Origin of the sequence: Micromonospora sp. NPDC051300 (assembly GCF_044455315.1) — a bacterium.
In the GTDB taxonomy this organism is placed as follows: domain Bacteria; phylum Actinomycetota; class Actinomycetes; order Mycobacteriales; family Micromonosporaceae; genus Micromonospora; species Micromonospora robiginosa.
Genome location: NZ_JBITEP010000006.1, coordinates 224,059 through 272,166, shown reverse-complemented (window position 1 = coordinate 272,166; position 48,108 = coordinate 224,059). Strand labels below are relative to the sequence as shown.

Annotated in this window: 54 protein-coding genes (1 of these 54 only partly in view); 26 read left to right on the top strand and 28 right to left on the bottom strand. The window is 73.3% G+C overall.

Annotated features, from left to right (window positions below):
* Positions 1–305: helix-turn-helix domain-containing protein (locus tag ACIA5A_RS09885; protein WP_396758779.1), on the bottom strand; the 305-nt coding region annotated here is incomplete at its 3' end.
* 778 nt (positions 306–1,083) lie between these two features.
* Between ACIA5A_RS09885 and ACIA5A_RS09880 the strand changes: the two genes are divergently transcribed.
* The 3 genes from ACIA5A_RS09880 to ACIA5A_RS09870 all read left to right on the top strand — a co-directional run bounded on the left by ACIA5A_RS09880 (position 1,084) and on the right by ACIA5A_RS09870 (position 2,977).
* Complete coding sequence (locus ACIA5A_RS09880; RefSeq protein WP_396758823.1) at positions 1,084–1,389, top strand: ankyrin repeat domain-containing protein; 306 nt, start codon at positions 1,084–1,086, stop codon at positions 1,387–1,389.
* A gap of 168 nt (positions 1,390–1,557) precedes the next feature.
* Entirely contained in the window at positions 1,558–2,076 is a 519-nt protein-coding gene (locus tag ACIA5A_RS09875) for an SRPBCC family protein (protein WP_396758777.1), read from the top strand.
* 277 nt (positions 2,077–2,353) lie between these two features.
* On the top strand, positions 2,354–2,977 hold the full coding sequence (locus ACIA5A_RS09870) for a hypothetical protein (protein ID WP_396758774.1): 624 nt from the start codon (positions 2,354–2,356) through the stop codon (positions 2,975–2,977).
* Between the two features lie 34 nt (positions 2,978–3,011).
* Here ACIA5A_RS09870 and ACIA5A_RS09865 read toward each other — a convergent pair whose 3' ends face one another.
* Together ACIA5A_RS09865 and ACIA5A_RS09860 are read right to left on the bottom strand one after the other, a co-directional pair.
* A complete protein-coding gene (locus ACIA5A_RS09865) occupies positions 3,012–3,398 on the bottom strand; it encodes a VOC family protein (RefSeq protein WP_396758771.1) in 387 nt (128 codons plus the stop codon).
* Entirely contained in the window at positions 3,331–3,870 is a 540-nt protein-coding gene (locus tag ACIA5A_RS09860; RefSeq protein WP_396758768.1) for an AAA family ATPase, read from the bottom strand. Before ACIA5A_RS09860 ends, ACIA5A_RS09865 begins: the two co-directional genes overlap by 68 nt.
* Before the next feature lie 202 nt (positions 3,871–4,072).
* Here ACIA5A_RS09860 and ACIA5A_RS09855 point away from each other — a divergent pair, with 202 nt between their 5' ends.
* Positions 4,073–4,849: an HAD-IIB family hydrolase gene (locus ACIA5A_RS09855; RefSeq protein WP_396758765.1), complete on the top strand. Its 777-nt coding sequence runs from the start codon at positions 4,073–4,075 to the stop codon at positions 4,847–4,849.
* A 30-nt stretch (positions 4,850–4,879) separates the two neighbouring features.
* Here the strand turns inward: ACIA5A_RS09855 and ACIA5A_RS09850 are convergent, their stop codons facing one another.
* Positions 4,880–5,752, bottom strand: a complete 873-nt coding sequence (locus ACIA5A_RS09850; RefSeq protein WP_396758762.1) for an SDR family oxidoreductase — start codon at positions 5,750–5,752, stop codon at positions 4,880–4,882.
* A 135-nt stretch (positions 5,753–5,887) separates the two neighbouring features.
* Here ACIA5A_RS09850 and ACIA5A_RS09845 point away from each other — a divergent pair, with 135 nt between their 5' ends.
* On the top strand, positions 5,888–7,675 hold the full coding sequence (locus tag ACIA5A_RS09845) for an adenylyl cyclase (RefSeq protein WP_396758759.1): 1,788 nt from the start codon (positions 5,888–5,890) through the stop codon (positions 7,673–7,675).
* Between the two features lie 49 nt (positions 7,676–7,724).
* On the opposite strand, the gene ACIA5A_RS09840 is transcribed toward ACIA5A_RS09845, so the two are convergent.
* The 3 genes from ACIA5A_RS09840 to ACIA5A_RS09830 form a co-directional block, all read right to left on the bottom strand.
* Positions 7,725–8,315, bottom strand: coding sequence for an ATP-dependent Clp protease proteolytic subunit (locus tag ACIA5A_RS09840; protein WP_396758757.1), 591 nt, complete (start codon positions 8,313–8,315; stop codon positions 7,725–7,727).
* A gap of 142 nt (positions 8,316–8,457) precedes the next feature.
* Positions 8,458–9,072 (bottom strand): helix-turn-helix domain-containing protein, encoded by a 615-nt coding sequence (locus ACIA5A_RS09835; protein WP_396758754.1) that lies wholly within the window; start codon positions 9,070–9,072, stop codon positions 8,458–8,460.
* Positions 9,073–9,180: 108 nt separating this feature from the next.
* Positions 9,181–10,116, bottom strand: a complete 936-nt coding sequence (locus ACIA5A_RS09830) for a hypothetical protein (RefSeq protein WP_396758751.1) — start codon at positions 10,114–10,116, stop codon at positions 9,181–9,183.
* Between ACIA5A_RS09830 and ACIA5A_RS09825 the strand changes: the two genes are divergently transcribed.
* Positions 10,103–10,447 carry a hypothetical protein gene (locus ACIA5A_RS09825; protein WP_396758748.1) on the top strand — a complete coding sequence of 115 codons (345 nt, stop codon included), beginning with the start codon at positions 10,103–10,105 and terminating at the stop codon, positions 10,445–10,447. The genes ACIA5A_RS09830 and ACIA5A_RS09825 overlap by 14 nt on opposite strands.
* 145 nt (positions 10,448–10,592) lie before the next feature.
* Entirely contained in the window at positions 10,593–11,606 is a 1,014-nt protein-coding gene (locus ACIA5A_RS09820; RefSeq protein WP_181571506.1) for a TrkA family potassium uptake protein, read from the top strand.
* A 60-nt stretch (positions 11,607–11,666) separates the two neighbouring features.
* Here ACIA5A_RS09820 and ACIA5A_RS09815 read toward each other — a convergent pair whose 3' ends face one another.
* Complete coding sequence (locus tag ACIA5A_RS09815; protein WP_396758745.1) at positions 11,667–12,134, bottom strand: MarR family winged helix-turn-helix transcriptional regulator; 468 nt, start codon at positions 12,132–12,134, stop codon at positions 11,667–11,669.
* A gap of 83 nt (positions 12,135–12,217) precedes the next feature.
* On the opposite strand from ACIA5A_RS09815, the gene ACIA5A_RS09810 reads away from it, so the two are divergent.
* Complete coding sequence (locus ACIA5A_RS09810; RefSeq protein WP_396758743.1) at positions 12,218–12,865, top strand: FMN-dependent NADH-azoreductase; 648 nt, start codon at positions 12,218–12,220, stop codon at positions 12,863–12,865.
* A 67-nt stretch (positions 12,866–12,932) separates the two neighbouring features.
* On the opposite strand, the gene ACIA5A_RS09805 is transcribed toward ACIA5A_RS09810, so the two are convergent.
* From ACIA5A_RS09805 to ACIA5A_RS09795, 3 genes are all read right to left on the bottom strand, one after another.
* Entirely contained in the window at positions 12,933–13,967 is a 1,035-nt protein-coding gene (locus ACIA5A_RS09805) for a 2-oxoacid:ferredoxin oxidoreductase subunit beta (RefSeq protein ID WP_396758740.1), read from the bottom strand.
* Complete coding sequence (locus ACIA5A_RS09800; RefSeq protein ID WP_396758737.1) at positions 13,960–15,807, bottom strand: 2-oxoacid:acceptor oxidoreductase subunit alpha; 1,848 nt, start codon at positions 15,805–15,807, stop codon at positions 13,960–13,962. Before ACIA5A_RS09800 ends, ACIA5A_RS09805 begins: the two co-directional genes overlap by 8 nt.
* 196 nt (positions 15,808–16,003) lie before the next feature.
* Entirely contained in the window at positions 16,004–17,434 is a 1,431-nt protein-coding gene (locus tag ACIA5A_RS09795; protein ID WP_396758734.1) for a hypothetical protein, read from the bottom strand.
* Positions 17,435–17,562: 128 nt separating this feature from the next.
* Here ACIA5A_RS09795 and ACIA5A_RS09790 point away from each other — a divergent pair, with 128 nt between their 5' ends.
* On the top strand, positions 17,563–17,940 hold the full coding sequence (locus ACIA5A_RS09790; RefSeq protein ID WP_396758732.1) for an NADH-quinone oxidoreductase subunit A: 378 nt from the start codon (positions 17,563–17,565) through the stop codon (positions 17,938–17,940).
* A 3-nt stretch (positions 17,941–17,943) separates the two neighbouring features.
* Here ACIA5A_RS09790 and folP read toward each other — a convergent pair whose 3' ends face one another.
* On the bottom strand, positions 17,944–18,813 hold the full coding sequence (folP, locus tag ACIA5A_RS09785; RefSeq protein WP_396758729.1) for a dihydropteroate synthase: 870 nt from the start codon (positions 18,811–18,813) through the stop codon (positions 17,944–17,946).
* A gap of 489 nt (positions 18,814–19,302) precedes the next feature.
* On the opposite strand from folP, the gene ACIA5A_RS09780 reads away from it, so the two are divergent.
* The 4 genes from ACIA5A_RS09780 (at position 19,303) to ACIA5A_RS09765 (ending at position 21,829) form a co-directional block, all read left to right on the top strand.
* On the top strand, positions 19,303–20,001 hold the full coding sequence (locus ACIA5A_RS09780) for a DivIVA domain-containing protein (protein WP_396758726.1): 699 nt from the start codon (positions 19,303–19,305) through the stop codon (positions 19,999–20,001).
* On the top strand, positions 19,998–20,495 hold the full coding sequence (locus tag ACIA5A_RS09775; protein ID WP_396758723.1) for an SRPBCC family protein: 498 nt from the start codon (positions 19,998–20,000) through the stop codon (positions 20,493–20,495). The genes ACIA5A_RS09780 and ACIA5A_RS09775 overlap by 4 nt, the downstream gene beginning before the upstream one ends.
* Before the next feature lie 100 nt (positions 20,496–20,595).
* Positions 20,596–21,180, top strand: a complete 585-nt coding sequence (locus tag ACIA5A_RS09770) for a DNA-3-methyladenine glycosylase I (RefSeq protein ID WP_396758720.1) — start codon at positions 20,596–20,598, stop codon at positions 21,178–21,180.
* Positions 21,181–21,205: 25 nt separating this feature from the next.
* Positions 21,206–21,829 carry a hypothetical protein gene (locus tag ACIA5A_RS09765; RefSeq protein ID WP_396758717.1) on the top strand — a complete coding sequence of 208 codons (624 nt, stop codon included), beginning with the start codon at positions 21,206–21,208 and terminating at the stop codon, positions 21,827–21,829.
* Positions 21,830–21,835: 6 nt separating this feature from the next.
* Here ACIA5A_RS09765 and ACIA5A_RS09760 read toward each other — a convergent pair whose 3' ends face one another.
* Complete coding sequence (locus ACIA5A_RS09760) at positions 21,836–22,627, bottom strand: enoyl-CoA hydratase/isomerase family protein (protein WP_396758714.1); 792 nt, start codon at positions 22,625–22,627, stop codon at positions 21,836–21,838.
* A 4-nt stretch (positions 22,628–22,631) separates the two neighbouring features.
* Complete coding sequence (locus tag ACIA5A_RS09755) at positions 22,632–23,450, bottom strand: PaaX family transcriptional regulator C-terminal domain-containing protein (protein WP_181571519.1); 819 nt, start codon at positions 23,448–23,450, stop codon at positions 22,632–22,634.
* Positions 23,451–23,640: 190 nt separating this feature from the next.
* On the opposite strand from ACIA5A_RS09755, the gene ACIA5A_RS09750 reads away from it, so the two are divergent.
* Together ACIA5A_RS09750 and ACIA5A_RS09745 are read left to right on the top strand one after the other, a co-directional pair.
* The gene (locus ACIA5A_RS09750) at positions 23,641–23,808 is read left to right on the top strand and encodes a DUF3117 domain-containing protein (protein WP_013283866.1); all 168 of its coding nucleotides are present in this window, start codon (positions 23,641–23,643) and stop codon (positions 23,806–23,808) included.
* A 144-nt stretch (positions 23,809–23,952) separates the two neighbouring features.
* Positions 23,953–25,410, top strand: coding sequence for a leucyl aminopeptidase family protein (locus tag ACIA5A_RS09745; protein WP_396758710.1), 1,458 nt, complete (start codon positions 23,953–23,955; stop codon positions 25,408–25,410).
* A 10-nt stretch (positions 25,411–25,420) separates the two neighbouring features.
* Here the strand turns inward: ACIA5A_RS09745 and ACIA5A_RS09740 are convergent, their stop codons facing one another.
* On the bottom strand, positions 25,421–26,065 hold the full coding sequence (locus ACIA5A_RS09740) for an O-methyltransferase (protein ID WP_396758707.1): 645 nt from the start codon (positions 26,063–26,065) through the stop codon (positions 25,421–25,423).
* A 232-nt stretch (positions 26,066–26,297) separates the two neighbouring features.
* On the opposite strand from ACIA5A_RS09740, the gene ACIA5A_RS09735 reads away from it, so the two are divergent.
* The gene (locus ACIA5A_RS09735; RefSeq protein WP_396758704.1) at positions 26,298–27,590 is read left to right on the top strand and encodes a S1C family serine protease; all 1,293 of its coding nucleotides are present in this window, start codon (positions 26,298–26,300) and stop codon (positions 27,588–27,590) included.
* A gap of 72 nt (positions 27,591–27,662) precedes the next feature.
* Positions 27,663–28,088 carry a preprotein translocase subunit TatB gene (locus tag ACIA5A_RS09730; RefSeq protein WP_278107938.1) on the top strand — a complete coding sequence of 142 codons (426 nt, stop codon included), beginning with the start codon at positions 27,663–27,665 and terminating at the stop codon, positions 28,086–28,088.
* 76 nt (positions 28,089–28,164) lie between these two features.
* Here ACIA5A_RS09730 and ACIA5A_RS09725 read toward each other — a convergent pair whose 3' ends face one another.
* From ACIA5A_RS09725 to ACIA5A_RS09715, 3 genes are read right to left on the bottom strand one after another with little or no spacing between them, the layout of a single operon-like run.
* The gene (locus ACIA5A_RS09725) at positions 28,165–29,310 is read right to left on the bottom strand and encodes a P-loop NTPase (RefSeq protein ID WP_396758701.1); all 1,146 of its coding nucleotides are present in this window, start codon (positions 29,308–29,310) and stop codon (positions 28,165–28,167) included.
* Positions 29,311–29,320: 10 nt separating this feature from the next.
* Positions 29,321–29,932, bottom strand: a complete 612-nt coding sequence (locus tag ACIA5A_RS09720; protein WP_396758698.1) for a DUF1003 domain-containing protein — start codon at positions 29,930–29,932, stop codon at positions 29,321–29,323.
* Positions 29,925–31,205 carry a magnesium transporter MgtE N-terminal domain-containing protein gene (locus ACIA5A_RS09715; RefSeq protein WP_396758695.1) on the bottom strand — a complete coding sequence of 427 codons (1,281 nt, stop codon included), beginning with the start codon at positions 31,203–31,205 and terminating at the stop codon, positions 29,925–29,927. Before ACIA5A_RS09715 ends, ACIA5A_RS09720 begins: the two co-directional genes overlap by 8 nt.
* A gap of 33 nt (positions 31,206–31,238) precedes the next feature.
* On the opposite strand from ACIA5A_RS09715, the gene ACIA5A_RS09710 reads away from it, so the two are divergent.
* Together ACIA5A_RS09710 and ACIA5A_RS09705 are read left to right on the top strand one after the other, a co-directional pair.
* Positions 31,239–32,108: a PhzF family phenazine biosynthesis protein gene (locus tag ACIA5A_RS09710; protein WP_396758692.1), complete on the top strand. Its 870-nt coding sequence runs from the start codon at positions 31,239–31,241 to the stop codon at positions 32,106–32,108.
* Positions 32,109–32,474: 366 nt separating this feature from the next.
* Complete coding sequence (locus ACIA5A_RS09705) at positions 32,475–33,008, top strand: hypothetical protein (RefSeq protein ID WP_396758689.1); 534 nt, start codon at positions 32,475–32,477, stop codon at positions 33,006–33,008.
* 40 nt (positions 33,009–33,048) lie between these two features.
* Here ACIA5A_RS09705 and ACIA5A_RS09700 read toward each other — a convergent pair whose 3' ends face one another.
* The gene (locus ACIA5A_RS09700; RefSeq protein WP_396758686.1) at positions 33,049–34,005 is read right to left on the bottom strand and encodes a DMT family transporter; all 957 of its coding nucleotides are present in this window, start codon (positions 34,003–34,005) and stop codon (positions 33,049–33,051) included.
* 104 nt (positions 34,006–34,109) lie between these two features.
* On the opposite strand from ACIA5A_RS09700, the gene ACIA5A_RS09695 reads away from it, so the two are divergent.
* Both ACIA5A_RS09695 and ACIA5A_RS09690 read left to right on the top strand, forming a co-directional pair.
* Entirely contained in the window at positions 34,110–34,805 is a 696-nt protein-coding gene (locus ACIA5A_RS09695; protein ID WP_396758683.1) for an HAD family hydrolase, read from the top strand.
* A gap of 67 nt (positions 34,806–34,872) precedes the next feature.
* Complete coding sequence (locus tag ACIA5A_RS09690) at positions 34,873–37,026, top strand: APC family permease (RefSeq protein WP_396758680.1); 2,154 nt, start codon at positions 34,873–34,875, stop codon at positions 37,024–37,026.
* Positions 37,027–37,031: 5 nt separating this feature from the next.
* Here ACIA5A_RS09690 and ACIA5A_RS09685 read toward each other — a convergent pair whose 3' ends face one another.
* Positions 37,032–37,319 (bottom strand): hypothetical protein, encoded by a 288-nt coding sequence (locus ACIA5A_RS09685; RefSeq protein ID WP_396758677.1) that lies wholly within the window; start codon positions 37,317–37,319, stop codon positions 37,032–37,034.
* Between the two features lie 41 nt (positions 37,320–37,360).
* Complete coding sequence (locus ACIA5A_RS09680; protein ID WP_396758674.1) at positions 37,361–38,185, bottom strand: SDR family NAD(P)-dependent oxidoreductase; 825 nt, start codon at positions 38,183–38,185, stop codon at positions 37,361–37,363.
* A 126-nt stretch (positions 38,186–38,311) separates the two neighbouring features.
* Here ACIA5A_RS09680 and ACIA5A_RS09675 point away from each other — a divergent pair, with 126 nt between their 5' ends.
* Positions 38,312–39,268, top strand: coding sequence for an HpcH/HpaI aldolase/citrate lyase family protein (locus tag ACIA5A_RS09675; RefSeq protein WP_396758671.1), 957 nt, complete (start codon positions 38,312–38,314; stop codon positions 39,266–39,268).
* Positions 39,269–39,310: 42 nt separating this feature from the next.
* On the opposite strand, the gene ACIA5A_RS09670 is transcribed toward ACIA5A_RS09675, so the two are convergent.
* Positions 39,311–39,787 carry a DUF4190 domain-containing protein gene (locus ACIA5A_RS09670; protein ID WP_396758668.1) on the bottom strand — a complete coding sequence of 159 codons (477 nt, stop codon included), beginning with the start codon at positions 39,785–39,787 and terminating at the stop codon, positions 39,311–39,313.
* Positions 39,788–39,903: 116 nt separating this feature from the next.
* Here ACIA5A_RS09670 and ACIA5A_RS09665 point away from each other — a divergent pair, with 116 nt between their 5' ends.
* On the top strand, positions 39,904–40,794 hold the full coding sequence (locus ACIA5A_RS09665; protein WP_396758666.1) for an SDR family NAD(P)-dependent oxidoreductase: 891 nt from the start codon (positions 39,904–39,906) through the stop codon (positions 40,792–40,794).
* A 4-nt stretch (positions 40,795–40,798) separates the two neighbouring features.
* Here ACIA5A_RS09665 and ACIA5A_RS09660 read toward each other — a convergent pair whose 3' ends face one another.
* Positions 40,799–41,200, bottom strand: coding sequence for a DUF4190 domain-containing protein (locus tag ACIA5A_RS09660; RefSeq protein ID WP_396758663.1), 402 nt, complete (start codon positions 41,198–41,200; stop codon positions 40,799–40,801).
* Between the two features lie 174 nt (positions 41,201–41,374).
* Between ACIA5A_RS09660 and ACIA5A_RS09655 the strand changes: the two genes are divergently transcribed.
* The gene (locus ACIA5A_RS09655) at positions 41,375–42,571 is read left to right on the top strand and encodes an acyl-CoA dehydrogenase family protein (protein ID WP_396758661.1); all 1,197 of its coding nucleotides are present in this window, start codon (positions 41,375–41,377) and stop codon (positions 42,569–42,571) included.
* 45 nt (positions 42,572–42,616) lie between these two features.
* On the opposite strand, the gene ACIA5A_RS09650 is transcribed toward ACIA5A_RS09655, so the two are convergent.
* On the bottom strand, positions 42,617–43,255 hold the full coding sequence (locus ACIA5A_RS09650; protein ID WP_396758658.1) for a hypothetical protein: 639 nt from the start codon (positions 43,253–43,255) through the stop codon (positions 42,617–42,619).
* Between the two features lie 89 nt (positions 43,256–43,344).
* Between ACIA5A_RS09650 and ACIA5A_RS09645 the strand changes: the two genes are divergently transcribed.
* Positions 43,345–43,992, top strand: coding sequence for a TetR/AcrR family transcriptional regulator (locus ACIA5A_RS09645; RefSeq protein ID WP_396758656.1), 648 nt, complete (start codon positions 43,345–43,347; stop codon positions 43,990–43,992).
* On the opposite strand, the gene ACIA5A_RS09640 is transcribed toward ACIA5A_RS09645, so the two are convergent.
* The 3 genes from ACIA5A_RS09640 to ACIA5A_RS09630 form a co-directional block, all read right to left on the bottom strand.
* Positions 43,958–44,701, bottom strand: a complete 744-nt coding sequence (locus ACIA5A_RS09640) for a hypothetical protein (protein ID WP_396758653.1) — start codon at positions 44,699–44,701, stop codon at positions 43,958–43,960. The two genes, ACIA5A_RS09645 and ACIA5A_RS09640, sit on opposite strands and share 35 nt — an antisense overlap.
* A gap of 47 nt (positions 44,702–44,748) precedes the next feature.
* Positions 44,749–45,153: a CoA-binding protein gene (locus ACIA5A_RS09635; RefSeq protein WP_396758651.1), complete on the bottom strand. Its 405-nt coding sequence runs from the start codon at positions 45,151–45,153 to the stop codon at positions 44,749–44,751.
* A 70-nt stretch (positions 45,154–45,223) separates the two neighbouring features.
* Positions 45,224–47,299: an intein-containing Rv2578c family radical SAM protein gene (locus tag ACIA5A_RS09630; protein WP_396758648.1), complete on the bottom strand. Its 2,076-nt coding sequence runs from the start codon at positions 47,297–47,299 to the stop codon at positions 45,224–45,226.
* Positions 47,300–47,390: 91 nt separating this feature from the next.
* On the opposite strand from ACIA5A_RS09630, the gene ACIA5A_RS09625 reads away from it, so the two are divergent.
* Complete coding sequence (locus ACIA5A_RS09625; RefSeq protein ID WP_396758645.1) at positions 47,391–47,810, top strand: thiol-disulfide oxidoreductase DCC family protein; 420 nt, start codon at positions 47,391–47,393, stop codon at positions 47,808–47,810.
* An 88-nt stretch (positions 47,811–47,898) separates the two neighbouring features.
* Here ACIA5A_RS09625 and ACIA5A_RS09620 read toward each other — a convergent pair whose 3' ends face one another.
* Positions 47,899–48,108, bottom strand: partial view of an MFS transporter permease gene (locus ACIA5A_RS09620; RefSeq protein ID WP_396758642.1) — the 3' end only. Its footprint extends 726 nt past the window's final position; only the last 210 of its 936 coding nucleotides appear in the window; the start codon falls outside the window, past its right edge — the gene reads right to left on this strand; its stop codon occupies positions 47,899–47,901.

Here is a 48,108-nt window from a genome sequence, read left to right as displayed (position 1 = left end):
AACAACGGCCGTAACTGCTGCACCCGATCACAGAACACCGTCTTGCCGCGGGTCCACCCGACCCGCTCCATGATCACCGTCGAAGGCATCTCCGGAAACTCCGCCAACAACGCCCGAATCTGCGGCTCGACCGCATCCACGATCGAGCCCTTCACCGCCCGCCGATACCGCGGCGGCTCATCACTGGCCAAGGCCTTCTTCACGGTGTTGCGAGACACCCTCAACCGCCGTGCGATGGCCTGAATCGCCATGCCCTCCGACCGCCGCAGCCGCCGGATCTCCGCCCAGTCCTCCACGCTCAGCACCTCCCGATGCTTCAGGAGGTGGTCCCGATTCAGCCGGAACCACGTGGTCAGTTTTCAGGCGGAGCCGACAATACCCATGCCCTTCCTGATCTCGGGCATCTTGTTGGCGGTAGCAACGCTGGTTGCCGTAGGTGCGCTGGCTTGGTTCGTTGTATCGCGCGAGTAGCCCAGCAACTTGCCGCGCATGGGCGATGTACCAGGGGGCGGGTCGGCGGCAAGCGGTAGCGCGCCGTTTGTGGGCGTGCCCGATCCGTGCCCGACGCAAGGGTCAAGAACGGTTCCAGCCCAGCAGCAGTCATCGAAGACCGCTACATCGGGTGACTGTCGCTCTGCCCATGACCACAGAACAGTGACCTTAAGTAACGATCAACGCACTTCCAAGCTGAAGGTGGCCCCGTTAACCCTTGGGCTTCCACCAGGCCGCGAGCAGCCCGACGACGGCGATCAGGAAGAGACAGGCAAATCCCGCACAGAGCAGCAGGCCGAAGCCAGCGAAGGTCCCGAATTCCACGAGCCGACTGTAGGTGAACCAGCCTCGATCAGTCCTGCCCGGAGGCGGCCCGGAGGTTCGGGGCACACAGGGGGCACAAGACACCGTGAAACGTCGTCAACCAACGACCAACGATGACAGCCAGAGCCGCCGTGTGAGCAGGCGCCGAGCGCCGTTCCTACTGGTAGCGGGCTGGCGAATCTAGGTTCCGCTTCAACGTCTGACTGTTGGGCCGGAGCGTGATGACCCTAGGCTGACCGGGTGACCCCGACTCACCACGCCGTAGAGATGGAAGACCTCTCCCGACTGCGGCAACTTCTAAACGACGGGGCTGCCGTCCAGGAGCCCGACGAGCACGGCATGACTTTGCTGCATCATGCCGTGGACGTGGAGGGCGATGGCGCTCTCCAGTCTGGAGGGCCCCTGCATGTGGACGTTACGGCCTTCTTGCTGGCCCGAGGCGCAAACCCTAACGCCGTTGATCGTAGGGGCCGCACGCCGTTGGACTACGCACGTGCCAATGGGCACTGGCTTGCCTTGGAGCTGCTGACGGAATGGAGCCGCGACAGTGCGCCGGCCAGCCCGGGTGACTAACTGGGTGACGACGGGTGCGATCGGCGAGGGACGACCACGGACATCGGTGGACGACTGACGCTGCCCGAAGCCCCTGCCGTCCCAGATCAGCGAGCCGTGTTGGTTGCCTGGGGGTCAAGTGCTCATCCTGCTGCCCTCGCGGCGTGACCAGGGGCCTACGGTGGCTCTGTGCCGCGCATCGAGCTGACTACGGACGTCCAGGCAGTCCCGGAAACCGTCTTCGACGCCTGTCTCGACGTTGATATGCACACCGAGTCTATGAGAACTAGCGCCGAACGGGCGGTCGGCGGCGTAACGACCGGCCGGTTGATGGCCGGCGATGACGTCACGTGGGTAGCCACGCACTTCGGCCTTCCCTGGCGGATGACCGTTCGAATCACTGACTATCGCCGGCCGCACGGCTTCACGGACGAGCAGATCAGCGGTCCGTTCGGCCGGTGGCGCCACGAGCACAGCTTTACGCCGAATCCGGCTAATTCCTCGGCAACCCTCATGCGCGATGTCATCGACTTCACTGCGCCTATGGGACCCGTTGGTGGCCTCGTGGCCAGCCTCGTCCTGCGGCCGTACCTGCAACGCCTCATCGCACGCCGCAACGCCTATCTTGCTGCCAGCCTGGCAGAACCCAGACATGGGGAGGGGGCACAAGATCCGGAACATGCGCGGAACGATCAAGGTCCTCGCTGATGAAGCATCGGGCGTATGCCCTGGTAGGAGGCTGGTGCTCCGGGTGAACGCAATCGCCTTCCTAAACCGTGTGTCGCAGGTTCGAATCCTGCCGGGGGCACCCATGGTCGTTCGTCGAAACGCCCTCACCGGCGCGCTCCTACCCGGACGGGCCTCGCCGCACCATCGGGGCTCGGCGTCTCCCCGCTGAGCATCGCGTCAGCTACCGGACGGTGCTCTTCCCGCGTCGCCGCCCGGAGCCCATCCTGTCCGGCAGGGATGCCTGGCGGAGGTGGACATGGACGGACTCAACGTCTACCTGGGCCTGGGCATAGTCCTCCTGCTCGCGGCGGCGCTCGGGGAGATCGAGGCGCTGGGCATCAGGATTCCTCCGCTGAAGAGTCGGCTGGTGAGGGCGGCGCTCGCCGTGTCGGGTGCGGCGCTCGTGGTCGCCGCGTTCGTCGCACCACTGCCCGGCACCGCCGCCACCGAGCGCAGCGAGCGGCGCGCGGCCTACCAGCGCCAGGTGCTCGCGGCCTGCGACGCCATCTCGAGCACGCGAGCGACCGGGGACGACGCGTTGCGTGTGGACGATCGCGGGAGGATGTCGCGCGATCAACTGGTGTCGATTCTCGGCCAGCAGTGGGCGCAGGAGAACGAGACGATGCGCCGACTGCTGTCGCGGGAGGTGCCGGAGGGGCTGCGCCCGGAGTGGCGCGAGGTCGAGGCGGCGTGGCGGCCGATCGCGGTGCGGGGTCCGCGGTACGTCAGCGCCGTCCGCGGGTTGCCCGACGCTGTCACCCAGGAGCAGTTGGACCGGGTGACGGCGGACGTCGCGGCGACCGGAGGTTACGAGGAGTGGTCGCGTTTCCGTGGCGCGATGTCGGCTCTGGCGGGCGGGACCTGCACGCTGCCGGCGTGAGGCGGTACACGGACGACTGCGCGATGCGGGACCGTCACGAGATTTTCGCGACGATCTCCACGAGGTTGCCGTCCGGGTCGCGGAGCAGCGCGTTGCGGTTGCCGTTGCCGGAGTCGTGCGGTGGCCGGACCGCCGGTACGCCGGCGGCGGTCAGCCGCGCGAAGGCCGTGTCGACGTCGGGCGTCCAGATCACCATCGCCATGGCGGGTCGTCCCGGTTCGGCCGTCACGCCGTGCGCCCGGCGGGCCGCCTCGACCGTGCCCAACCCGACGGTGAACCCGCCGAGCCGGAGTTCGACGTGCGCCGGGACGCCCTCGGCGGGGGTCCGGAACGTCTCGGTGAAGCCGAGCAGGTCACGGTAGAAGCGGATGCCCGCCTCGATGTCGGAGGTGTAGAGGTTGACCAGCGCTGAGTCGAACATCCGCACAGGCTAGGCGTTCCAGGTGTCCGACGACCGCCCCGACGGGCGCGGTGGCGTCGATCTCGGCGGTGGCGGTCGCCCGCAGCAGTGGTTCGACCTCGGCCAGGTTCCGCAGGATCTCGGCGCGTTCGTCGGCGCGCCTGCCGTACGGGTTGTCGGTGCGGGCGGCGACGCGCGCGAGCAGCACCTCGGCCGGGGCGCTGAGCAGCACCACCTGGTCGAAGCGTGGATAGAGCCGGCCCTGGTTGCTCTTGCAGCCGGCCACGAAGAGGTGGCCGGTGTGGTGCCCGTCCAGCAGCGCGGCGACGGCGTCCTCGCGCCACACCCAGTCGGTGGAGCCGTCGGGCAGCGTCTCCCAGCGGCTCCAGCGGTCGGTGTCGGTGTCGACGGCGCGGTGACCGCGCGCGGCCAGCGCCCGCAGCGCTGTCGACTTGCCGGCGCCGGACATCCCGGTGACGAGGATCTTCGCCATCGGAAAAGCCTAGGCCGACCGCCAGGTGGATCGCGCGCCGATCGGCGTCGACGTGGCGGGTGTCGACAGCTTTCCGGGCCGTCGCGTGGGTCGGCTTGTTACCCTCCGTCGACAGGCCCGGTTCGCGGGCGCTCAGAGAGGTGCCAGCCCACACCGGTACCCTGCTAGTCCCGGCCGGCCCGCGACGACACATGAGGTATTCGTGAACGATCTTCGAGTGGTGGCGTTCGACCTCGACGACACCCTGGCGATTTCCAAGTCCCAGATCGATCGTCGGATGGCCGACCTGCTCGGTCATCTCCTCACCGAGGTGGATGTGTTGATCATCTCCGGTGGCCGGTTCGAGCAGTTCCAGTCGCAGGTGCTGGCCCATCTCGACCTCACTGAGGAGCAGCGTGACCGGCTGCACCTGATGCCGACCTGCGGCACCCGCTACTACCGTTGGTCGGCCGGTGACTGGCGGCTGGTCTACGCGGAGGACCTGAGCGAGGCGGACAAGGCCCGGGTGGTTGCCGCGCTCACCGAGTCGGCGCAGGCGCTCGGGCTGTGGGAGTCGAGGACCTGGGGCGACATCGTCGAGGACCGGGGCAGCCAGATCACGTTCTCCGCGCTGGGGCAGTCCGCCCCGCCGGCGGAGAAGTACGGCTGGGACCCGGACGGGAGCAAGAAGAAGAAGCTGCGGGACGCGGTCGCCGCGAAGCTGCCCGACCTGGAGGTCCGCGGCGGCGGCTCGACCTCGATCGACGTGACGCGCAAGGGCGTGGATAAGGCGTACGGCATGCGGAAGCTGCTGGAGCACCTCGACCTGAAGATCGACAACGTGCTCTTCGTGGGGGACCGGCTCGACGTGGGCGGCAACGACTACCCGGTGAAGGCGATGGGCATCCGCAGCGTCGCGGTGACCCGCTGGGAGGAGACCGCCGACTATGTCGAGACCCTTGTCGACGACCTCGTGAAACAGCGCGCCGAGCGCGCCTGACCGCCGGGCGGGGCGGTCAGGCGCGGCTCGTCAGAGCGCGGCGCGGATCGCCTCGGCTGGCGTGGTCGGGGCGCGGCCGAGCAGCCTGGCGAGGTCGTCGCCGACCTCCAGCTCGCCCCGGGCGAGACCGCTGTCGCTGTCGGCCAGCACGGCCGCGTACCCCTCGGGCAGGCCGGCGGCGACCAGCAGCTCGGCGTAGCGGTCCACCGGCAGGTCGGTGTAGCCGACCGGCTCGCCGGTCTGCCGGGCGACCTCGGCGGCCAGCTCGGTGAGCGTGAACGGCGCGCCGCCCAGCTCGTACACCCGGTCGGTGTGGCCGTCGCCGGTGAGCACCACGGCGGCGGCCTCGGCGTAGTCCGCGCGGGTGGCGGCGCTGACCCGTCCGTCGCCCGCCGCGCCGGTCACCCCCTGCTTCCGGTACGCGTCGAGCTGGCCGGTGTAGTTCTCCAGGTACCAGCTGTTGCGCAGGAACACGTACGGCAGGCCGGCGTCGCGGACGTACCCCTCGGTGTCCCGGTGCTCGGCGGCGAGCCGCATGCCGGCGGTGTCGGCGTGGGCGATGCTGGTGTAGACCACCAGCCCGACGCCCGCCGCCCTGGCGGCGGTGACCACGTTGGCGTGCTGGGGCCGGCGCCGGCCGACCTCGCTGCCGGAGACGAACATGAGCTTGTCCACCCCGGCGAGGGCGGCACGGAGCGAGTCGGGGTCGTCGTAGTCGGCCCGCCTGGTGACGACGCCCCGGCCGGCGAGGTCGGCGAGCCGGTCGGTGTCGCGGCCGAGCGCCACGATCTCCCCGGCCGGTACGCCGCGGTCGAGCAGCGCGGTGACGATCAGGCGGCCGAGCTGGCCGGTGGCCCCGGTGACGGCGATGGAAATGCGCGCTCCCTGTGGTTGAGCAATCAACTGTCTCCCGGGGCAACCAGGAAGATGCCGCGTTGCTTCCCGGTTCCGGAACCAGGAGGTCTGGTGGGATCGACGGCCGTGCGGTAGGAACGGCTCAGAGAGCGCTCTCCGTACCCTCACCGAACAGGCAGGCAGATGCGATCACCCGACCCCTCCCGCCGCCGCTTCCTCACCCTCACCGCCTCGGCGGCCTCGCTCACCGCCCTCGGCCTCCCGGCCGGCGCCGCCGCCGCGTCCCCGGCCGCGCGGCCCGACCACGAGCCCGACTTCGGCCCGAACGTCTTCGTCTACGACCCGAGCACCCCGGTCGCGGAGATCCAGTCCACCCTGGACCGGATCTTCACCGCCCAGGAGCACAACGAGATGGGCCTCGACCGCTACGCCGTGCTGTTCAAGCCCGGCCGCTACGAGGTCGACGCCCGGCTCGGCTACTACACCACCCTCGCCGGCCTCGGCGCCCACCCCGACGACGTGGAGATCCACGGCGCGGTCCGGGTGGTCGGCCAGCCCGACCCGAACTCGCCGGCCGGCATCTCCGCGCTCACCAACTTCTGGCGCTCGGCGGAGAACCTCGCCGTCACCCCCACCGACTGGTCGAACCAGTGGGCCGTCTCCCAGGCGTCGCCGATGCGCCGGGTGCACGTCAAGGGCATCCTCTGGCTGGAACCCGGCAACGGCGGCTACTCCAGCGGCGGGTTCATCGCCGACTCCAAGGTGGACGGCATCACCATCAACGGCTCCCAGCAGCAGTGGCTCACCCGGGACAGCGAACTCGGTGGCGACTGGACCAACGGGGTGTGGAACCAGGTCTTCTCCGGCGTGATCGGCGCGCCCGCGCAGGGCTTCCCCGACCCGCCGTACACCACGCTGCCGACCAGCCCGGTGGTGCGGGAGAAGCCGTACCTCTTCGTCGACGGCGCGGGCCGCTGGCGGGTCGCGGTGCCGAGGCTGCGCCGCGACACCGCCGGCACCACCTGGGCCGCCGGCGGCGCGCCGACGCCCTCGCTGCCGCTGTCCGACTTCTACCTCGCCCGGCCCACCGACTCGGCGAAGCGGATCAACACCGAACTCGCCCGGGGCCGGCACCTGCTGCTCACCCCCGGCGTCTACCGGCTCGACCGGGCGCTGCGGGTCCGCCGGCCGAACACCGTCGTGCTCGGCCTCGGCATGCCCAGCCTCGTGCCCACCACGGGCGACGCGGCGCTGCGGATCGAGGACGTCGACGGGGTACGGATCGCCGGCGTGCTCGTCGACGCCGGTACGGTCGAGTCGGAGGTGCTCGTCGAGGTCGGCGCGGGGCGCTGCCACCGCTCGCACGCCACGAACCCGACCTCGCTCCAGGACGTCTTCTTCCGCATCGGCGGCCCGTACGCCGGGCGCGCGGTGACCAGCCTGGTGGTGAACAGCAGGCACACGCTCATCGACAACATCTGGGCCTGGCGGGGCGACCACGGCAACCCGGGCACCATCGGCTGGACCGTCAACACCGCCGACACCGGTGTGGTCGTCAACGGCGACGACGTGACCGCGTACGGGCTCTTCGTCGAGCACTACCAGCGCTGGCAGACGATCTGGAACGGCGAGCGCGGGCGGACCGTGTTCTACCAGAGCGAGCTGCCCTACGACCCGCCCAGCCAGGCGGCCTGGCGCAGCCCGACCGGCGACGGCTGGGCCTCCTACAAGGTGGCCCCGCACGTCCGCACGCACGAGGCGTGGGGGCTGGGCGTCTACGCCTACTTCAACCAGGGCGTGGACATCCGCTGCGACCGGGCGATCGAGGCGCCGCGCCGGGCCGGGGTGCGGTTCCACGACGCGGTCACCGTGTTCCTCAACGGCAGCGGCGGGATCGAGCGCACGATCAACGAGGTCGGCACCCCGGTCGTCGGCTCGTACGGCACCAGCCCGGTGGTCAGCTACCCCTGACCGGCGCGGGCGGCCCGGCCGGCATCGACGCCGGCCGGGCCGCACCCGCTCAGGCGGCGAGCTGGTCGACCCGGGAGAGCACCTGGTCGACCAGGCCGTAGTCGCGGGCCTCCTCGGCGGTGAACCAGCGGTCCCGGTCCCAGTCGCGCTGGATCTCCTCCAGCGTGTGCCCGCTGTGCTCGGCGATCAGCTCCTGCATGGTGCGCTTCACGTGCAGCATGTTCTCGGCCTGGATGGTGATGTCGGCGACCGTGCCGCCGAACCCGCCGGAGGGCTGGTGCATCATGATCCGCGAGTGCGGCAGCGCGAACCGCTTGCCCGCCGCCCCGGAGCAGAGCAGGAACTGCCCCATCGAGCCGGCCATCCCCAGCGCCAGCGTCGCCACGTCGTTCCGCACGTACCGCATGGTGTCGTAGACGGCCATCCCGGCGCTGACCGAGCCGCCCGGCGAGTTGATGTAGAGGAAGATGTCCCGCTCCGGGTCCTCGGCGGCGAGCAGCAGGATCTGCGCACAGATCTGGTTTGCCGATGCATCGGTGACCTCGGTGCCGAGGAAGATGATCCGTTCCTTGAGCAGCCGCTCGAAGACCTGGTCGCCGAAGGTCGGCTGCCCCTCGTCGCGCATCCAGACGCCACCCATGACCGCCCACCTCCGTAACGCCGGTGGGCGGGGACCCGCCCGGCGAGCCGGCGGTCTCCAGCGTCCGCCGGGCGCACCCACCGGGCCAGGTTTTCTGCCCCGGGCAGATTCGCCCTCGGCATAAGCCCGGGTCGGCCCCGCGCTACGCCGCGACCGGGCGCCGTCGGGCCGCCCGGGCCCGTCGCCGGGCCAGCGTCGGTGAGGTACGCGGGCGCGGGCGCGCGGCCGGCGACGGGATCAACCAGATCCGGGTGCCGGAGCCGATCAGCTCCGCCGTGCCGTGGCCGAGCGGTGCGGGGACCGGGCCCACCGGGCGCAGCCCGCCGCCCGCCAGCGGGGTCGGGCGGACCGGGCGGGCGGGAGGCGGCGCGGCGAACGGGCGGGCGACGTGCGGCGCCTGCGGGCCGGCCGGGCGGCGGGTGGCGTGCAGCCGGGGCGGGCCGACCCGGAGCTGCGGGCCGCTGCGGGCGGCGGGCACCCGGTCGAGCCGGGCCAGCGGAACCCCGGAGCCGACCGGCGTGGGCCGCTCCCGCCGCAGCTCGTCGCGCGCCTCCTCCAGCAGGTCGGCGAGGTGGATGCCGAGCGCCCGGCAGATCGCGGCCAGCACCTCGGAGGAGGCCTCCTTGCGGCCGCGCTCGACCTCGGACAGGTAGGGCAGGGAGACGCCGGCCACCTGCGCCACCTCGCGCAGCGTGCGGCCCTGACGCAGGCGGATCCGCCGCAGCACCCCGCCGATCACCCGTCGCAGCAACGACATGCCGGCCTCCCTCGCGGTCGCCGTTCGCCGACGCTACCCATCATGCCCCGTCCGGGCGGCGCGGACCGGCCCGGTCGCCCCGCGTGGTGCCGACCGGGCCGGTGGCGGTCAGCGCCAGAGGACGGCGCTGCTGTGGAAGCTCGGTGCGAGGAAGTGCGCCTCGCCGATGACCAGACCGGCGTCGTTGACATTGATCGCCACGCTGCCCACCGCCCCGGCCGGCAGCGGGAGCAACTGCGAGCCGGCCGTCGGCGTCGGCCAGATCATCGCCCGGCCGCCGGCGCCGTCGGAGCCGATCACCAGGCCCGAGTCGTTCACGGCCTGTGCCGTCGGGGAGGTCGAGCTGCTGGCCAGCCGGCGCATCGCCGAACCGTCCCAGAAGAACGCGGCGAACCGGCCGTCCGCCGTGTCACTGGCGCCGACCACCTGACCGAGATCGTTGATGCCGTTCGCGACGCTTGTGGGACCGCCCAGGGTGCCGAGCGGTCGGAGGACCCCGTCGCGCCAGACGAACGCCTGGTTGACGAACGGGGGATCGGTCCAGTCCTTGAAGCCGTAGGTGCCGGCGACCGTGCCGGTCTCGTTGACCGCGGCGGCAGTCGCACCCCGGGGCGCGTCGATCGTGATCTCGGTGTTCCCGGTCCGCACGAACGCCCGCCGGCCGGAGAAGCTGTCGGTGACGTGGTAGACGCCGACCACCCGGTCCCCGGCCGTGTCGAACGCGATCGAGAAGATGCCACCGGTCAGCCCGAGATCCTGGATCCTGCCGTTCACCCAGCTCACGGCGTGGCTGCTGCCGTCCGTGGCCTGGGCGGTGCCGACGATGCGGCCCTGGTCGTCGATCGCCTCGGCCTGACTGTTCGGGCCGCCGAGCGTGCCCAGGTCCTCGATCCGGCCGTCCACCCAGCGAACCGCGTGCCAGTAACCGGTGGCCAGCTCCGCCGCCCCGACCGCCACCCCGGCGGCGTTGACGTCGTGCGCCGAGCTGCCACGGCCCGCCACGAGCGCCGGCAGCACGACGGCGGTCCGCTTGGCCGTCGGCATCGGCGACGGCGTGCCGGTCGACGTCGGCGAACCCGTCGGCGACGGCGTGCCGGTCGGCGTCGGGGGCACGGTGGGCGTCGGGGACGCGGTGGGGCTCGGCGTCGGCCGCACGGTGGGCGTCGGCGAGACGGTCGGCCGGGGGGAGACGGTCGGCGACGGGACGGCGGTGGGCTTCGGTCGGGTCGGCCAGGTCGTTCCCGGCCGGTCCCCGGGCCGACCCGCCACCGCGGGAGACGCGCCGACCAGCGCCATCCCGAGGACCACGCTGAGCGTGGTCAGTGCCGCACGTGTACGCATCCGACTCTCCCTCGTCACGATCGGTGGGATCTGAGTCTCGCCCGCCGAGAGGTCGACGGATGTGACGGGATCCTTACCGCTCGTGGGGGCGGGGGTCGCTCCCCGGCCCGTCCGGCCGGCTCGGTGCGTACCCGCTATCTTGAGGGCGTGCAGGCGACGGTGGCGGATCGGGACCGACGGTGATCCATTTTCCCGCGCAGCGGCGTGGCCCGCTGAGCGCGCTGAGCCTGCGCCTGCTCGCCGCCCTGGGCCTGGTCTTCGCCACCGTCTTCGTGGTCTGGCTCGACCGCGACGGCTACCGCGACGTCAACGAGGACGGGCTGACCCTCCTCGACTGCTTCTACTACACGGTGGTCTCGCTCTCCACCACCGGCTACGGCGACATCACCCCGGCCAGCCCCTCGGCGCGCCTGATCAACGTCCTCTTCATCACCCCGGCCCGGGTGCTCTTCCTGATCATCCTGGTCGGCACCACCCTGGAAGTCCTGACCGAGCAGTACCGGACCGGCCGTCGCCTGTCGCGGTGGAGGAGAACCGTGAAGGACCACGTCATCATCTGCGGCTACGGCACCAAGGGCCGCAGCGCGGTCTCCGCGCTGCTGGAGAACGGGGCGGACAAGTCCAAGATCGTCGTGGTCGAGCGGAGCGGGGCGGCGTTGCGGCAGGCCACCTCCAACGGCCTGGTGACGATCGAGGGCTCGGCGACCCGCTCGTCGGTGCTGGAGGAGGCGCACATCCGCACCGCCAAGGCGGTCATCATCGCGACCGACAGCGACGACGCGTCGGTGCTGGTGGCGCTCACCGTCCGGCAGCTCACCGCCGGCCAGGTGCGGATCATCGCGGCGGTCCGGGAGGCGGAGAACGCGCCGCTGCTCAAGCAGAGCGGGGCACACCACGTGATCGTCTCCTCGGCGACCGCCGGCCGGCTGCTCGGCCTCTCCACCTCGGCCCCGCCGCTGATCGACGTGGTGGAGGACCTGCTCACCCCCGGCCAGGGCATGGCGCTGGCGATGCGCTCGGCCGAGCGCAGCGAGGTGGGCCGCTCGCCGCGTGAGCTGGAGTCGCTGGTGATCGCGCTGGTGCGCCGGGGCAAGGTGGTCACGTTGAACGACCGGGCCGCCGCGACGATCGAGACCGGCGACATGCTGGTCCACGTCCGGGACGACCGGCCGCAGGCGACCACCACCGTCTGACCGGCGGGCTGCCTCCCCGCCTCCACCGGAGGCGTCCGGCGAGGGCCCCGTCCACCCGCCTCAGCAGGGGGGCGGGACCGCCTCGGTGCAGGTCGGGGCGCAGCCCTGGCTGGCCCGCCGCAGCAGGTCGTAGAGCTGGTCCCGCTCGTCGGGGGAGAGCGCGCCGAGCACGTCGGCCTCGGCGTCGGCGAGCGCGCACTCCGCCTGACCGAGCCGTTTCGCGCCGGCCGCGGTCAGGCTGACCACGTGCCGGCGGCGGTCCGCCGGCGAACGGCGCCGTTCCACCAGGCCGGCCGCCTCCAGGTCGTTGAGCAGCCCGACCACGTTGGTGCCGTCGATCTGGAGCGTGCCGGCCAGCCCCTGCTGGCTGATGCCGTCCGAGTCGCGCAGCACGGTGAGCGCCACCAGGTGCCGGGGGCGCAGCCCGAGCGGCGTCAGGGCCGACTCCGAGCGCAGCAGCATCCGCCGGGCCAGGTGTTGCAGCAGTGGCCCGGACCGTCGCTCCGACTCGGCGGGCCCGGTTGACATGTGACCCAGTCTACGCGGACCACGGAACATCGCCCTGCTATAAATAGTTGGTGCTGCACGAACCATCTATGGAGGAGTAACCAATGGCACACCTGCTGCACATCGACTCGAGCATCACCGGCGACGCGTCGGTCAGCCGTCGGCTCACCGCCCGCGCGGCCGCCGCCTGGCGTGCCGCCCACCCGGGCGGCACGGTCACCTACCGGGACCTCGGCCAGGACCCGCTGCCGCACCTCGACACGGCCGGCGGCCTCGCCCGGGCGATCCCGCCCGAGCAGCACACCCCGGCGCAGCGCGCGTCCTGGCAGCTGACCGAGGAACTGGTGGCCGAGGTGAAGAGCGCCGACACCGTCCTGCTCGGCCTGCCCCTCTACAACTTCGGGCCGCCGAGCAGCGTCAAGGCATGGGTCGACCACCTGATCGCCCCCGGTCTCGCGCTCGACCCGGAGACCGGCGCCGGGCTGCTCGGCGGACGCGAGTTCGTCGTGTTCGGCACCCGGGGCGGCGGCTACGGCGCCGGCACCCCGCGCGAGGGCTGGGACCACGCCGAGCCCTGGCTGCCGCACGGGCTGTCGCGCACCGGCCTGGAGCCGCGGTTCATCTCCGCCGAGCTGACCCTCGCGCCGGTCAACCCGGCCATGGCCGAGCTGATCCCGCTGCACCAGGCGAGCCTCGCCGCCGCCGAGCGGGCCATCGACGAGCTGTGGTCGCCGGTAGCCGCCGGGGTCTGAGACCGGAGAGGGCGGGCCGTTCCGACTCGGAACGGCCCGCCCTCGCCGTAGCGGGATCAGCGGCGGATCAGAGGATCGTCCAGGTGTCGCCGCTGCCGAGCAGCGCCGAGAGCTGCTGCTCCGGGGTCTGGTCGACGCCGGCCCGCGCCGCCGCCACCTGCTCCTGCACCACCGTGTCGTACGCGGGGCGCTCCACCGCGCGCAACACCCCGAGCGGGGTGTTGCGCAGGTCGAGCCCGGGCAGCCGGGACAGCGCGAACGCGTACGCCGGGTCGGCGACCGTCGCGTCGTGCACCACGATCTCCTCCGCCGGGGTGGTCGCGGTCTCCCGGACCTCCAACCCGAAGCCGCCCGGTGGGTGGACCACGCAGAACTGCCCGTCGGACCCGAACGTGATCGGCCGCCCGTGCTCCAGCCGGATCAGGAAGTCGTCCCGGGTGGCCGGCTCCTTCAGCGGCTCGAACGCGCCGTCGTTGAAGATGTTGCAGTTCTGGTAGATCTCCACGAACGCGGAGCCCTTGTGCTCGGCGGCGGCCCGCAGCACCGACTGGAGGTGCTTGCGGTCCGAGTCGAGCGTCCGGGCCACGAACGTGGCCTCCGCGCCGAGCGCCAGCGACAGCGGGTTGAACGGGGCGTCCGCCGAACCGGCCGGGGTCGACTTGGTGATCTTCCCGACCTCGGACGTCGGCGAGTACTGGCCCTTGGTCAGCCCGTAGATCCGGTTGTTGAACAGCAGGATCTTCAGGTTGACGTTGCGGCGCAGCGCGTGGATCAGGTGGTTGCCGCCGATCGAGAGCGCGTCACCGTCACCGGTGACCACCCAGACGGACAGGTCCGGGCGGGACACCGCCAGGCCGGTGGCGATCGCCGGCGCGCGACCGTGGATCGAGTGCATGCCGTACGTGTTCATGTAGTACGGGAAGCGCGACGAGCAGCCGATGCCCGAGATGAAGACGGTGTTCTCCCGGGCGATGTTCAGCTCCGGCATGAAGCCCTGCACGGCCGCCAGGATGGCGTAGTCGCCGCAGCCGGGGCACCAGCGCACCTCCTGGTCGGACTTGAAGTCCTTGGCGGTGAGCTTCAGGGCGACGGGCTCAGACATTCTTCAGGACCTCTTCCAGCATCGTCTCCAGCTCGGCGGCGGTGAACGGCAGGCCGCGGACCTGGTTGTAGCCGATCGCGTCGACCAGGTAGCGCGCCCGGATCACGTGCGCGAGCTGGCCGAGGTTCATCTCCGGGACGACCACCCTGTCGTAGGCGCGCAGCACCTCGCCGAGGTTGGCCGGCATCGGGGCCAGGTGGCGCAGGTGCGCCTGGGCCACCGGGAGCCCGCGCTGCCGCAACCCCCGGCAGGCGGCGCCGATCGGGCCGTACGTCGAGCCCCAGCCGAGCACCAGCACCCGGGCGTCGCCGTCCGGGTCCTCGACCTCGACGTCCGGCACCGGGATCGTCTCGATCCGGGCCGCCCGGGTGCGCACCATGAAGTCGTGGTTCGTCGGGTCGTACGAGATGTCGCCGGTCTTGTCGGCCTTCTCCAGGCCGCCGATCCGGTGCTCCAGCCCCGGGGTGCCCGGCACCGCCCACGGGCGGGCCAGCGTCTGCGGGTCGCGCAGGTAGGGCAGGAAGGTGGTGCCGTCCTCGCCGTTGGGCCGGGTGGCGAACTCGACCCGCAGGTCGGGCAGGGAGTCCACGTCCGGCAGCAGCCACGGCTCGGAGCCGTTCGCCACGTAGTTGTCGGACAGCAGGATGACCGGGGTGCGGTAGGTCAGCGCGATCCGGGCCGCCTCCAGCGCGGCGTGGAAGCAGTCCGACGGCGACTTCGGCGCGATCACCGCGACCGGGGCCTCGCCGTGCCGGCCGTACAGGGCCATGTTCAGGTCGGCCTGCTCGGTCTTGGTGGGCATGCCGGTGGACGGGCCGGCCCGCTGCACGTCCACGATGACCAGCGGCAGCTCCAGCGCCACCGCCAGGGAGATCGTCTCGCTCTTCAGCGCCACGCCCGGACCGCTGGTGGTGGTCACGCCGAGCGCGCCGCCGTACGACGCGCCGAGCGCCGCGCCGACCGCGGCGATCTCGTCCTCGGCCTGCATGGTGACCACGCCGAGCTTCTTGTGCCGGCTCAGCTCGTGCAGGATGTCCGACGCCGGGGTGATCGGGTAGGCGCCGAGGAACACCGGCAGCCCGGACCGGACCCCGGCGGCCACCAGGCCCAGCGACAGGGCCGCGTTGCCGGTGATGTTGCGGTAGGTGCCCGGCAGCATCTTGGCCGGCTTGACCTCGTAGCGGACCGAGAAGTCCTCGGTCGTCTCGCCGAAGTTCCAGCCGGCCCGGAAGGCGGCCACGTTCGCCGCCACCAGCTCCGGCCGGGCCGCGAACTTGCGCTCCAGGAACCGCAGCGTCGACTCGTACGGCCGGGAGTACATCCAGCTCAGCAGCCCGAGCGCGAACATGTTCTTGGCCCGCTCGGCATCCTTCTTGGACACCTCGTGCTCGGCCAGCGCGCCGACAGTCATCGAGGTGAGCGCGACCGGGTGCACCGCGTAGCCGGCGAGCGAGTCGTCGTCCAGCGGGCTGCTCGCGTAGCCGACCTTGGCCAGGTTGCGCCGGGTGAACTCGTCGGTGTTGACGATGATGTCCGCGCCGCGCGGCAGGTCGGTCAGGTTGGCCTTGAGCGCCGCCGGGTTCATCGCCACCAGCACGTTCGGGGCGTCACCGGGCGTCAGGATGTCGTAGTCGGCGAAGTGCACCTGGAAGCTCGACACGCCCGGGAGCGTGCCGGCGGGGGCGCGGATCTCGGCCGGGAAGTTGGGCAACGTCGAGATGTCGTTGCCCAACTGCGCCGTCTCCGAGGTGAACCGGTCGCCGGTGAGCTGCATGCCGTCGCCGGAGTCACCGGCGAACCGGATGACCACCCGGTCCAGTTGACGGATCTGCTTGGTCACTCCCGCACCTCGCTTCGCTGAGCGCCGTCGCCCTCGCCGGCACGGCCCGCTCCGTTTCTCACGTCAGAGCCTACGTCGGACGGTTAGGGCGGCCTTGGTGGAGGTCCGACGTGTGAGACTCGATTCGGCCGGTGTATGCCCCACTTTGCGGGCTTTAGTGCCCCGGCCCGTAATCCAGGTCACCCCGACCGGGCGGTCAGCGGTCCGTGGTCGGGCCCGTCACGGTGATGTCGCTGCGGCGCCGCAGCGAACGGGTGGCCACCGCCAGCGCGAACACCACGAGCAGACCCGACAGGACGATCAGCGCGATCGCCATCCGCCGCGACGAGGTGTCGTCGTCGTCGGAGCGGGCCGACGAGGCCAGCACGCCCTGCGACCCGGTCGGGGCGGGCGCCCCGGCCGCCGGGGTGGACCCGGCCGCCGCCGCGCTGATCCGGAAGCTCATCTGGACCTGCCGCTCGTGCCCGCTGCGCGGGTCCAGACGGCCGATCACCGCGCCGGCGAGCGGCGCCATCCGCTGGGCCTCCGCCGACGCGGTCACCGGCAGGCGCAGCGTCGCGGTCCGGCCGGCCGGCAGCGGGCCGATCTCGCACCGGGTCCGGTCCGGGGCCGCCGCCACGCAGCCGTCGCCGCTCGCCGTCACCCCGGCGGGAAGGAGCACCTCCACCCGGCCGGTGGCGTCCACCTCGCCGGTGTTGCCCAGCCGCACGGTGAGCGTGCTCGGCGCGCCGCTGATGTCGAACAGGACCTCGTCGGCCCGCAGCGAGATGCCGGGCACCGGCGGGCCGGGCGGGAAGAGCACCGCGAAGCCCTCGTCGTCGTACGCCGCGCCGTCGACCCCGGGCGCGACGGCGGTGACCTGGACCGACCCGCTCAGCGGCATGGTCTTCCAGGCGTCACCGGCGACCCGGACCCGGATGGTGGCGCTGAACCGGGCGCCCGGCTCGGCGGTCCAGCCGCCGCAGCGGTGGTTGCCGCCGCCGGCGGCGACGCAGCCGGGCGTGCCGGCGTCGGCCAGCCCGGCCGGCAGCGTGTAGCCGAGGCTGACCTGCTCGGCGCGGGCGCCGGTGTTGGTCACCGTCACCCGCAGCGTGGTCACCGTGCTGTCGGCGTTCCAGTAGTCCGGCGTCAGCACCACGTCCTCCGTGGAGACCTGCACGCCCAGCGGTCCGCCGGCCGGCTGGGTCCGCGGTGGGGGCGGCGGCTGCACCGGCGGCTTGACCGGCGGCGGCGCGGGCGCGGTGGTGGTCGGCGCGGTGGTGGTCGGCGCCGGCGCGACGGTGGTCGGTGGTGGGGGCGCCGCCGTGGTGGTGGCCGGCGCCGGCGGGGTGGTGGGGGGCGGCGCCTCCTCCGTCGGCGGGGCCGTGGTCGGCTCCGGCGCGGTGGTCGTCGCGTCCCCGGTGGGCGTCGGCTCGGTCGGGTCGCCGCCAGGATCGCCGCCCGGGTCACCCGGCGCGGCCGGTTCGACCAGCCGCACCACCCCGGCCGGGGTGGACGAGGCCGCCGTGGCCAGGCCCGGCGCCACCGCCACGACGGCTGCGGCCGCGGCGATCAGCGCGGGCGCGAACAGCGCGAGGGTACGGCGGAGCGCGACCCGCGGTACGGGTCGGACGCGGGGGCCGGTCATCTGTCCTCCGGGGGACGTGGCAAGAAGCTCTCATTATTCGGGGACTGTTGCCATCCGGCACTAGTCCCGCCAGGAAACGAATTCGTAACGTGTCCGAGACGTCTCCACGGGACCGGTACGCTCCGGTCGTGACCGGATATCTCGGCTCGTACGCCACGCTCGGTCTGCTGCTGATCGCCGCCGTGCTCTTCTTCGTAACGGCGTTCTCGGCGAACCGGGTGTTACGTCCCGCCCGCCCGGCCGAGCCGTGGGGCAAGCGGGCCTCGTACGAGTGCGGGCTCGACCCGGTCGGCGGCGACTGGGCCCAGATGCAGATCCGCTACTACGTCTACGCCTACCTCTACGTGCTGTTCGCGGTGGAGGCGGTGTTCCTCTTCCCCTGGGCTCTCGTCTTCGACCGGCCCGGGTTCGGCGCCACCACGGTGGTCGAGATGGGCGTCTTCGTGGCGATCGTCGCGCTGGGCATCCTCTACGCCTGGCGGCGTGGCGTCCTGCGCTGGACGTGAATCCTAGGCGAGCCCGCGCCGGGTCGCCGCCGGCGGCCGGTCACCCCGGATCGACGCCACCATGTCGAGCACCCGCCGCGTCTCGCGGACCTGGTGGGCGCGGAACACGCGGGCGCCGAGCCAGGCCGAGACCGCGGTGGCGGCAAGCGTCCCCTCCAGCCGCTCGGGCACCGGCAGGTCCAGCGTCTCGCCGACGAAGTCCTTGTTCGACAGCGCCACCAGCAGCGGCCAGCCGGTGTCGGCCAGCTCGGCCAGCCGTCGGGTGATCTCCAGCGAGTGCCGGGTGTTCTTGCCGAAGTCGTGCGCCGGGTCGATCAGGATGCCGTCCCGACGCACCCCCAACCCGACCGCCCGTTCCGCCAGCCCGGTGACCGTGGCGAGCACGTCGGCCACCACGTCGTCGAAGGCCGCCCGGTGCGGCCGGGTACGCGGCGCCAGCCCGCCGGCGTGCGAGCAGACCAGCCCGGCACCTGTCGCGGCGGCGACCCGGGCCAGCGCCGGATCCGCGCCCGACCAGGTGTCGTTGAGCAGGTCCGCGCCGGCCGCCACCGCCTCCACCGCCACCTCGGCGCGCCAGGTGTCGATCGAGACGACCACGTCAGGGAAGGCGGCTCGGACCGCCGCGATGGTGTCGACCGTCCGCCGGATCTCCTCGGTCACGTCGACCTCGTCGCCCGGACCGGCCTTCACCCCGCCGATGTCGACGATCTCCGCGCCCTCGGTCACCGCCCGCTCGACCGCGCGCAACGCGCTGTCCTGCGCGAACGTGGCGCCCCGGTCGAAGAACGAGTCGGGCGTGCGGTTCACGATCGCCATCACCACCAGCTCGTCCGGGGCGAAGGTCCGCCCGCCGAGCCGCAACGCCCCGGTCATCCCCGTCTCCTCGTCTCCCCGCCCCGCCCGGACGTTCGTGCCGACCGTCGCGCCGCTGGTCACCGGCGTCGGTCGGACCGCGGCGTGGTTGCCCGCACCCGCCGGCCGGGTCGGATTCGCCGCCCGGTCCCTCGGTTCCCGACCCGCAGCCGAGCCCGACGGTATCCCGCTCCGCTCGCCGCCCGCCGCCACGCCCGCCCCGGCGCCGCTTCGAGATCTTGGTACCAAACGGCCCCTCGGGGGGCCATTTCGTACCAAGATCTTCGCCGTTCCTGGTTTTTGGAAGATCCATCTCACGAGGTTGGAGGGGGCGACGGTGACGCCCTCTCGTCCGGCGGGGAACGAGGTGGAGGCAGGTAGAGGCACGTCGATGCGATGGGCGTCGGAGGGCGGTGAGGTCGCCGCGGGGCCGCCCGTCGGGGCCGCGTTCGGCGGACCGGAGGCGGCGGAGGGCTCGCCCGATCCCGGCCCGCATGCCACGATCTCTGCATGGGTCAGTTTCTGCTCCTCTTGGTCGTCGCGCTGACCGTCGCGGCAGTGGTGTTCGGGGTGACGGTGCTGGTCTCCGGGCGGGATCCGGGCCTGGTGCCGGCCGAGCCGGACGGACGGTCCGTGCCCCTGCCGGGCGCCCGCCCGCTCGACGAGTCGGACGTGACGGACGTCCGGTTCGACACCGCGCTGCGCGGCTACCGGATGAGCCAGGTCGACGTGGCGCTCCGGCGGGCGGCCTACGACATCGGCTACAAGTCCGAGCTGATCGGCGTGCTGGAGGCCGAGAACACCGCGCTGCGCGAGGGGCGGACCGAGGACGCCGACGCGCTGCGTCGGGCGCGCGAGGAGGCCGTCACCGCCCGCCCCGACGCCGACCCGACGAGCGCCGGCCCGGTGACCATCGACCTGTCGGCGCCCGAGTCACCGGCCGACCGGTCCACCCGTGGCCTGTCGACCGACGAGCGCGCCGGCGCCGCGCCGGGTACCACCACCCCCTTCGGGGCCGACGAGCCGTCGGACGCCGCCGCCGGTGGGTCCGGAGCGCAGGCCGCCGAGGCGGGCGTGGCGGAGGCCCCGGCCGCCGCCGCGGTCGAGGACACCACCTCCCCGGCGGACACCGTCGCCACCGCACCGGCCGCCACGACAGGCGCCGACGACCGGGAGCGCGGGCCGGCCGTCCGGTCGGAGTCGGCGTGACCGGCGCGGAGGGCTCCGCGGGCTTCGCCGAGGCGGCCCAACCGGGCGCCGCCGAGGTCACCGCCACGGTGATCGTCGACGCGCCGGCCGAGCGGGTGTTCGCGGCGCTCACCGCGTGGGAGCGGCAGTCCGACTGGATCCCGTTCACCAGGGTCCGGGTGGTCGAGGGGGACGGCGGCGAGGGAAGCCTGATCGAGGCGGTCACCGCGCTCGGCCCGGCCGCGCTGCGCGACGAGATGCGGGTGGTCCGGGTCGACGCGCCGTACGAGGTCGGGGTGGTGCACTGCGGCCGGCTGCTGCGCGGTCCGGGCGTGCTGCGCTGCACCCCGATGGACCGGGGTCGCACCCAGGTCGTCTGGCACGAGTGGTTCCACCTGCCGGGTGGGGCGGCGGGCCGGGTGGCCTGGCCGGTGCTCTGGCCCGGGTCGAAGTTCAGCCTCACCCAGGCGTTGAAGCGGTTCGCCCGCCTGGTCGAGCAGGGCCGCCTGCCCTGAGGCCGGCGCCGACCGGAAACTGGGCGCCGAGCCGAGACTGAGCACCGGGCGAGGACGGGCCGAGCCGCGCCTGTCGGTGCCCTCACCTACCGTGGACGCCGTGACTGACCTGGTGATCGGCGCCGACGGGCTCGCCCGCTGCGCCTGGGGAGCGAGCACCCCCGACTACGCCGCCTACCACGACGAGGAGTGGGGCCGGCCGCTGCGCGGTGACGACGCGCTCTACGAGCGGCTGAGCCTGGAGGCGTTCCAGTCCGGTCTGTCCTGGCTGACCATCCTGCGCAAGCGGCAGGCGTTCCGAATCGCCTTCGACGGGTTCCGGATCGAGGCGGTGGCCGGCTACGGCGAGGCCGAGGTGGCCCGGCTGCTGGCCGACGTCGGGATCGTGCGCAACCGGGCCAAGATCGAGGCGGCCATCGCCAACGCCCGCGCCGCGCGGGAGTTGCCCGAGGGGCTCTCGGCGCTGCTCTGGTCGTTCGCGCCTCCGCCCCGGCCGGCGCGCCCCGTTTCGTTCGCCGAGGTGCCGGCGCTCACCGGGGAGTCCACCGCGATGGCCAAGGCGCTCAAGAAGCGGGGCTTCCGCTTCGTCGGCCCGACCACGGCCTACGCGCTGATGCAGGCCACCGGCATGGTGGACGACCACCTCGCCGACTGCCACGTGAACGGTGACCGGGCCGAGCGGTGACGCGGCGGCGTGATGGGATTGGGGCATGACCGACACCGAGCCGCGGACGAGCGGGACGACCGACGGTGACCCCACGGCGGGCGCCTGGGCGGTGCTGCTGCCCGACGAGCGCTACCAGGCCGAGCGGCTGGTGCACCACGACGTGCTGGAGCTGACCGGGTTGCCGGCGGCGGCCCGCCCCCGCCCCGGTGACCGGGTGGCGGTGCTGGTCGGGGAGCCGCTGCGGCTGGTGGCGCTGGGCCGGGTCGCCCGGGCCGGGGTGGGGGGCCGGGAGGACCCGGACGATCCGCAGTCCGACGCGACGGCGGGCGCGCTCGTGGTGACGTACACCCGTCGGGCGCTCGACGAGCCGGTGCCTGTCGACGGCCCGGCGCTCGACGGCCCGGTCGTCGCGCTCGACCCGGCGGCCTGGCGGGCGCTTGCCGACCGGCTCGGGCCGCCGCCGGCCCGGCGCACCTGGCTGGTCAGCCTCGACCTGCCGATCGAGGCGGCCTCGCGGGCCGAGGCGGTGCGGATCTTCTGGTCCTACGTGCAGGAGCTGGGGCCGCGTGAGCTGCCGGCGTTCGTCTCGCCCTCCGGCGACGAGCTGGCCATGCAGGCGTTCGTGCTCGGCGTCGAGGCCAACCAGGATCCGGAGGAGGACGCCTGACGCCGGTCAGCGGCCCTCGAAGGCCGGCTTCTGCTTGTTGACGAAGGCGATGGTCGCGGCCTTGTGGTCGCTGGTGGCCCCGCAGATCGCCTGGGCCTGCGCCTCGGCGGCCAGCGCGTCGGCGAGCGTGCCGGCGTCGGCGATGGAGAGCTGGCGCTTGATCGCCCCGTAGGCGACGGTCGGGCCGGCGGCGAGCCGGGCGGCCAACTCCTGCGCGGTCGGGAGCACCTGCTCGTCGTCGTCGACCAGCTTGGTGAGCAGGCCCAGCCGGCAGGCGTCCTCGGCGCCGACCGGCTCGGCGAGCATCAGCAGCTCGACCGCCTTGGCGTGGCCGACCAGGCGGGGCAGCGTCCAGGAGGCGCCGGTGTCGGCGGCGAGCCCGACACCGGCGAACGCCATCAGGAACCGGGTCTTCGGGCCGCCGATGCGGAAGTCGGCCAGGAACGCCAGCGACGCGCCGGCGCCGGCGGCCATCCCGCGTACCGCCGCGACGACCGGCTTGGGCAGGTTGGCCAGCCGGGCGGCGATCGGGTTGTAGTGCGCCCGCACCGTGTCGAGCGGCTTGGCGTCGGCCGACTCCAGCGTCCGCACGTGCTCCCGCAGGTCCTGTCCGGCGCTGAACGAGCCGCCCGCGCCGGCCAGCACGACCGCCCGGCAGGAGCGGTCGGTCTCCAGCTCGGCCAGGACGTCCCGGAGCGCCTCCTTGAGCGCCACGTCGAACGAGTTCATCGCCGTCGGGCGGTTCAGCGTCAGGGTGACGACGGCGTCGGTGCGGTCGACGAGCAGCGGCTCGGTCACGTTTCTAACGACCCTTCTGTCGGGCGAGGCGGTTGCTGGCGTCGAGGCACTGCTCGACGTACCGGTCGGCGGCCGGCCGGAGCCGGGCCGCGTGGCGGTCGAAGAACCCGGCCGCGCTGGTGCCCGGCCAGCGCTCCGGGAGCAGCGCCGGGGGTAGCTGCGGGTCCCGGAAGAGGAAGGTACGCCACGCGTGCACGAGCCGGAACCGGGCCGCGTACGCCTCCTCGTCGCTGCTGCGTACGGTGACGCCGGAGAGCAACGGCTTCTGCTCGGCGACGAAGCGTTCGTAGGCCCGGCCGATCTCGGTCAGGTCCCAGGCCCGGCGGACCACGCCCATCGCCCCGGGGGTGCCGGCGGCGTGCGCGGCGGTGAACCGCTCGAAGCGCACGCCCGCCTCGGCGAGCAGCAGGTCGACGTCCTCGCCGGGGCGGGTGGCCACCCAGGTGCAGTCGTCGAGGGTGCCGTAGCCGAGGAAGGTGAGGTTGGCGGCGAGCCGTTGCCGGTCCCGCCGGGAGGCGGGTGCCGCGAGGACGAGAAGATCGAACCGTCCGTCCCAACTGTGCCGACCGGTCCGGTAGATCCGGGAGGCCGCCTCGTCCAGTCGACGGCCCGCTTTCGGGGTGATCGAATATCCGGGCCCGGAGGCGAGCCGGAGGGGTTCCAGCCAGCCCTGGCGAACCATCCGGGAGACCGCGGTGCGCACCGCCGGTGGGGCTATCCCGAGTGGCGCCAGCAGCTTGACCAGGGCGGCGACCGGTGCACGGCCACCCCGGGCGCGGAGGTGGTCGCCGTACAGGTCGAAGAGTGCCGACCGTGCCTGCATGACCGCACATTGTGACAGGCCTATCCAAGATAAGCTAGATGCTGTTACATCAATGCTGCTTCGGTTTGGGTCCGGCGGTGTTCATCAGGGAAAATCGTCAGTCGACGCCTCCGCGACGTTTGCGGGTGGCGATGGCGAAGTGGCTGTGGGGCAACCCACCGACCCTGGCGTAGGTCTGAGGGGAGACAACATGGCGGCGATGAAGCCGCGGACGGGCGACGGTCCGCTGGAGGTCACCAAGGAGGGTCGGGGCATCGTCATGCGGGTCCCGCTGGAGGGTGGTGGCCGGCTCGTCGTCGAGATGACGCCCGACGAGGCCACCGCGCTGGGTGACGCGCTGAAGGCGGCCGCCGGCTGATGCGAGGAGCGGTCCGCGCGGCGTCCGCCGCGCGGACGGTTCGTCCTACCCTGAGCCACCGGCTTGGCCGGTGGCTCAGGGCCTTCATCGGCCGGCAAGCGGCAATCTGTCCCGCTTAGATCGTTTTCGGAGGTACACTCCAGCGTGCTGGCCATTCGTCTGGTGAGCGGGTCCACCCGGCCCGACACCCTCGTCCTGCCCGTGCGTCCCGGCGGGCCGGACGCCCCGCCCGTGCTGGCGCCGACCGCCGTTCCGACCGGCGACGACGTGCGCGCCGAGGCGACCGCGTTGCTGCCCGCCGCCCGCCTCACCGGCGCGGTCGGCGGGGTACGCGAGCACCTGCGCCCCGGCGCCGCCCCGAGCCGCCTCTGGCTGCTCGGCGTCGGCGCAGGCGACGAGCCGGACTGGCGCTCCGCCGGGGCCGCGCTGGCCCGTGCCGCCAAGGATGAGACGCAGATCACGATCTCGGTTTCGGACGGAGTCGCGGCGCTGCGCGGCCTGGTCGAGGGGCTGCTGCTCGGCTCCTACCGCTTCCGCCTCACCGAGGCCGGCCCGCGCCCCGCCCTGGCCCGGGTCGACCTGCTGGTGGCCGACCCCGAGGCGCTCGCCGACACGCTTGCCGCGGCCCGGACCACCGCCGAGATGACCGCGCTGGCCCGCGACCTCACCAACACGCCGTCCTCGACGAAGCACCCGGAGTGGTTCGCCGACCAGGTGGCCGCCGCCGCGTCCGGCCGGCCCGACCTGCACCTGCGCGTGCGCGGCCCCCGCGAGCTGGCGGACGAGGGCTTCGGCGGCATCCTCGCCGTCGGCGGCGGCTCCGCCCGGGGCCCGCGCCTGGTCGAGCTGGACTGGCGGCCGGCCGGCGCGCGCACCCACGTGGTGCTGGTGGGCAAGGGCATCACGTTCGACACCGGCGGCATCTCGATCAAGCCGGTGCCGGCCATGAAGCTGATGCGCAAGGACATGGCCGGGGCCGCCGCCGTGGTCGCCGCCACGCTGGGCGCCGCCGCGCTGCGCCTGCCGGTCCGGATCACCACGCTGACCCCGCTCGCCGAGAACATGGTCAGCGGCTCGGCGTTCCGCCCCGGCGACGTCATCCGCCACTACGGCGGGCTGACCAGCGAGAGCACCAACTCCGACGCCGAGGGCCGGCTGGTGCTCGCCGACGCGATGGCGTACGCCGTCCGGGAGCTGAAGCCCGACCTGCTCGTCGACCTGGCCACCCTGACCGGGGCGAACGCGGTGGCGCTGGGCAAGCGGCACGCGGCGCTCTACAGCGAGAACGACGACCTGGCGACCGGGCTGCTGGCCGGGATCGACGCGGCCGGCGAGCGGGCCTGGCGGATGCCGCTGGGCGAGGACTACCTGGAATACCTGGCCAGTGACATCGCCGACCTGCACAGCTCCCCGGCCCGGGGCGCCGGCTCGGTGGTGGCCGCGCTCTTCCTCCGCGAGTTCACCGGCGACCTGCGGGACCGCTGGGCGCACCTGGACATGTCCGCCCCCTCCTGGTCCGACGACGTGCAGGGCGAGCTGGTCAAGGGCGCCACCGGCTGGGGCGTACGCGGGTTGCTGCGCTGGCTGGCGACGCTGGGCTGACCGTCCCGGGTCAGCTCTTCACGGCGGCGAGCAGGCCGTGGCCGACCGGCAGCAGCGCGGGCACCCAGTGCTCCGACTCGCGGATCGCCTTGATCGTCTCCCGCACGGTGACCGTCTCCACGTCCCGCGCGGCCGGGTCGCCGATCCGGCCGGCGGCCAGCGCCCCGTTGAGCGCGAGCACCCCGCCGGGGCGCAGCAGCCGCAGCGCGGCGTCCACGTACGCCGCGAAGCCGCTCGCCGCCGCGTCCGCGAACACCAGGTCGTAGACACCGTCCGCGAGGCGCGGCAGCACGTCCAGGGCGCGGCCGGTGATGATCCGGGTACGCCCCGACGGGAAGCCCGCCTCCTGGAACAGCCGCCGGGCCAGGCGCTGGTATTCGACCTCCACGTCGATCGTGGTGAGCACGCCGTCGGGACGCATGCCGCGCATCAGCCACACGCCGCTGACCCCGGTGCCGGTGCCGATCTCCACCACCGCCCGGGCGTTGCCGGCGGCGGCGAGCAACCGCAGCGCGGCGCCGGCGCCCGGCGTCACCGCCTCCACGCCCACCTCGTGGGCGAGCGCACGGGCCGTGCGCAGCACGATGTCCTCGGTGACGTACGACTCGGCGAACTGCAGCGCCTGGGCCGTCGAACTGCCGTGACCGGCGACCATGGCGATGGGACACCTCCGGGGGCGGGCTGGTGCGAAGGGTCGGTTGGCACTGTGAGCGTAGAGGCGACCCGGTAGCGGCGCAGCCGCGAGTCGGGCGGCGGACGATCACGGGCGGCAACCCCTGACTCCACGCGGGGCATCCGTGCAATCCTGGACGTGTCCCGCGCGCCACGGTCGTCCGGCTCCGCCGGCGCCCGGCGCGGGGCGAGCGGGACGATGTGGGAGGCACGACGTGACCGACGGCTGGGACTGGCGCCGGCCCGGTGGAGCCGGGGCACCGGCGGGAGGGCCGGCCCCCGGGCAGCCGCAATCGGGTGCCGGGGGCTCGACGACGTCACCCTGGTGGACCGACGCGCTCGCCGACCCGTGGCGGGATCCGTACGCACCGGCGGCCGTGGTGGTCCCGGCCGCCGCGCCCGACGCGTCGGGCGAGCCGGAGCCGGTGACCGACCCGGACCGGCCGACCCGGCCGGGGCTGCGTCAGGTGGTGCTCATCTCACTGATCACCGCGCTGCTGGCCGGCTCGCTCGGCAGTGCCCTGACCTACGCCGTGCTGCGCGGTGGGGACGTGCCGACGCTTGGCGCGCAGGCCGGGCAGGCTCCGGCGCTGGCCCAGCGCAAGCCCGAGTCGCTGGCCGGCGTCGCCGAACGGGTGCTGCCCAGCGTGGTCACCATCCGGGTGGCCAGCCTCGGCGGGACCAGCGAGGGCTCCGGCTTCGTGGTGAGCGCCGAGGGGCACATCGTCACCAACGACCACGTCGTCGCGGACGGCCCGGGCAAGGCCACGGTGCTCTTCAACGACGGCAGCACCGCGGCCGGCACCGTGGTCGGGCAGGACCCGGAGTCGGACATCGCGGTGATCAAGGTGACCCGCACCGGCCTGACCCCGGTGCAGTTCGGCGACTCGGACGCGCTCGCGGTGGGCGATCCGGTGCTGGCCATGGGTTCGCCGTTGTCGCTGACCAACACGGTCACCGCCGGCATCGTCAGCGCGCTGGACCGCACCATGCAGGCGGGGGAGCCGGGCGGGCCGACCCGCTACTACGCGGCGATCCAGACCGACGCCGCGGTCAACCACGGCAACTCCGGCGGCCCGCTGGTGGACGGGGGCGGCCGGGTGGTCGGGGTGAACTCGACGATCAAGTCGCTGGTGTCCGACGGGCAGGAGGCGGGCAACATCGGGCTCGCCTTCGCGATCCCGATCAACCAGGCGAAGCGGGTCACCGAGGAGATCATCGGCACCGGCAAGGCCCGGCGTACCGTGATCGGCGCCTCGGTGGGCGGCACCGGCGCCACCGGCGGCGGGGTCCGCCTCAACGCGGTCGAGCCGGCCGGCCCGGCGGCGGCGGCCGGGATGCGCACCGGGGACGTGGTGCTGCGGCTGAACGGCCATCCGATGACCGACCCGACCGATCTGGTGGCGCTGGTGCGCAAGTACGCGCCGGGTTCGGTGGTGACGGTGGAGTACCGGCGCGGGGCGGCGCGGCAGAACACGTCGGTGACGCTCGCCGCGGACGCGAAGTGAGGACCGGTCACCCCCTCCCCGACGGCCCCCGCACGTGCGTAGGCTTGCCCTGACACGGACGAGGAGGCCGGAGTGTTCGAGAACCTGAACTGGTGGGAGATCGGCGTCCTGCTGCTCCTGGCGCTGTTGATCTTCGGGGACCGGCTGCCCAACGTGATCAACGACGGCCTCCGGATGGTCCGCAACCTGCGGAACATGGCGCGGAACGCCACCGGCGACCTGAGCCGCGAGCTGGGCACCGACATCCAGCTGGAGGATCTGCACCCCAAGGCGTTCATCCGCAAGCACCTGCTCAGCGAGGACGACGAGCAGGCGATCCGGAAGCCGCTGCAGAGCATGTACGACAACCTGCGCTCGGACGTCACCGGCGTGCACGACGAGCTGAAGGACGTGGCCAAGGCGGCCGACCTGCGCAACGGCTCCCCGCGCCCGGCGGTGGCGACGCCCGCCGCGCCCACCCCGCCGGCGCCCCGCCCCTCCTACGACGACGCCACCTGACCCACCGGGCCCACGACGTGGACCGCCCCTCCCCGGTCGGACCGGGAAGGGGCGGCGGGGGAGCGGTGGATCGCGTCTAGCGGCCGGCGGGCTTGAGGCCGAGCGGCTTGCCGAGCAGGGACTCGCGACGCACCGCGAGCCGGTCGGCGACCTCGAACATGGCCTTGGCGGCCGGCGCGTCCGGCTCGGACAGCACGATCGGCCGGCCCGCGTCGCCGCCCTCGCGGACCCGGGTGTCCATCGGGATCTGCCCCAGCACCGGCACCTGCGCGCCAATGGTACGGGTCAGCGACTCGGCCACCGCCGCGCCGCCGCCGGCCCCGAAGACCTCCATCCGGGTGCCGTCCGGCAGCTCCAGCCACGACATGTTCTCGATCACACCGACCACCCGCTGGTGGGTCTGCAGCGCGATGGCGCCGGCCCGCTCGGCCACCTCGGCGGCGGCCGCCTGCGGGGTGGTGACGACCAGGATCTCCGCGTTCGGCAGGAGCTGGGCCACCGAGATCGCGATGTCGCCGGTGCCCGGCGGCAGGTCGAGCAGGAGGACGTCCAGGTCGCCCCAGTAGACGTCGGCGAGGAACTGCTGCAGCGCGCGGTGCAGCATCGGGCCGCGCCAGACGACCGCCGCGTTGCCGGGGGTGAACATGCCGATCGAGATGACCTTCACGCCGTGCGACTGCGGCGGCATGATCATGTCTTCGACCCGGGTCGGCGCGCCGTCGGCGCCGAGCATCCGGGGCACCGAGTGGCCGTAGATGTCGGCGTCCACCACGCCCACCGACAACCCTCGGGCGGCCAGCGCGGCGGCCAGGTTGACCGTCACGCTGGACTTGCCGACGCCACCCTTGCCGCTGGCGACCGCGTAGACGCGGGTCCGGGAGCCGGGCTGGGCGAACGGGATCACCGGCTCGGCGGTGCCGCCGCCGCGCAGTTTCGACTGCAGCTCCTGGCGCTGCTCCGGGCTCATCACGCCGAAGATGATCTCGACGCCGCTCACCCCGGGCACCGCGCCGACGGCGGCGGTGATGTCGGTCCGCAGCTTGTCCTTCAGCGGGCAGCCGGCCACGGTGAGCAGCAGCTCCACCCGGACCACGCCGTCGTCGTCCCGCTCGGCCGAGCGGACCATGCCGAGTTCGGTGATCGGCCGGCGGATCTCCGGGTCGTTGACGGTGGCCAACGCGGCCTGGATCGCGTCGGAGACGGTGCTGACGGGTGCTGACATGCCCGCAATGTTACGTCGGGCTCTCCTGCCGGCCGTCGTGGGCGTAGTCACCGTCGAACTCGTCACGGGGCTCGTCCAGCGGCTCCCCGGCGGGTCGCCGGGGCACCCGTTCCTGCTGCCGCCGCTCCAGCTTGCGCCGCCGCTCGGCCGCCTCGTCCAACTCCTCGGCCAGCCGGGTCAACTCGGAGCGGAGGAAGTCGCGGGTCGCCACGTCCCCCATCGCGATCCGCAGCGCCGCGATCTCCCGGGCCAGGTACTCCGTGTCGGCCTTCTGCATGGTGGCCCGCCGCCGGTCCTCGTCCAGCGAGACCCGGTCCCGGTCCGCCTGGCGGTTCTGCGCGAGCAGGATCAGCGGGGCCGCGTACGACGCCTGCAGGGAGAGCACAAGCGTCAGGAACGTGAACGTGTACGGGTCGAAGCGCAGGTGCGCCGGCGCGAGCGTGTTCCAGAGGAACCAGGCGGCGAGGATCAGCGTCATGTAGACGAGGAAGTTCGCCGTGCCCATGCCCCGGGCGATGCCCTCGGCCCAGCGGCCGAACGAGTCCGCGTCGATCCGGGGCAGGTGCAGGCCCCGGGGCGCGCGCGGCTGGTCCAGCCGTTCGCCGCGTCGCTGCTCAGTCATCGTCCCCGGTCCCGTCGTCGGTGGCGGACGGGGTCGGCGCCGCGTCCCGGTCCCGCCAGTCACGCGGCAGGGAGTGGTCCAGCACGTCGTCCACGGTCACCGCGCCGACCAGCCGGTTGCTCCGGTCCACCACCGGCATGCCCACCATGTCGTAGGTGGCCATCCGGCGGGTGATCTCGGTCAGCGGGGTCGAGGTGCGGAGCGGGTCGATGTCGTTGACCACGATCCCGCCGAGCAGGTCGGCCGGGGGTTCGCGGAGCAACCGCTGGAAGTGCACCATACCCAGGTAGCGCCCGGTCGGCGTGGTCAACGGCGCGCGGGCCACGAAGACCTGCGCGGCCACGGCGGGGGAGAGCTGCACCTCGCGGATCCGGGCCAGCGCCTCGGCGACGGTGGCGTCCGGCGGCAGGATCACCGGCTCCGAGGTCATCACGCTGCCGGCGGTGCCGGAGGCGTACCGCAGCAGTTGGCGCACCGGGTCGGCCTCGTCCGGCTCCATCAGGTCGAGCAGCACGTCCTGCTCCGGCGGGGGCAGCTCGTTGAGCAGGTCGGCGGCGTCGTCCGGGTCCATCTCCTCCAGCACGTCGGCGGCGCGTTCCCGGTCCAGCGCGGCCAGGATCTCCACCTGGTCGTGCTCGGGCAGCTCGCTCAGCACGTCGGCCAGGCGCTCGTCGTCGAGCGCGGCGGCCACCTCGTTGCGCCGGGCGTCCGGCAGGTCCTGGAGCGCGTTGGCCAGGTCGGCGGGGCGCATGTCCTCCAGCACGGCGAGCAGGTTCGCCGTACCCCGGTTGTCGCCGACGACGCCGAGGCCGCGGACCCGGTCCCACTCGACCTGGTGCAGGTGGCCGCGGCGGGTGAGCCGGCTGGTCTGCTCGCGCACGGCGACCCGGGTCAGGGCCCACTCGCCGCCCCGGCTGCGCTCCATCGCCACGTCCACCACCGAGCCGGCCTGCCCGCTGTCGAGCTGGACCCGCCGGTCGAGCAGTTCCTGCAGGACCAGCAGCTCGTTCGGGCGCTTCTCGAAGCGGCGCAGGTTGAGGGTGCCGCTGCCGAGCACCACGGCGTCCGGGTCGATCGAGGTGATCCGGTTGATGGAGAGGAAAATGCGTCGCCGCATCGGCATCTCGGCGACCAGCCCCACGATCTCCGGCGGGCGCTGGGTCGCGCGCATCCGGGCGACCGCGTCCCGGACGCGGCCCACCTGGTCGCCGTTCGGGTCGAAGACGGCGACTCCGGCGAGTCGAGCGATGTAGACCCGGTTCGGCGTGCTCACGGGCACCAGCCTAAGGGCCTACTCTCTAACAGCATGTCGACCTTGGCCTACGAGATCGTGGACGTCTTCACCGACCGCCCGTTCGCCGGTAACCCGCTGGCCGTGGTGTTCGGCGCGGAAGGTCTGGCCACCGAGCAGATGCAGGCGCTCGCGCTGGAGTTCAACCTGTCCGAGACGGTCTTCGTGCTGGCGCCCACGCAGGCCGGCGCGACCTACCGGGCCCGGATCTTCACCCCGACCGACGAGTTGCCGTTCGCCGGGCACCCGAGCGTGGGCGCGGCGGTGACCGCCGGTCGGCGCGGTGTCTTCGGTGTGGGCAGGGTCACCCAGGAGTGCGGCGCCGGCGTGCTGCCGATCGAGGTGACCGGCACCGGGGCGACGCTTACCGGTGGCACGCCGACGCTCGGCCCGGAACTCGACCCGGAGCCGCTGTTGGAGATCGCCGGCCTCACCGCCGCCGACCACGCCGGCCCGCCGCCGCGGGTCGCCGGGTGCGGGCTGGAGTTTCCCTACCTTCCGGTACGCCCCGACGCCGTGGCCCGGGCACGGTTGAACACGGCGGCGGCGGAGCGGTACGGCGTCGAGCACGTCAGCCTCTTCTCCTGGGACCCCGAGTCGCAAACCGCGCACGCCCGCGTCTTCGTGCCCGGCATCGGCGTCCCGGAGGACCCGGCCACCGGTTCGGCGGCCCTGGGCCTGGGCGTCTGGCTGGTCGCCAGCGGCCTGCTGCCGGGTGAGGGCCGCACGTCGTACTCGGTGCGCCAGGGCATCGAGATCAACCGCCCGTCGTCGCTGGCCTGCACCGTGACCGCCGCCGGCGGGACGGCGGTCGGCGCGACCGTGTCCGGCCAGGTGATGCCGGTGGCGCGTGGTGAGATCACCGTCCCGCCCTTCATCGGCTGAGCCGTTCCCGCTCCAGGCGCCGGCTTGTTCCCACTCGGGTTCAGCGCTGGTTCTCGTACCCGGGCGCTGGGCGAGGTCACTCGGTTCCAGCGCCTTTAGAGCTGAGTCGTTGGTGATATCAAGCTGTTCGGGCCGGGCCCGGGGCGCAGGCGCATGCGCCTCCGGCTGAGTCGTTTCTGCTATCAGCTCCAAAGGGACTGAGTAGCGGCGCTCCGCGCATGACCGATCCGCTGTGTCCACTCGGCGACCGGCGGTCCGAGCAGGGCTTTGGTGGCCAGACGCGAGGACCGCTAGGACCGGGGCGCCGACCCGCTCCGGCGAGGCCGGGCCGGGGGCGGTCCGGTCGTCGGCCCGGACGGGCGCGGGATGCGGGAGGATGGTCGGGTGAGCGACGAGGTGGACGAGCGGGTGACGCCACCGCTGGTGGACGAGGCGGTGAAGAAGGCCGCGGTGTGCTGGGTCGGCCTCGGCGGTGGCCCGGCGTCCGCGTTGTGGTGCCTGCCGCTGGACGGCGCGCTGCTGGTGGTGACCGGTCCCGGTGAGCAGGCCGCGCCCGGGCTGGCCGACGCCGAGGCGGCCGAGGTGACGTTGCGTGGCGACCACGGTGGCCGCATCGTCACCTGGACGGCGCGGGTGACCCGGCTGCGGCCCGGCACCGAGGAGTGGGACACCGCCGCGCCGCTGGTGGCCGCGAAGCGGCTCAACGCCTCCGGGTCGGCCGCCGAGCTGGTGGCGCGGTGGGCCGCCGAGGGTTGCGCGGTCAACCGGCTCACCCCGGCGGGCACGGCGCTGACCGGCGGCGACCTGCCGGCCGGGTCGCTGGCCGAGGAGCCCCGTCCGGCGTCGGCGGTCCGGGCCGCCCGCAAGCCGTTCCGGATGCACCGGGTCCGCCGCCGCTGACGCTCGGACCGGCCACCCGGCCACCCGGCCACCCGGCCGGTCAGCCGGGCGGCGGGGCGGCGTCGGCGGGTACGGCGGCGGGTGCGGCGCGCCGTCCGGCCCGGGCGCCGCCGAGCACGACCACGGCGACGCCGGCCAGCAGCAGCGCCAGCCCCGGCAGGGCCAGCGGCCGGGGCAACTGGCCCAGCCAGGCCCAGCCGATCAGGGCCGCGCCGGGCGCCTCCAGCAGGATCAGCACGCTGACCGTGGTCGCGGAGACCCGGTGCAGGGCGTAGTTGAACATCGAGTGGCCGAGCAGTTGGGCGCCGGCCACCAGGCCGACGATGGCCAGCCACGTCCCGCCGTCCCAGCCGTGCAGGCGCACGCCGCCGAGCAGGCAGACGACGAGCAGGATCGCCGCGCAGACGCCGTAGCAGACGGTGGTGTAGGTGGTGGTGCTGATGCTCGCCCGGGCGCGCTCGCCGAAGGCGGTGTAGACGGCCGCGAACATGCCACCGGCCACGGCCAGCAGGTCACCGGCGAACGCGCGGCCGGAGACGGCGACGTCGGCGCCGGTGGCGAGCGCCGCGCCGAGCACCGCCACCGCGATGCCGGCCCAGGTCACCGCCGGTAGCCGGCGCCCCTGCCAGCGGGCGATCAGTCCCTGCCACACCGGCTGCGTCGCTCCCAGCGCCGTCGCTGCCGCGACGGAGGTGAGCTTCGCGCTCGGCATCCAGGTGGCGAAGTGGGCGGCCAGCGCCACCCCGGAGAGTACGCAGAACAGCCCCTCCCGACGGCCCGGCCCGACGGTGAGCGCGCGGAGTTCGGCCCGCCGACGGGTGACCGCGACCGGGCCGAGCACCGCCGCCGACAGCAGGTTGCGCCAGAACGCGACGGCCAGCGCCGGCGCGGCGGCGAACGCGATGAGCGGGGCGGAGGACGAGACGGCGGCGACGGCCAGCGCGAGCGCGCCGAGGGTCGGCGCGTCGAGCGGCGGGCGGTGTGGAGCGGTGGACACGGGGAGCAATCCTCACACGGCGACCGGCGACACGGAACGTCAGCACTCCGTTACGATCATGCGCGACCCGGCGACCCTCCCCTCGACGTCCGGAGCATCTCCCCATGCCCAGGTTCCACGCGGTGCTGTTCGACTTCTTCGGCACGCTGACCCAGAGCGTCCGGCGCGGAGCCGCCCACGACGTCATCGCCGAGCAGCTCGGCTGTTCCACCGAGGCCCTGGTCGACGTGCTCGACGGCAGCTACTACGCGCGCGCCAGCGGGTTCTTCGGCGACGCCGAGTCGACCATGCGGTGGGTCTGCGCCCAGGTCGGCGTGCGCCCCTCCGACGCGGCGGTCCGCGCCGCCGTCGCCTCCCGGCACCGGGCGGTCCGCGCCGACACCCGGCTGCGCCCGGAGGCGGTGCCGGTGCTCGCCGCGCTGCGCCGCCGGGGCGTACGCACCGGGCTGGTCAGCGACTGCACGCACGAGCTGCCGGCGTTCCTGCCCCAGCTCGCGGTCGCCCCGCTGCTCGACACCCGGGTCTTCTCGGTACGCCTCGGCCGGTGCAAGCCGGACCCGGCGCTCTACCTGGCCGCCTGCCACCGGCTCGGCCACGCCCCGGCCGACTGCCTCTACGTCGGCGACGGCGGCAGCCAGGAGCTGACCGGAGCGGAGCGGGTGGGCCTGCGCGCCGTCCGGCTGGCCGCGCCCGACCTCGCCGGCCACATGGTGTTCAACGCCGACCGCGAGTGGCACGGGCCGGTGCTGACCTCCCTCACCGGCGTGCTCGACCTGCTCGACCCGGTCGCCGTCGGTTAGGTGCCGGTCGGCCGAACTGTGGCCGAACCGGTCACCGGCCGCGCCGGCGTGCGCGACAGTGCGGGGGATGGAGCCAGACCGGGACGACGCGGCGGAGCAGGGCACCGTCGTCACGCCCTCGGCCGAGTTCCCGCCGCTCGGCGCCGAGGAGCGGGCCGCGCTCGGCCGCCTCGGCGCGCGCTGGCACGGTCCACGCCGCGCCGACGACCTGCCGGTCGACCCGACGCTGGGCCGGCGCGACCACCGCCCGCAGCCGACCCGGTTCGGCCGGCTCACGCCGATCGACCTGTTCACCGTCGCGGAGCCGGACGAGTTGATCGCCGCCGGTCCCGCGCACCTGCCCGACGACCGGCGCGGACGCGCGCTGAGCCGGCTGCGCCGCACCCTGGTCGGCCCGCCGCTGGCCAGCAGCTCCGTGCTCTACGAGCGGATGCGCAAGCTGGTCGCGCTGCCGGTGCTCTCGTCGGACCTGCTCAGCTCCGTGGCGTACGGGCCGGAGGCGATGCTCGCCGTCCTGGTGCTGGCCGGGGGCGCCGCGCTCGGGCTGGCCCTGCCGCTGGCCGCGCTGCTGGTGGTGCTGATGGTCGCGGTGGGTCTCTCCTACCGGCAGACCATCCCGGCCTACCCGCACGGCGCCGGCTCGTACATCGTCGCCGGGGACAACCTGGGGCGGACGCCGGGACTGGCCGCCGCGGCGGGGCTGATGCTCGACTACGTGCTGACCGTGTCGGTGTCGGTGGCCGCCGGCGTGCACGCGGTCACCTCGGCGCTGCCCGGCCTCACCCGGTGGACCGTACCGCTGGGGGTGCTGGTGATCGCCGTGCTGCTCGCCGGCAACCTGCGCGGCGTACGCACCGCCGGCAACATCTTCGTGCTGCCCACGTACGCCTTCGTGGTGGTGGTCCTGGCGGTGCTGGCGGTCGGGTACGCGAAGGCCGCGGGGCGGGGTTTCGCGCCGGTGCCGCCGCCCGCGGTGCCGGCCGCGGAGGGCCTGGGCCTGCTGCTGGTGCTGCGCGCGTTCTCCTCCGGCGCGGTGTCGATGACCGGCATCGAGGCGGTGTCGAACGCGGTGCCGGCGTTCCGGCCGACGGAGTGGCGCAACGCCCGCACCACGCTCGGCTGGATGGTCGCCATGCTTGTCACCCTCTTCGCCGGCCTGGTCGGGCTGATCCACCTCGACGGCCTGGTGCCCCGGGCGGACGAGACAGTGCTGTCCCAGCTCGGCCGGGTCACCTTCCCGACCGGCCCGTGGTACGCGATCCTCCAGGCCACCACCGCGCTGATCCTGCTGCTGGCGGCGAACACCGCGTTCAACGACTTCCCCCGGCTGCTCTTCTTCATGGCCCGGGACGGCTACGCGCCGCGCCGCTTCCTGCACATGGGTGACCGGCTGGCGTTCAGCAACGGCCTGATCGCGCTGGCGCTCGCCGCCGTGGTGGTCTTCGTCGCCTTCGGCGGGCGCACCGAGCGGCTGATCCCGCTCTACGCGGTAGGCGTCTTCTTCGCCTTCACGCTGTCGCAGGCCGGGATGGTGGTGCACTGGCGGCGTCGCCGGGGGCGGGGGTGGCGTCGCCGACTCGCGGTCAACGCGGTCGGCGCGACGCTGTCCGGGCTGGTGCTGCTGACCGCCGCGGTGGCCAAGTTCACCGAGGGCGCCTGGGTGGTGGTGGTCGCGGTGCCGCTGCTGGTGCTGCTCTTCCGGCGGATCCACAGGCACTACGCCACGGTGCACCGCGCGCTCGCGCTGCACCCGCCGCCCCCGCACGCGCCGCCCGGCCCGGCCGGGTCCGCCGAGGGCGAGGAGCTGCCCCAGCAGGTACGGCACCTGGTGGTCGTGCCGGTGGCCCGGCTGAACCGGGCGTCGCTGCGGGCCATGGCGTACGCGGCGTCGCTGGGCCGGCCGACGCTCGCGGTGCACATCGCGCCGGAGGAGGCGGAGGCGGACCGGTTCCGGGAACAGTGGCGGGCCTGGGGCGACCACCTGCGGCTGGAGACGATCGTGTCGCCCTATCGGGCGGTGATCGGGCCGCTGGCGCACTATCTGGAGGCGCTGCACACCGCCCGCCCGGAGTTGACGCTCACCGTGATCGTGCCGGAGGTGGTGCTGCGGCGGCGCCGGCACCGGTTGCTGCACAGCCGGGCCGAGCAGCGGCTGCGGGCGGCGTTGCGGCCGCTGCCCGGCGTGGTGGTCACCAGCGTCCCGGTGCACGTGTCGCACTGACCGCCTCAGACGTCGTGGACCTCCAGCACCCGGGTGGTCGGGGCGGCGTCGCCCAGCTCGGCGCGGAGCGCGGCGCGGTCGGGGTCGGCCAGGAACGCCTCGAGGCCGGTGCGGGCGGCGAACCGGATCACGTGCACCTCGGTCTGCCCGTCGCCGGTGCGCAGCCGCCGTTCCAGCGCCCCGTGGTGTCGGTCGAGCAGTGCCAGCACGGCGTCCTCGTAGCGCCGGCCGGCCGCCGCGTCGGCGCTCAGGTCGACAAGCGCGACGAGCAGCACCTCGTTCCCCGTCGTCATGGCGTCGAGTGTGGCAGCGCGGCGGCGGTCGCGGTGACCCGTCAGGCGTCCAGACCGACCGCCTTGGCACTGGTCGCCCAGAGCCGGGCGGCCAGCGTCGGGTCGGCCGCCCTGGGGCGCGGCCGGTGCGGCTTGCGGTCGGCGTAGTAGCCGCCGTGGGTCAACCGGGACGGGTCCTGGCGGGCGAGCCAGACAAGCGTCTCGGCGCCCTTCTCCGGGCTGCGGAACGGCAGCAGCCGCATGCCGAGCGCCACGATCCGGCTCTCGTTGCCGAACCGGGTGCGCACCACACCGGGGTGGAACACGTACGCCGGCAGCTCCGGCCAGCGTCGCGCCGCCTCGGCGGTGAACAGGATGTTCGCCTGCTTGCTGGTGCCGTACGCGCGGAACGGCCGGTAGTGGCGCAGCGAGGCGTTGAGGTCGTCCGGGTCGAGCACGCCGCTGCGGTGCGCGTCGGAGCCGGTCACCACCATCCGCCGGACCCGGTCACGTAGCAGGTTGCTGAGCAGGAACGGGGCGAGGTGGTTGGCCTGCATGCTCAGCTCGAAGCCGTCGACCGTGGTGATCGGTTCGAGCACGATCGCGCCGGCGTTGTTGGCCAGCACGTCGATCCGGTCGTAGCTGGCGCGCAGCCGCTCGGCGAGCCCGCGTACGTCGTCGAGTACGGCGAAGTCGGCGCGGAACAGCTCCGGCTGCTCGCCGCAGGACTCGCGCACCCGTTCCCCGGCGGCGCGCAGCCGGGCCGGGTCCCGGCCGACCAGCACCACCTGGTCGCCGCGCCGGGCCAGCTCCACGGCGGCGGCCAGCCCGATGCCCGAGCTGGCCCCGGTCAGCACCACGATCCGACGCTCAGTGAGATCTTCCACAGGTCCATTCACCCCGGTCACGGCACGAGGTTACCGTGGCGTAGCCCCGTCCTTTGGGATCGTTAAGTTCTCGACATCCACCGCCGCGTCGGCGCGCTGCCGCCGGACGCGGGAAGGAGCGCATCCATGACCGCTGTCGGTCGCCCCCGCCGGTCCTGCCTCGCGGTACCCGGCTCCAGCGTCAAGATGCTCGGCAAGGCCCAGGGCCTCCCCGCCGACCAGGTCTTCCTGGACCTGGAGGACGCGGTCGCGCCGCTGGCCAAGCCGGACGCGCGCAAGAACATCGTGGCCGCGCTGAACGAGGGCGACTGGGCCGGCAAGACCCGGGTGGTCCGGGTGAACGACCTGACCACGCCGTGGACCTACCGGGACGTCATCGAGGTGGTCGAGGGCGCCGGGGCGAACCTGGACTGCATCATGCTGCCGAAGGCGCAGAACGCCGAGCAGGTGCACTGGCTGGACCTGCTGCTCACCCAGATCGAGAGGACGCTGGGGCTGGAGGTCGGCCGGATCGGCATCGAGGCGCAGATCGAGAACGCGGCCGGGCTGGTCAACGTGGACGCCATCGCGGCGGCGTCGCCCCGGGTGGAGACGATCATCTTCGGCCCGGCCGACTTCATGGCCTCGATCAACATGAGGTCGCTTGTGGTCGGCGCGCTGATCCCGGACTACCCGGGCGATCCCTACCACTACATCCTGATGCGGATCCTGATGGCCGCCCGGATGCACGACAAGCAGGCCATCGACGGCCCGTTCCTGCAGATCCGGGACACCGACGCGTTCCGCGAGGTGGCCAAGCGGTCGGCGGCGCTGGGCTTCGACGGCAAGTGGGTGCTGCACCCCGGCCAGATCGACGCGGCGAACGAGGTCTACTCGCCGGCGCAGGCCGACTACGACCACGCCGAGCTGATCCTGGACGCCTACGACTACTACACCTCGGAGGCGGGCGGGAAGCTCGGCGCGGTGATGCTCGGCGACGAGATGATCGACGAGGCGTCCCGCAAGATGGCGCTGGTGATCGCGGCCAAGGGCCGGGCCGCCGGGCTGGCGCGTACCTCCTCGTTCACCCCGCCGTCGGAGTGACCGCGCGCCGGGCCGCCCCTCGCCGGGGGCGGCCCGTTCGCGTCAGTAGCTGCTGGACGAGCTGTCCGAGTTGATCGCGATCACGATCATCACGATGTAGAAGATGATCGCGGCGACGAGCAGCGCGGTCAGGATCCAGCCCACGATGATCGCGGCCTTCGCCATGCCCTCGCCCTGCTCACCGGTCTCCCGGATCTGCTTGCGGGCCACGTGTCCCATGATCGCGCCGATCGGCGCGGTGATGCAGGAGGTGAAGCCGACGAGCGAGAGCACCAGCGCCACGATGGCGAGCGTGTTCGTCCGGCTGGCCGGCGCGTAACCCGGGTACGGGGGCGGGTAGGCGCCCGGCTGCGGGTACATGGCCGGGGCCGGGTAGGCGGCCGGCACCGCGTACGGGTCGCCGGCGGGCTGGGGGTACGGCGACTTCGCGCCCGCGTACGGGTCGACCGGCGCGTAGGGGTCGACCGGCGGGCCGGACTGCGGGTCCGGCCAACCACCGGGGGGTGGGGGATAGCTCATCTGATCATCTCCAGGTACGTGGTCCGGGTCAGGGTAGCCACCCGGGAACAACCCGGAGGACCCCCTTTCCGGGTGCCGCATTGCCCGGAAGGTCCACAGCGGGCAGGATCCTCGGCATGGCACTTGACGCGCGTGGTGGTCGGTCGCGACGGGACATGAGCCGCCCGGGGTCGGTGCGCCGCCCGCGTGGCGGCGAACCAATGGGCGGCGCCGACGAGGACCGGGCCGAGCCGCTCCCGGAGACCGCCTCCATGCGGCTGGACGGCCGGGTCGCGCTGGTCACCGGCGCGGGCAGCGCGGACGGCATCGGCTACGCGACCGCGCGCCGGCTGGCCGACCTGGGCGCCCGGGTGGCGATCGTGTCGACCACCCGGCGGATCCACGAGCGCGCCGGCGAGCTGGGCGTCACCGGCTTCGTCGCCGACCTCACCGACGAGTCGGAGGTGGGCGCGCTCGCCGACGCGGTGGCCGAGCAGCTCGGCGACGTCGAGGTGCTGGTCAACAACGCGGGCCTGGCGAGCCGGGCCAGCCCGGAGGTGCTGCGCCCGGTGGCCCAGTTGACCTACGACGAGTGGCGCGGCGAGATCGACCGCAACCTGACCACCGCGTTCCTGTGCAGCCGCGCGTTCATCAACGGCATGGCGGAGCACGGTTGGGGGCGGATCGTCAACCTGGCGGCCACCGCCGGCCCGGTCAACGCGTTGCCCACCGAGGCCGCCTACGCGGCGGCCAAGGCCGGCGTGGTCGGGCTGACCCGGGCGCTGGCGATGGAGATGATCGCCGACGGGGTCACCGTGAACGCGGTCGCGCCGGGCATCATCCACACCGCGGCGTCCACCCTGGCCGAGATCAAGCAGGGGCACGGCACCCCGGTGGGGCGGCCCGGCACGCCGGACGAGGTGGCCGCGGCGATCACGTTCCTCTGCTCGCCGGCCGCGTCGTACATCACCGGGCAGATGCTCGTGGTCGACGGCGGCAACAGCGTGCGGGAGGCGCAGTTCCGCTGAGGCGTCAGTATCCGTTGTTGTCCGCGTTGGCCCAGATGGCCAGGCCGATCCAGCCGCAGCAGGCGACCAGGCCGAGCGCGGTGAACACGTAGCTGAGGATGAGACCCCAGGTGGCGAGCTGGTCGCCCTCCTCGCCGGTCTGCCGGATCTGCCGCTTGGCCAGGTGACCGCAGACGATGCCGGCGGGGGCGAAGACGAACGCGAGCACCAGCGACAGGACGGCGAGCACGTTGGTGCCGCGTGGTCGGGGTGGTTCGCCGGGTGGGCCGTACTGCCCGTAGGGCGGCTGCGGGGTGTACGGCGGTTGGTGGCCCCACTGCGGCTGGTGTTGGCCGTACTGCGGCTGCCCGTACGGCTGGCCGTGCGACGGCGGCTCGTACGGCGACGGTGGCTGCTCGTCGGTCACGTTCGCCCCCTCTGCCGCAGGTCAACCGCCCTCTCTCTTGCGGACGCTACCCGCAGCGGTGAACCTTTTCACAGCGGTTGTGTGGACTGGTCACCTTGGCGCGGCCGGTCCCGGGGCCGATACTGACCGAGCGTTCAGTTACCCATGAGTAATGCGCCGACCCCGGAGGCTGAGATGGCCCGACTCGCCCAGACGCCCGGCCTGACCGACGTGCAGCGGTCGATCCTGGAAACCGTCCGGGAGTTCGCCGACAAGGAGATCATCCCGCACGCCCAGCGGCTGGAGCACGCCGACGAGTACCCCACCGACATCCTCGACGGGATGCGCGAGATGGGGCTGTTCGGCCTCACCATCGACGAGGAGTTCGGCGGTCTCGGCGAGTCGCTGCTGACCTACGCGCTGGTGGTCGAGGAGCTGTCCCGCGGCTGGATGTCGATCTCCGGCATCGTCAACACCCACTTCATCGTGGCGTACCTGATCTCCCAGCACGGCTCGGCGGAGCAGAAGGCCCGGCTGCTGCCGAGGATGGCCACCGGCGAGGTGCGCGGCGCGTTCTCCATGTCGGAGCCGGAGTGCGGCTCCGACGTCTCGGCGATCAAGTCGAAGGCGGTCCGCGACGGCGACACCTACGTGCTCAACGGGCAGAAGATGTGGCTGACCAACGGCGCGTACTCGTCGGTGGTGGCCACCCTGGTCAAGACCGACACCGGGGCCGACTCGGTCTACGGCAACATGAGCACGTTCCTGCTGGAGAAGGAGCCCGGCTTCGGCGAGACCGCGCCCGGACTGACCATCCCCGGCAAGATCGACAAGATGGGCTACAAGGGCGTCGAGACCACCGAGATGGTGCTCGACGGCGTCACCGTCCCCGCCTCCGCCGTGCTCGGCGGCGAGGAGAAGGTGGGCCGCGGCTTCTACCAGATGATGGACGGCATCGAGGTGGGCCGGGTCAACGTGGCCGCCCGCGCCTGCGGCATCTCGATCCGCGCGTTCGAGCTGGCCGTCGCGTACGCCCAGCAGCGCAAGACGTTCGGCCAGCCGCTCGCCCGACACCAGGCGATCGCGTTCAAGCTCGCCGAGATGGGCACGAAGATCGAGGCCGCGCACTCGTTGATGGTCAACGCGGCCCGGCTCAAGGACGCCGGCCAGCGCAACGACGTCGAGGCCGGCATGGCCAAGCTGCTCGCCTCGGAATACTGCGCCGAGGTGGTCCAGGAGGCGTTCCGCATCCACGGCGGCTACGGCTACTCCAAGGAGTACGAGATCGAGCGCCTGATGCGCGAGGCGCCGTTCCTGCTGATCGGCGAGGGCACCTCGGAGATCCAGAAGACGATCATCTCCCGCGGCCTCCTCAAGGAGTACAAGCTGTAAGGCGGGGCCCCTTCTTAACGTTTCCGGTAGAGAAGGGGCCCCCTCTCACCGCTTCGGCTGAGTGGTGGGCAGGTGCCGGCGGGCGCGGTCGACGAGCGCGGCCGGGTCGTCCGCGTACATCCGGATCTCCCGCACCTCGGTGCTCGGCCCGCTCGGCAGCGGCACCGACAGCGGCTCCCGCAGCGTCACGTCGATCGCGGTCTGGCTGCCGACGCCGAGGTTCAGCACCTCCGGGTCGTCCTCGTCGTAGCGCGCCGCGCGGCTGGACGGCAGCGACCGGCGGCGGACCGCCACGTCGGCCACGGCGGCCCACGGGACGGTGATGTCGATCGAGACGCCGTTGCGCACCCGCAGGCCGGCGTCGTCGACGACGTGCGGGTGGATCCGGAGGCTGGCCAGCAGCCCGACCATCCACAGCACGCCCCAGACGCCGATCCCGATCGCCGCGTGCCGGATCGTCGGCGAGTCGACGGTGTGCCGGAGGATCACGTCCAGGATCGGGATCTCGATCGTGGACAGGGCGATGAAGGCCAGCAGGATCGGTTGCACGCCGCCGACATAGGCGAACGTGGCCGCGTCCGGCGCCACCGGGTAGGGGCGGCGCAGCGTCCACCGGGTGAGGCTGCGCCACATGCCCCACTCGTACGCCACGACTCGTCTGGCCAGCCGGATCGCTCGTCCCACCGTCGCACCCCCTCTTTTGCAATACAGTCGCAATGTAAAGGCCGAATGGCGCTCGTGTCAATGCAGTCGCATTGTGAAACCATGGAGGCATGCCGAAGCGGGTCGACCACCGGGAACGCCGGGCGCTCATCGCGGACGCGCTGATGCGGGTCGCGGCCGAGCAGGGGCTGGAAGCGGTCAGCCTGCGGCATGTCGCCGCCGCCGCCGACGTCAGCGCCGGGATGGTGCAGCACTACTTTCGTACCCGGGACGAGATGATGACGTTCGCGCTGGCCGTGGTGAGCGAACGCAACGAGGCCCGGGTCGGCCGGGCGGTCGGGGCGCTCGGCGCGACACCGGCACCCCGCGCGCTGCTCCGCGCCATGCTGGCCGCGCTGCTGCCGCTGGACGAGGAGCGGCGGGCGGACGGGCGGGTGGCGCTCGCCTTCCTCGCGTACACCGCGGTCCGGCCCGCCGTCGCCGCCGCGCTGCACGACGGAACGGCCGCGCTGCTCGCGTTCGTCGCCGGCCAGATCGCCGCCGGGTCACCGCTCGTCGCGGACGGCCGGGTGGACCCGGAACGCGCGGCGGTCGGCCTGCTCGCCGTGATGGAAGGACTCGGGGTCTACGTGCTCGGCGGCCACTACCCGCCGGAGACCGCGCTGGCCGCGCTCGACGCCCAGCTCGACCTGCTCTTCGGCCCCGAGCCGGTGGCCGGCGCGGTCAGCCGCCCCGAGCGCCCGGCTCCGGCGCGGTGACCGGCAGCCCCACCGCCAAGGTCTCCGGCGCGACCCGGAACTGTTCGATCGCGGTCAGTAGCCGCTCGTCCGACACCGTCACGTCGCGTCCACCGACAACCGGCCTGGGGAACTCCGCGGGGTCCACACGCAGCATCACGCCGCCGTCCCTGTCGTCCGTGTTCGGCCCGGCCGCCCGCACCCTCGACCACGGGTAGCACGTCCCTCCGTCCCGGATGCCGCTCGCGGTCAGCGCCAGCCGGCCGGTGAACCGGACCTCCCGGTAGACGGCCCAGCCCGGCCCGAGGGACACGGCCGCCAGCAGCAGCGGTTGCCAGGCGGCCACCGGACGCCAGTGGTCGGCCAGGAACGAGACCGCAGCGACCGCCAGGACCGTCCCCAGCGCCACGGTGGTGGCCAGCCCGAGCCAACCCGCCGGGGACCGGCGGGCCAGCAGCCCGGCCTCCGTCGCGTGCCGTCCGACGATCCGGGGACGCCAGACCAGCCGGCCGGTCCGCCGGGGACGCCAGTAGTGCTGCGCCAGGTGCGCCCCGGTCACCACCCACGCCAGGTCGCCGAACCGGTGGAGGACGGCGGGTTGCAGCGCGAGCAGACCAGGGCCGGTCGTCACTGTCACCGCCACGCCCGCCAGGAGCGCGATCAGCCGGCGGGACCGGAGCCCGTCGCGGCCGGGCGCCGCCGACCCCTGGGCTGGACCGCAGAGAGACACGCCCGGAGGGTACGCGGCGAGCGCCAGCGACCGTCGTACCGGAATTCTCAGCGGCGGGAGAGGCCGGCGGCGGCCCGCTCGACGATGAGGCACCGGTCCTCGACGTAGTCGACGCCGGCCTCCTCGGCGATCCGGCGCGCCTCGGCGGAGGCGATCCCGAGCTGCAACCAGACCGCCGGCGCGCCGATCGCCACCGCCTGCCGGACCACCTCGACCGCGTCCCGGGCCGGGCGGAACACGTCGACCAGGTCGACCGGATGCGGGATGTCGGCGAGCGTGGGATACGCCTTCTCGCCGAACAACTCGTCCACTGTCGGGTTCACCGGAATGATCCGCCAACCGTGTCGCTGCATCTCCAGCGGTACGCGGTGCGCGGCCTTGCCCGGGTCGCGGGAGGCCCCGACCACGGCGATGACGGCGGAGTCGGCGAGGAGTTGCTGGGCGGAACGCATCACCCGAGCCTAACGCCCGTCGCTCCACCACTCGGCGGTCAGCTCGTCCCGCAGCCGGGTCCGCTCCCTACTACAGAAGGGAGAGTTGCTCGGCCGCCGGGGTGTCCGGCGGGGTCTCGGGCAGCCGGCGGTTGTCGCCGACCTCGCCCCGGTGCAGACCGTGCCGGCGCGCCGCCATCCGCACCCGTGCGGTGACCTCCCGCTGGTAGGCCTGCGGCGCGTACGCGCCGGCCTGGTAGAGCTGCCGGTAGCGGGGCACCAGGTGGGGAAACTCGCGGGCCAGCCAGCGCGCGTACCACTCCCGGGCGCCGGGTCGCAGGTGCAGCGCCAGTGGGGTGACGTCGGTGGCGCCGGAGGCGGCGATCGCGGCCACCGTGGCGTCGATCGACTCCTCGTCGTCGCTGAGACCGGGCAGGATCGGCGCCATCAACACCCCGACCGGGAAGCCGGCGTCGGTCAGCCGGCGGACCGCGTCCAGCCGGCGGCGTGGGCTCGGCGTGCCCGGCTCGGCCAGCCGCCAGAGCGTCTCGTCCACGAAACCCACCGAATAGGACAGGCCGACCCGGGTGACCTCGGCGGCCTGGCGGAGCAGGGGCAGGTCGCGCAGCAGCAGGGTGCCCTTGGTCAGGATCGAGAACGGGTTGGCGAAGTCGCGCAGCGCTTCGAGGATCGGCGGCATCAGCCGGTAGCGCCCCTCGGCCCGCTGGTAGCAGTCCACGTTGGTGCCCATGGCGACGTGCGCGCCACGCCAGCGCGGCGCGGCCAGCTCGCGTCGGACCAGCTCACCCGCGTTGACCTTGACGATCACCCGGCGGTCGAAGTCCGCACCGGCGTCGAGGTCGAGGTAGGTGTGCGTGTTGCGGGCGAAGCAGTTGTGGCTGACCACCCCGTTGGCGATGAAGTCGCCGGTGCCTGTGGTGATGTCCCACAGCGGCAGCTCCAGACCCAGGTCCTCAACGGCGGTCACCTGGAGCCGCGCCGCGCCCTTGAGCGCCGCGCCCTCGATCGAGCGTTTCCGGGTGACGGCCGGGTCGGTCAGGTGGAAGAAGCGCAGCCGCTCCGGGAGGCCGCCGGTCAGCCGGAGCTGGCGGGTCGTGTCGCGGTGGCCCGGACCGTCGAGCACCCACCGGAAGTCGAACCTGTCGAGCGCGTCCGCCGCCCGCCGCCGGCTCCCGTCGTCGGCGACGCCGACGCGGAACACGCCCCGGCTGCAACTGCCGCCGGCGTCGAACGCGCCGGCCAGGAAGCCGAGCCGCCAGTCGTCGATCGGCTCGTCGGGAGGTCGGACCAGCTCGGCGAGGGTGTCGGCGTCAGCGGGCCGCGCCACCCGCAGGACGGTGGACCGGCGGGCCGGCCGGCCGGCGACCCGCTCGATCGCGACGCCGGCCTCGGCGAGGAACCGCTCGGCGCGCTCCAGCGCCTCCGCCTCCGTGGTGAGCAGCCGGAAGCCTCGGCGTCCACCGGCCGCCTCGCCGTCGCCGAGCCGGCGCCCCTGGCGGCCCGGGTGCGCCGGCCGGCGGACCAGGGCGTGCAGGTAGCCCCGGTGGTAGTCGGTGGAGCGCTTGGGCGCGACGGCGAACCGGCCGGTGCCGAGCAGCCGGTTGCGGGTGGTCAGGTAGGGGCGGCGGGCGGCGCCCCGCATGCTGCCGGTGACGTGTTTCCAGCCGCGTTCGGTCAGGAAGCGGTGGTCGCCGCTGGCCACCAGCGTGGTGCCGTCGGCCAGGGTGACCCGGTGGGCCGGCTTCACCGTCGACCACACGTCGAGCACCGTGGTGACGACGTAGTGGCGGTAGGCGCCGCGCCGCTCGGTGCCGTAGATCCGGTCGCCGGGCGCCAACTCGCTGATCGGTCGGGTGCGCCCGTCCGCCATCAGGACCGGCGTGTCGCCGGCCAGGCAGTAGGTGCATGCGTGGGAGCAGCCGCGGTAGGGGTTGACGGTCCACTCGAACGGCACGCGGGACTGCCCCGGCACCCGGTTGATGATCGACTTGGCGTGCACCTCGTAGAAGGTCATGCCGGCGAAGTCGGGGGTGTCGAACGTGCGGGCGATCGCGCCGGGCAGCGCCAGCGGCAGGGGTGGAGCCGCCGGCGCCGCCCGATCGGGAGTCCCCTCGTCCGGGGGAGCGGAGAGGTTGTCCCAGCGCATGGACCTCATTCGAACACGTGTACGAACGAAGCGCAAGTGACGCGCCGGACACCGCGCGCCGTCGCGCCGGGCGCGGGTGCAGGATGGACGCATGGAGACGTCGACCTTCGTCTACGACGGCGACTGCGCCTTCTGCACCCGCTGCGCGCAGTTCGTCGAACGTCGTATCCCCACCGGCGCCCGGGTGGTCCCGTGGCAGTTCGCCGACCTGGCGGCACTGGGCCTGACCGAGGCCGAGTGCGAGGAGGCGGTCCAGTGGGTGGGCGCCGACGGCTCCCGTGCCGCCGGGCCGGACGCGATCGCCCGGCTGCTCGGCGACAGCGGGCCGCTCTGGCGCGTCGCCGGGGGCGGCCTGCGTCTCCCGCCGGTCCGCGCCGCGGCCTGGCCCGCGTACCGCTGGGTGGCCCGCAACCGGCACCGGCTGCCGGGCGGCACCGCCGCGTGCGCGCTGCCGCAGGAGGCCCGGGAACGCCTGTACGGTCCGACGGGCCGCCCCGGCCCGACGCCCTGACGGCTGTTCCACCGTCGGCGGACGGAGCCGGAGGATCTGGCCGTGGGGACGGCCACGACCCCGGAGGCCGCTCGCCGGGCGGCCCGCGTCACCTCCCGGGAGCGGAGCCGGCACTCGGTTCGGGGCCGGCGACCATGGTCGCGCCGGCCGACGGTGCCGACACGTCGGTCGCGGGCGTTCCGGTGGCGGACGGGCCGGTCCGGCGGGTGAGCAGGCGTCTGGCCACCAGCACCGGGCGGACCTTCTCCAGCGGCAGGAAGGCGGTCATCGCCACCAGGTGCGGCGCGAACGAGATGGT

Excerpts from the sequence above, each read along its gene's own strand:
- ACIA5A_RS09695 (WP_396758683.1), top strand. The coding sequence starts at position 34,110 with ATGCCCAGGTTCCACGCGGTGCTGTTCGACTTCTTCGGCACGCTGACC.
- ACIA5A_RS09725 (WP_396758701.1), bottom strand. The coding sequence starts at position 29,310 with ATGTCAGCACCCGTCAGCACCGTCTCCGACGCGATCCAGGCCGCGTTG.
- ACIA5A_RS09765 (WP_396758717.1), top strand. The coding sequence starts at position 21,206 with ATGACCGACACCGAGCCGCGGACGAGCGGGACGACCGACGGTGACCCC.
- ACIA5A_RS09880 (WP_396758823.1), top strand. The coding sequence starts at position 1,084 with ATGGAAGACCTCTCCCGACTGCGGCAACTTCTAAACGACGGGGCTGCC.
- ACIA5A_RS09805 (WP_396758740.1), bottom strand. The coding sequence starts at position 13,967 with ATGTCTGAGCCCGTCGCCCTGAAGCTCACCGCCAAGGACTTCAAGTCC.
- ACIA5A_RS09750 (WP_013283866.1), top strand. The coding sequence starts at position 23,641 with ATGGCGGCGATGAAGCCGCGGACGGGCGACGGTCCGCTGGAGGTCACC.
- ACIA5A_RS09705 (WP_396758689.1), top strand. The coding sequence starts at position 32,475 with ATGCGGGAGGATGGTCGGGTGAGCGACGAGGTGGACGAGCGGGTGACG.
- folP (WP_396758729.1), bottom strand. The coding sequence starts at position 18,813 with ATGACCGGGGCGTTGCGGCTCGGCGGGCGGACCTTCGCCCCGGACGAG.
- ACIA5A_RS09795 (WP_396758734.1), bottom strand. The coding sequence starts at position 17,434 with ATGACCGGCCCCCGCGTCCGACCCGTACCGCGGGTCGCGCTCCGCCGT.
- ACIA5A_RS09655 (WP_396758661.1), top strand. The coding sequence starts at position 41,375 with ATGGCCCGACTCGCCCAGACGCCCGGCCTGACCGACGTGCAGCGGTCG.
- ACIA5A_RS09835 (WP_396758754.1), bottom strand. The coding sequence starts at position 9,072 with ATGTCGTTGCTGCGACGGGTGATCGGCGGGGTGCTGCGGCGGATCCGC.
- ACIA5A_RS09670 (WP_396758668.1), bottom strand. The coding sequence starts at position 39,787 with ATGAGCTATCCCCCACCCCCCGGTGGTTGGCCGGACCCGCAGTCCGGC.
- ACIA5A_RS09685 (WP_396758677.1), bottom strand. The coding sequence starts at position 37,319 with ATGACGACGGGGAACGAGGTGCTGCTCGTCGCGCTTGTCGACCTGAGC.
- ACIA5A_RS09810 (WP_396758743.1), top strand. The coding sequence starts at position 12,218 with ATGGCACACCTGCTGCACATCGACTCGAGCATCACCGGCGACGCGTCG.
- ACIA5A_RS09645 (WP_396758656.1), top strand. The coding sequence starts at position 43,345 with ATGCCGAAGCGGGTCGACCACCGGGAACGCCGGGCGCTCATCGCGGAC.
- ACIA5A_RS09690 (WP_396758680.1), top strand. The coding sequence starts at position 34,873 with ATGGAGCCAGACCGGGACGACGCGGCGGAGCAGGGCACCGTCGTCACG.
- ACIA5A_RS09665 (WP_396758666.1), top strand. The coding sequence starts at position 39,904 with ATGGCACTTGACGCGCGTGGTGGTCGGTCGCGACGGGACATGAGCCGC.
- ACIA5A_RS09675 (WP_396758671.1), top strand. The coding sequence starts at position 38,312 with ATGACCGCTGTCGGTCGCCCCCGCCGGTCCTGCCTCGCGGTACCCGGC.
- ACIA5A_RS09815 (WP_396758745.1), bottom strand. The coding sequence starts at position 12,134 with ATGTCAACCGGGCCCGCCGAGTCGGAGCGACGGTCCGGGCCACTGCTG.
- ACIA5A_RS09635 (WP_396758651.1), bottom strand. The coding sequence starts at position 45,153 with ATGCGTTCCGCCCAGCAACTCCTCGCCGACTCCGCCGTCATCGCCGTG.
- ACIA5A_RS09865 (WP_396758771.1), bottom strand. The coding sequence starts at position 3,398 with ATGTTCGACTCAGCGCTGGTCAACCTCTACACCTCCGACATCGAGGCG.
- ACIA5A_RS09780 (WP_396758726.1), top strand. The coding sequence starts at position 19,303 with ATGGGTCAGTTTCTGCTCCTCTTGGTCGTCGCGCTGACCGTCGCGGCA.
- ACIA5A_RS09710 (WP_396758692.1), top strand. The coding sequence starts at position 31,239 with ATGTCGACCTTGGCCTACGAGATCGTGGACGTCTTCACCGACCGCCCG.
- ACIA5A_RS09720 (WP_396758698.1), bottom strand. The coding sequence starts at position 29,932 with ATGACTGAGCAGCGACGCGGCGAACGGCTGGACCAGCCGCGCGCGCCC.
- ACIA5A_RS09625 (WP_396758645.1), top strand. The coding sequence starts at position 47,391 with ATGGAGACGTCGACCTTCGTCTACGACGGCGACTGCGCCTTCTGCACC.
- ACIA5A_RS09740 (WP_396758707.1), bottom strand. The coding sequence starts at position 26,065 with ATGGTCGCCGGTCACGGCAGTTCGACGGCCCAGGCGCTGCAGTTCGCC.
- ACIA5A_RS09860 (WP_396758768.1), bottom strand. The coding sequence starts at position 3,870 with ATGGCGAAGATCCTCGTCACCGGGATGTCCGGCGCCGGCAAGTCGACA.
- ACIA5A_RS09630 (WP_396758648.1), bottom strand. The coding sequence starts at position 47,299 with ATGCGCTGGGACAACCTCTCCGCTCCCCCGGACGAGGGGACTCCCGAT.
- ACIA5A_RS09840 (WP_396758757.1), bottom strand. The coding sequence starts at position 8,315 with ATGGGTGGCGTCTGGATGCGCGACGAGGGGCAGCCGACCTTCGGCGAC.
- ACIA5A_RS09755 (WP_181571519.1), bottom strand. The coding sequence starts at position 23,450 with ATGCAGGCACGGTCGGCACTCTTCGACCTGTACGGCGACCACCTCCGC.
- ACIA5A_RS09870 (WP_396758774.1), top strand. The coding sequence starts at position 2,354 with ATGGACGGACTCAACGTCTACCTGGGCCTGGGCATAGTCCTCCTGCTC.
- ACIA5A_RS09845 (WP_396758759.1), top strand. The coding sequence starts at position 5,888 with ATGCGATCACCCGACCCCTCCCGCCGCCGCTTCCTCACCCTCACCGCC.
- ACIA5A_RS09830 (WP_396758751.1), bottom strand. The coding sequence starts at position 10,116 with ATGCCGACGGCCAAGCGGACCGCCGTCGTGCTGCCGGCGCTCGTGGCG.